At 62.4% G+C, this 50847-nt stretch carries 44 protein-coding genes and 1 pseudogene (1 of these 45 running past the window's edge); 27 read left to right on the top strand and 18 right to left on the bottom strand.

The window, feature by feature from the left end:
- Window positions 1-215 precede the first annotated feature (215 nt).
- Window positions 216-968 carry a response regulator transcription factor gene (locus HNO86_RS03060; protein ID WP_178130955.1) on the bottom strand — a complete coding sequence of 251 codons (753 nt, stop codon included), beginning with the start codon at window positions 966-968 and terminating at the stop codon, window positions 216-218.
- Between the two features lie 123 nt (window positions 969-1091).
- Window positions 1092-1568, bottom strand: a complete 477-nt coding sequence (locus HNO86_RS03055; RefSeq protein WP_175375553.1) for a prepilin peptidase — start codon at window positions 1566-1568, stop codon at window positions 1092-1094.
- 75 nt (window positions 1569-1643) lie between these two features.
- Here HNO86_RS03055 and HNO86_RS03050 point away from each other — a divergent pair, with 75 nt between their 5' ends.
- Together HNO86_RS03050 and HNO86_RS03045 are read left to right on the top strand one after the other, a co-directional pair.
- The gene (locus tag HNO86_RS03050) at window positions 1644-2084 is read left to right on the top strand and encodes a TadE/TadG family type IV pilus assembly protein (protein ID WP_175375552.1); all 441 of its coding nucleotides are present in this window, start codon (window positions 1644-1646) and stop codon (window positions 2082-2084) included.
- Window positions 2081-4822 (top strand): ATP-binding protein, encoded by a 2742-nt coding sequence (locus HNO86_RS03045; RefSeq protein WP_175375551.1) that lies wholly within the window; start codon window positions 2081-2083, stop codon window positions 4820-4822. Before HNO86_RS03050 ends, HNO86_RS03045 begins: the two co-directional genes overlap by 4 nt.
- On the opposite strand, the gene HNO86_RS03040 is transcribed toward HNO86_RS03045, so the two are convergent.
- The 5 genes from HNO86_RS03040 to HNO86_RS03020 all read right to left on the bottom strand — a co-directional run bounded on the left by HNO86_RS03040 (window position 4819) and on the right by HNO86_RS03020 (window position 9321).
- Complete coding sequence (locus HNO86_RS03040; protein ID WP_175375550.1) at window positions 4819-6810, bottom strand: pilus assembly protein TadG-related protein; 1992 nt, start codon at window positions 6808-6810, stop codon at window positions 4819-4821. The genes HNO86_RS03045 and HNO86_RS03040 overlap by 4 nt on opposite strands.
- Before the next feature lie 213 nt (window positions 6811-7023).
- On the bottom strand, window positions 7024-7584 hold the full coding sequence (locus HNO86_RS03035; RefSeq protein ID WP_175375549.1) for a DUF4136 domain-containing protein: 561 nt from the start codon (window positions 7582-7584) through the stop codon (window positions 7024-7026).
- 55 nt (window positions 7585-7639) lie between these two features.
- Complete coding sequence (locus tag HNO86_RS03030; RefSeq protein ID WP_175375548.1) at window positions 7640-8257, bottom strand: DUF4136 domain-containing protein; 618 nt, start codon at window positions 8255-8257, stop codon at window positions 7640-7642.
- 12 nt (window positions 8258-8269) lie between these two features.
- A complete protein-coding gene (locus HNO86_RS03025) occupies window positions 8270-9019 on the bottom strand; it encodes a methyltransferase domain-containing protein (RefSeq protein WP_175375547.1) in 750 nt (249 codons plus the stop codon).
- Window positions 9019-9321, bottom strand: coding sequence for a MazG-like family protein (locus HNO86_RS03020; RefSeq protein ID WP_175375546.1), 303 nt, complete (start codon window positions 9319-9321; stop codon window positions 9019-9021). The genes HNO86_RS03025 and HNO86_RS03020 overlap by 1 nt, the downstream gene beginning before the upstream one ends.
- 270 nt (window positions 9322-9591) lie before the next feature.
- Between HNO86_RS03020 and HNO86_RS03015 the strand changes: the two genes are divergently transcribed.
- Window positions 9592-9885: a hypothetical protein gene (locus tag HNO86_RS03015; protein WP_175375545.1), complete on the top strand. Its 294-nt coding sequence runs from the start codon at window positions 9592-9594 to the stop codon at window positions 9883-9885.
- A gap of 157 nt (window positions 9886-10042) precedes the next feature.
- On the top strand, window positions 10043-11389 hold the full coding sequence (locus tag HNO86_RS03010; RefSeq protein WP_175375544.1) for an MATE family efflux transporter: 1347 nt from the start codon (window positions 10043-10045) through the stop codon (window positions 11387-11389).
- A 27-nt stretch (window positions 11390-11416) separates the two neighbouring features.
- On the opposite strand, the gene HNO86_RS03005 is transcribed toward HNO86_RS03010, so the two are convergent.
- From HNO86_RS03005 to HNO86_RS02980, 6 genes are all read right to left on the bottom strand, one after another.
- Window positions 11417-12211, bottom strand: coding sequence for a DUF4123 domain-containing protein (locus tag HNO86_RS03005; RefSeq protein ID WP_175375543.1), 795 nt, complete (start codon window positions 12209-12211; stop codon window positions 11417-11419).
- The gene (locus tag HNO86_RS03000; protein WP_175375542.1) at window positions 12208-13524 is read right to left on the bottom strand and encodes a type VI secretion system Vgr family protein; all 1317 of its coding nucleotides are present in this window, start codon (window positions 13522-13524) and stop codon (window positions 12208-12210) included. Before HNO86_RS03000 ends, HNO86_RS03005 begins: the two co-directional genes overlap by 4 nt.
- Window positions 13525-13756: 232 nt before the next feature.
- A complete protein-coding gene (gene speA / locus HNO86_RS02995; protein WP_175375541.1) occupies window positions 13757-15670 on the bottom strand; it encodes an arginine decarboxylase in 1914 nt (637 codons plus the stop codon).
- A gap of 219 nt (window positions 15671-15889) precedes the next feature.
- Complete coding sequence (locus HNO86_RS02990; protein ID WP_175375540.1) at window positions 15890-16261, bottom strand: translation initiation factor Sui1; 372 nt, start codon at window positions 16259-16261, stop codon at window positions 15890-15892.
- Window positions 16262-16466: 205 nt separating this feature from the next.
- Entirely contained in the window at window positions 16467-17027 is a 561-nt protein-coding gene (locus tag HNO86_RS02985; RefSeq protein ID WP_175375539.1) for an NUDIX hydrolase, read from the bottom strand.
- Window positions 17028-17030: 3 nt separating this feature from the next.
- Window positions 17031-18098 (bottom strand): DUF2333 family protein, encoded by a 1068-nt coding sequence (locus HNO86_RS02980; protein ID WP_175375538.1) that lies wholly within the window; start codon window positions 18096-18098, stop codon window positions 17031-17033.
- Window positions 18099-18557: 459 nt separating this feature from the next.
- Here HNO86_RS02980 and gcbA point away from each other — a divergent pair, with 459 nt between their 5' ends.
- The 14 genes from gcbA to HNO86_RS02910 all read left to right on the top strand — a co-directional run bounded on the left by gcbA (window position 18558) and on the right by HNO86_RS02910 (window position 37316).
- Complete coding sequence (gene gcbA, locus HNO86_RS02975; protein ID WP_175375537.1) at window positions 18558-20228, top strand: diguanylate cyclase GcbA; 1671 nt, start codon at window positions 18558-18560, stop codon at window positions 20226-20228.
- Window positions 20229-20280: 52 nt separating this feature from the next.
- Window positions 20281-22227 carry a methyl-accepting chemotaxis protein gene (locus HNO86_RS02970; RefSeq protein ID WP_175375536.1) on the top strand — a complete coding sequence of 649 codons (1947 nt, stop codon included), beginning with the start codon at window positions 20281-20283 and terminating at the stop codon, window positions 22225-22227.
- A 103-nt stretch (window positions 22228-22330) separates the two neighbouring features.
- Entirely contained in the window at window positions 22331-24076 is a 1746-nt protein-coding gene (locus tag HNO86_RS02965) for a protein-disulfide reductase DsbD (RefSeq protein ID WP_175375535.1), read from the top strand.
- 132 nt (window positions 24077-24208) lie between these two features.
- On the top strand, window positions 24209-24661 hold the full coding sequence (gene aroQ / locus HNO86_RS02960) for a type II 3-dehydroquinate dehydratase (protein ID WP_175375534.1): 453 nt from the start codon (window positions 24209-24211) through the stop codon (window positions 24659-24661).
- Between the two features lie 48 nt (window positions 24662-24709).
- The gene (accB, locus tag HNO86_RS02955; protein WP_175375533.1) at window positions 24710-25174 is read left to right on the top strand and encodes an acetyl-CoA carboxylase biotin carboxyl carrier protein; all 465 of its coding nucleotides are present in this window, start codon (window positions 24710-24712) and stop codon (window positions 25172-25174) included.
- A gap of 17 nt (window positions 25175-25191) precedes the next feature.
- Window positions 25192-26550 carry an acetyl-CoA carboxylase biotin carboxylase subunit gene (gene accC, locus HNO86_RS02950; RefSeq protein ID WP_175375532.1) on the top strand — a complete coding sequence of 453 codons (1359 nt, stop codon included), beginning with the start codon at window positions 25192-25194 and terminating at the stop codon, window positions 26548-26550.
- A gap of 365 nt (window positions 26551-26915) precedes the next feature.
- On the top strand, window positions 26916-27794 hold the full coding sequence (prmA, locus tag HNO86_RS02945) for a 50S ribosomal protein L11 methyltransferase (protein WP_175375531.1): 879 nt from the start codon (window positions 26916-26918) through the stop codon (window positions 27792-27794).
- Between the two features lie 30 nt (window positions 27795-27824).
- The gene (locus tag HNO86_RS02940) at window positions 27825-29111 is read left to right on the top strand and encodes a DUF3426 domain-containing protein (RefSeq protein WP_175375530.1); all 1287 of its coding nucleotides are present in this window, start codon (window positions 27825-27827) and stop codon (window positions 29109-29111) included.
- Window positions 29112-29296: 185 nt separating this feature from the next.
- Window positions 29297-30307, top strand: a complete 1011-nt coding sequence (gene dusB, locus HNO86_RS02935; RefSeq protein ID WP_175375529.1) for a tRNA dihydrouridine synthase DusB — start codon at window positions 29297-29299, stop codon at window positions 30305-30307.
- Entirely contained in the window at window positions 30304-30624 is a 321-nt protein-coding gene (gene fis / locus HNO86_RS02930) for a DNA-binding transcriptional regulator Fis (RefSeq protein WP_046819701.1), read from the top strand. Before dusB ends, fis begins: the two co-directional genes overlap by 4 nt.
- Before the next feature lie 81 nt (window positions 30625-30705).
- On the top strand, window positions 30706-32313 hold the full coding sequence (gene purH, locus HNO86_RS02925; protein WP_175375528.1) for a bifunctional phosphoribosylaminoimidazolecarboxamide formyltransferase/IMP cyclohydrolase: 1608 nt from the start codon (window positions 30706-30708) through the stop codon (window positions 32311-32313).
- A gap of 169 nt (window positions 32314-32482) precedes the next feature.
- Window positions 32483-33778, top strand: a complete 1296-nt coding sequence (gene purD / locus HNO86_RS02920; protein WP_175375527.1) for a phosphoribosylamine--glycine ligase — start codon at window positions 32483-32485, stop codon at window positions 33776-33778.
- Window positions 33779-33877: 99 nt separating this feature from the next.
- Window positions 33878-36655, top strand: coding sequence for a response regulator (locus tag HNO86_RS02915; protein ID WP_175375526.1), 2778 nt, complete (start codon window positions 33878-33880; stop codon window positions 36653-36655).
- Between the two features lie 64 nt (window positions 36656-36719).
- The gene (locus tag HNO86_RS02910) at window positions 36720-37316 is read left to right on the top strand and encodes a MarC family protein (protein WP_175375525.1); all 597 of its coding nucleotides are present in this window, start codon (window positions 36720-36722) and stop codon (window positions 37314-37316) included.
- Between the two features lie 106 nt (window positions 37317-37422).
- Here HNO86_RS02910 and HNO86_RS02905 read toward each other — a convergent pair whose 3' ends face one another.
- The 5 genes from HNO86_RS02905 to cobG form a co-directional block, all read right to left on the bottom strand.
- The gene (locus HNO86_RS02905; protein WP_175375524.1) at window positions 37423-38238 is read right to left on the bottom strand and encodes a hypothetical protein; all 816 of its coding nucleotides are present in this window, start codon (window positions 38236-38238) and stop codon (window positions 37423-37425) included.
- A gap of 165 nt (window positions 38239-38403) precedes the next feature.
- Complete coding sequence (cobJ, locus tag HNO86_RS02900; RefSeq protein ID WP_175375523.1) at window positions 38404-40095, bottom strand: precorrin-3B C(17)-methyltransferase; 1692 nt, start codon at window positions 40093-40095, stop codon at window positions 38404-38406.
- On the bottom strand, window positions 40095-40826 hold the full coding sequence (locus HNO86_RS02895; protein ID WP_175375560.1) for a precorrin-2 C(20)-methyltransferase: 732 nt from the start codon (window positions 40824-40826) through the stop codon (window positions 40095-40097). Before HNO86_RS02895 ends, cobJ begins: the two co-directional genes overlap by 1 nt.
- Window positions 40826-41452: a precorrin-8X methylmutase gene (locus tag HNO86_RS02890; RefSeq protein ID WP_007937188.1), complete on the bottom strand. Its 627-nt coding sequence runs from the start codon at window positions 41450-41452 to the stop codon at window positions 40826-40828. The genes HNO86_RS02895 and HNO86_RS02890 overlap by 1 nt, the downstream gene beginning before the upstream one ends.
- Entirely contained in the window at window positions 41445-42767 is a 1323-nt protein-coding gene (gene cobG / locus HNO86_RS02885; protein ID WP_175375522.1) for a precorrin-3B synthase, read from the bottom strand. Before cobG ends, HNO86_RS02890 begins: the two co-directional genes overlap by 8 nt.
- A 205-nt stretch (window positions 42768-42972) precedes the next feature.
- Between cobG and HNO86_RS02880 the strand changes: the two genes are divergently transcribed.
- The 9 genes and pseudogenes from HNO86_RS02880 to HNO86_RS02840 form a co-directional block, all read left to right on the top strand.
- Window positions 42973-43614: a hypothetical protein gene (locus HNO86_RS02880; protein ID WP_175375521.1), complete on the top strand. Its 642-nt coding sequence runs from the start codon at window positions 42973-42975 to the stop codon at window positions 43612-43614.
- A 147-nt stretch (window positions 43615-43761) separates the two neighbouring features.
- Window positions 43762-44973 carry a precorrin-6y C5,15-methyltransferase (decarboxylating) subunit CbiE gene (gene cbiE / locus HNO86_RS02875; RefSeq protein WP_175375520.1) on the top strand — a complete coding sequence of 404 codons (1212 nt, stop codon included), beginning with the start codon at window positions 43762-43764 and terminating at the stop codon, window positions 44971-44973.
- A 40-nt stretch (window positions 44974-45013) separates the two neighbouring features.
- The gene (locus tag HNO86_RS02870; RefSeq protein ID WP_175375519.1) at window positions 45014-45742 is read left to right on the top strand and encodes a cobalt-precorrin-6A reductase; all 729 of its coding nucleotides are present in this window, start codon (window positions 45014-45016) and stop codon (window positions 45740-45742) included.
- 360 nt (window positions 45743-46102) lie between these two features.
- Window positions 46103-46501, top strand: coding sequence for a DUF2946 domain-containing protein (locus HNO86_RS02865; RefSeq protein WP_175375518.1), 399 nt, complete (start codon window positions 46103-46105; stop codon window positions 46499-46501).
- A 48-nt stretch (window positions 46502-46549) separates the two neighbouring features.
- Complete coding sequence (locus tag HNO86_RS02860; protein WP_175375517.1) at window positions 46550-47029, top strand: copper chaperone PCu(A)C; 480 nt, start codon at window positions 46550-46552, stop codon at window positions 47027-47029.
- A 21-nt stretch (window positions 47030-47050) separates the two neighbouring features.
- Entirely contained in the window at window positions 47051-47488 is a 438-nt protein-coding gene (locus tag HNO86_RS02855) for a DUF2946 domain-containing protein (RefSeq protein ID WP_175375516.1), read from the top strand.
- Between the two features lie 48 nt (window positions 47489-47536).
- Window positions 47537-48916: a PepSY domain-containing protein gene (locus HNO86_RS02850; protein ID WP_175375515.1), complete on the top strand. Its 1380-nt coding sequence runs from the start codon at window positions 47537-47539 to the stop codon at window positions 48914-48916.
- A gap of 204 nt (window positions 48917-49120) precedes the next feature.
- Window positions 49121-49658: pseudogene (locus tag HNO86_RS02845) on the top strand (ABC transporter ATP-binding protein); the annotation flags it as partial.
- 247 nt (window positions 49659-49905) lie between these two features.
- Window positions 49906-50847: the 5' portion of an ABC transporter substrate-binding protein gene (locus tag HNO86_RS02840; protein WP_175375513.1), read on the top strand. 6 nt of this gene lie beyond the right edge of the window; only the first 942 of its 948 coding nucleotides appear in the window; it begins with the start codon at window positions 49906-49908; its stop codon lies beyond the right edge, outside the window.

Here is a 50847-nt window from a genome sequence, read left to right as displayed (position 1 = left end):
ATGAATGCCGGAGCGAAGGGATCCCGAGCTTTAGCGAGGGACCGAACGTTGGGGCGAGACTTTTGCTTCCTTTGGGCTGGGCCGGCACTCCGGCGTTTGCCAAAGGGAGTCGGCCGCCAGGCCGAAACAAAGACAACGGCCGCGCCCGCAGCAATGGATATGTACACAGCCTAAAAAGCTCGCGAGCAAGCTCGGCTCCTACAGGAACAGCGAACTCAGTGCGCCGTCACGCGCTGCCGCATGCCAGAACTACTGGGCGACAACGCCAACGCCAACTGCGTCCGATTATGCATATGCGTCAACCGCAAAACCTGCGACACATACAACTTCACCGTGTTCTCGGTAATCCCCAACTCACAGGCAATCTGATAATTGGTCTGCCCCTTGCCCACCAGTTGCGCCACTTCCAGTTGCCGCGGCGAGAGCTGATTGAAGATCGACGGAATCTCGATCCGATCCACCTCACTGACCTCACCCTCCCCCGCATCCGCCGCATAGGGCGCCCGCCGGACCCTGTCCAGATCCTGGTAAAGATCATCGATCGACTCGGACAAATACTGCAGCTTCTGATTCAGATGCCCCAGTTGCATCGCCTTGTTGCGCTCCTGCAACGCCGCTTCCTGACGCTGCAAGCCTTCGAGCAACTCATTGGGATCGACCGGCTTCTGGAAGTAGTCGGCAAAACCCGCACGCAGCGCCTTGATCACATCCTGCTTGTCCGCGCGCCCGGTCAGCATGATCGCCTCGAACGCCCGGTGCTTGCCGCTCAGCCGCTGCAGTTCCTGAACCAGTTGAATGCCATCCATCCTGGGCATGTGCAAATCGCACAGCACCAGGCCAATGGCCGGATCTTCGTTGAACAGTGCAATGGCCTTTTGGCTGGACTCACAAGGAACAGACCGATAACCGCTGTCCTCGAGAAATTCGCAAATGGATTCGACGATCGCTGGTTCATCGTCGACCACCATGATTTTTACCGCGGAGGTACGCTTGTTCACGTGCAACTCCCTGCCAGGTCAGACACCGACCGTTCCTCTACTTGAAAACCGTTTTGTACAACTCATGTTGAAAGTAGACCCACTCCGGGCGCTCTACAAATAGTGGATCCAAATCAAAGTCAGCAAAAAGCCCACCAGCAGGAAGGGTGCGAAGGGCTGTTTATTTGACATTCCAGGCTGTAAATGACGAAGACGTTCCCTAAGCCATTGACCTGTATGCAGCCAGACTCTTGGCGCTACCAGCAGCCACAGCACACTGGCCAATCCGGCACCGATAAACACGCCCAACACATACCGACCGTCGGTCGCGAGGCCAAGCGCTGTCAGAAGTTTCACATCGCCGGCGCCGAGCCGACGCAGTGCATAACCGGGCAAAGTGAAGGCCAACGCCAGCAACGCCGCCCACCCGCCCTGCGCGGCGGTCGCACCCAGCCAGGTGGTGCCGCTCCACAACAGCCAGGTCAGGGCCAGCGCCCCGACACCCAGGGTCAGGCCATTGGCGATGTGGCGCTGCCGGGCATCCTGCGCGGCGCACAGCGTCAGCCAGATCAGCAGTACAAAACTCTGCATCCTGTAAAAAACGTCCCTTTTGCCTGAATGATTCTATGCTGATATTACGCAGTGACTGTCAGGGTAGACGCACTCATGAAAACCGGCCTTCCCCGCAAACAAAAAGGCGCCGCGGCGATTGAATTCGCCCTGGTGTTCGTCATCTTCTTCGGCGTGTTCTACGCCATCGTCACCTACAGCCTGCCGCTGTTGCTGATGCAATCCTTCAACCAGTCCACCGCCGAAGCCGTGCGCCGCAGCGTCGCCCTCGACCCGGCCACACCCGGCTACGACGCTGCGCTGAAAACCCTGGTCAAGGACGAGGTGAGGCGGCAACTGGCGTGGATTCCCGCCGGTTTCAATTTCGATCCCGACACCGACGTGACCACCACCTTTGCCGCCGGCCTGCTGAAGGTCAGCATCAACTACCCCACCAGCAAGTTGAACGCGGTGATTCCGTTCCTGAACCTGCCAGGCCTCGGTCCGGTACCGAACCTGCCGGCATCGCTCACCGCCAGTTCGAGCCTGCAATTTTGAGTGCCGGCGACAAGCTCTTCGGGCGCCTGCTCCACCGCCACCCGCCAGCGCCGCAGCCTGTTCTGGAGCCGCCGAGCGTACGCAGTGTCGGTTTGCAGATGCAGCTCGACGCCCAAGGTCGGGTGCTGCGCCTGAGCGGTCCGTTGCGGCATCAGCTGGCGCAACAGACGCCCGGCGCAGAAGCACCGCACCTGATCGATTACCTCCTGCCCCACAACAGCCTGACGGTGGAAGGCTCGCCTGCGGACTGGCAGGGGCAATTGCTCGATCTGGATTTCTACAGCCTCACTGGCCAGCCCCTGCACCTGCGTGGCTGGGTCCAGTCACTGAACGATGCCTGGCTGCTGCAATTGCTGGACATCAGCGACCTGTTGCTCGATCGCCGGCAAGCGCGCCAGCGCGAGCAGTGCCAGACGCTGGCGGTGCAGATCGGCGAGCAATTGCGCCTGTGCAGCCTGTCGCGTCTGCCCGAGGTATTGAGCGAGCAACTGCAAAGCCTGGCCCAGCGCTTTCGCATCCCGTGCATCGCCCTGGCGTTGCTCGATGAAGAGGAACAGGGTTGGCAGATTCACCAGCACTACGCCAGCCCCGGCGCGCCGCAACTGTGGCAGAGCGGCCAGCGCCTGGGCACCGGCCTGGACAGCCTCAGCGGCTCGGCGCCCCAGCATCCGAACCTGCTTCAGCACCCGCGCCTGCAGGACGCCTTCGGCAATATCGAAGGATTTGCCGTGCCCTATCACGACGCGCAAGGCGTGGCGGCCTGGTTACTCTTTGGCTACTTCGGCACGCAGCAACGCCCGCCGGACGTCAGCGAGCGCGACTGGCTGCAATTCGCCGCCGCACTGGCCAGCCCCGTGCTGGAGCGACTGCGCGAGCATCGGCATCACCTGCAACTGGAGCGTCTGGAATCGCTGCAAACCCTGCTCGGCACCGGATGGTGGGAGGTGTTCGGCGACACGGCCCAGGTGCAATTGGCGCCGTCGCTGGTCAAGGCCCTGAACCTTGCCAGCGCCCGCTTGCCCTTGTCCGACTGGCTCGAACAGGTGCACCCCGCCGACCGCGAAGAGCTGCGCAGTCGCCTGCACGCCCTGCAGGACCAAGGCACGCCGCTGCTGCTGTGCGTGCGCATCTATCACCCCGACACCGGCGCGCCGCCGGACTGGTTTCGCCTGCAAGGCCAGGCCCTGGGCATCGGTAAAAACCGGCGTGTCGTGGGGTTCATGCTCGACATCAGCGACATCAAGAATCAGGAACAACAGGCAGCCGCGGCCCATGCGCGGCTGGACAACCTGATCGCCCGCTCACCCGCGGTGATTTACGTGCAGCGCTATGTCGAAGGTGTGCTGGAACCGACGTTTTTCAGCGACAGCCTGGCGCCCCTGCTCGGCTGGACACTCGACGATTGCGCCGGTGCCGCGCTGATCGAACGCCTGCACCCCGAGGACCGCGAGCGCTACTTCGAGCGCACTCGCCAACTGTTGCGCGAAGGTGCGGTGAGCACCCGCTACCGGCTGCGCGACAGTCGCGGCGATTACCACTGGCTGCTCGACGAAGCCAAGCTGCTGCGCGATGACCTCGGCCTGCCGGTAGAGGCCGTGGGGCTGTGGCTGGATGTCACCGAAGCGACCCAGGCCGCCGAACGGATCGAACAGAGCGAGGAACGCTACCGGATTCTGGTGGAGGACTCGCCGGCGATGATCTGCCGCTACCTGCCGGACCTGACCCTGACGTTCGGCAACCAGCCGCTGGCGACGTATCTGGAGTGCTCGCCGGACCAACTGCCAGGGATCAACCTGGGCAGCTGGATGTCCGCGGAACAGCGCGATGCATTCACCCAGCGTTTAGGCCAGTTGAGCCCGCAATGCCCGGTCAGCAGTGCCGAGATCAACCTGCAACTGCCCGGCCGCGAACACGCCTGGTGGATCTGGTCGGATCGCGGGGTGTTCGATCAGCAAGGCCACTTGCTGGAGATTCAGGCCGTGGGCCGCGACAACACCGAAGTGCGCCGCTCGCAGATGCAACTCACCCAAAGCGCGAAAATGGCCACCCTCGGCGAAATGGCCACAGGCCTGGCCCACGAAATCAACCAGCCGCTGAACGTGATGCGCATGGCCATCGTCAACGTGCTCAAGCGCCTGGAAAAAGGCGACGCGCAGATCGACTACCTGACCGACAAACTCAAACGCATCGACGCCCAGGTACAGCGCGCCGCGCGGGTGGTGGATCACATGCGGGTGTTCGGCCGGCGCTCGGAGATCGAACAGCAACCGTTCAACCCGGCCCAGGCCATCGAAGGCACGCTGTCGCTGCTGGCCGACGGCATGCGCGGCAAAGGCGTCGAGTTGCGGGTCAGCGCGCCCGACTTCGAGGTGCTGGTGCTGGGGCACATCGATCAGCTGGAACAGGTGCTGATCAACCTGATGGTCAACGCCCGGGATGCGCTGGTCGGCAAGTGCGAAAAAGATGCGCAGTTCGAACCGTGGATTTCACTGTCCGCGGAACGCGATCAACAGTCGGTGCGCCTGTGGGTCGAGGACAACGGCGGCGGCATCGATCCGCGTCTGCTGGAGCGGATATTCGAGCCGTTCTTCACCACCAAGCCGGTGGGGGTGGGTACGGGGCTGGGGTTGTCGGTGAGTTACGGCATTGTCGAGAACATGGGAGGCAGGCTCAGTGTGCGCAACTCGAGCGAGGGTGCGCGGTTCTGCATTGAACTGCCCATCGCTTCGACGGTTTAGATCGCCAGCGTTGGCCGGCCGGGCGGTTTGCAACTCAGGTTGGCGCCGACATCGACCTTGTTCAGGGTGATGCCGAGGTTGGCCAGCAAACCGTCGAGAAGCGGGTCGACCACTGGCGCCAGCAGCAGCTGGATCACGCTGCCCAAGGTGCTGTTGACGCCATTCAGGGTACCGCTTGTGGTGACCAGCAAATCCCCCAGCACACTCGAACCGGTGGGCTTGTAGGCCTCGACCTGGACGCCGCTCAAGGTGGTTTTCAGGCTGTTGACGATGCCTTGGGTGCCGAGGCTGTAGTACATCGGCGGCTTCTTGATTTCCGGCGGCTGACTGTAGACATGACTGCTTTGGGTGCTGGCGATAGAGGTGTCGATTTTCACGCCCAGGCCGCCGCCGTAGAAGGGTTTGCGAGTCGCCGGATCGCAAGTCGGCGAGCCCAGCCCCAGCAGCGGAATGGTGCAGGTGATCACGCCGACATCGATCAGCGCCAGCGGCTGCACGGTGACATCAGCCGCCGACGAAAAGGCGTTGGCCGTATCGACCTTGCCGACTTTCAGTTTGACCAGAGAGGTATTGGTCTGGGTGGTCAGGCTCTTGGAGGCATCGCTGGCACAGTTGTAGGCCGTGACCCGACTGTCGGCGCTGGCCACTTCGAGCACCACGTCGATCGAAGAGGTGGGAAGGATTTTCAGGTCGGTGCGCTGGCAGGTTCCGCCCAGCGTACAAAAAATCGAATTCAACGCGCCGGCGATGTTCAGGTGCAACACATTGTTCAGGGTATCGGTCAGCCCGCCGACCAAGGTGTTGCTGGTGATGGCGTTGGTCAGGCCACTGATGGTGGCCAGCACCGGCAGGTTGAGAGACAGGACGGTGCGCACCTGAGCCGTACGCACGAAGATCCGGTTCGGATCATTGAGCTGACCATTGATCAGCGCCGGATTGCCGATGGCCGACAGTTGCGGCGGTTCGATGACTTTGGTTCGGACCACGCCATTGGCCAGGCCCGGGATGTTCAACGGAATATTGGCGACGGCGGCGTTCTTGCTGTTGGCCAGTTGCACGAAGGCCTCTATCAGCTGGAACACCTGCAGATTGGTATTGAGCCCCGATGAAACCGCGCCGGTCTGCAATTGCAGCAACTGGCCCAGGACAATCGAGGTACTGCCGGCGGCCGCCTTGAGTCCGGTCAGGCCGCTGACCGCCACGCTGGCAGTGGGTCCGCCGGCTTGCATGACGGTGATTGCCGTATCCAGCAATTGGGTCAGCGCGATGTTCTTGCTCAGCAGTTCGGTGTAGTTGCCGGCAGTGACATTCACGTCGATGGCCAGTTGGTTGAGGTAGCTCAGCAGGTTGATCTGCGTGTTCACCAGCCCCTGCCAACCGGCGATGCTCAAGTTGAGACTGCCGCCCAGCATCTGCCCCAGCAACAGATTGAGGGCGGCGGATTTGCTGGCGTCGACCACCAGTGCCGTGCTGCCGATGGTCAGGCTGGCCAAGGGCGGCAGGACCGCCGGTGCGCTGACCGCGGTGGCCGTGAGTTGTGTGGTCAGGCTGGTGGGGCCAGGGCTCAGCAGCGCATAGACACCCGCGGCAATGCTGGTGGTGACCGTATGGGTCGCGATTACGCGAATCGCTTCGGTCTTGCTGGCATCGACCACAAAGGCCCGCAGATTGTCAGCCCCGGTCTGCAACGAGCCGCAGGCCGTGTTCAGGGTCATGCCATCGCTCGCCTTGTAGCCATTGCGGGTGGCGCTTTCCAGGGCATAGCCGGCGGCGCTGAGGTTTGGCGACTGGCAGTCGCCATTGCGGCTGACGGCTTCCAGCGCGGCCACATCGGCCACTCGCTGCAACTTGCGCTTTTCCAGATAAAGCCGGCCGGAGTCGATCACCAACAGCGTGAAACCCAGGGCCAGCGCCAGGGTTCCGGCCGCCATCAAGCCAATCGCCCCCCGTTGCCGGGCCGGGCCGCTAAATTCCTTGCGGGGCGACATCGTGCACTCCTTGTCCGGCTCACTGCCGAGCACTGCCTCCATGGATGTGGAGCAGTGTAGTCAAGGGTGGGGATGGCTGCTGGCAACTCGCCAGCGCCGGCGACAAAAAACCTGTGTAGGAGCTGCCGAAGGCTGCGATCTTTTGACCTTGATCTTAAAAACCAAGATCAAAAGATCGCAGCCTTCGGCAGTTCCTACAGGGTGATGTGGGGATTATCTGTGAGGGGGATAGTTGGCCAGGATGCGGGTGACCGTTTCGTGTATCGCGGTGCTGCGATCTGTGGGATTGGGTGTGCGGCTGAGGATCTGTTCGTCACTGCCGCGCCACACCAGCTTGCCGTCCTTGCCGTCGAGCATGTCGATCTGGATGGTCGCGACCTTGTAGGACACCAGGCGCGTTTCGTTGTACATCGGCGCGCCCCAGTAGCCGTACCAGGGGTTGCCCCAACCGCCGCCATAGTTGGTGGTCACCTGTTGCTGGCGTTCCTCGACAATCAGGTAGGTCTGGATACTCAAGTCGCCCTTCGTGCCCGCTGCAGCAGGGCGCAGGCCGCGCTGGTCCAGTTGTTCGGAGACCGACTCGCGGATGCGCTGCTCGGTCAGGTCGCTTTTGATCCGAGGGTCGTCGGGACGGTATTGCAGCGCGGGTTCTTTCCAGCTCCAGCTGCGGTAGGCCGCGAAGTCGCGGCTGGCATCGTAGTCGTGATTGACCTGGTTGGCGGCGCAGGCACTGAGCAGTGCGATCACTGCCAGTAAAGCGAAACGGCGGAACATGATGATTCTCCGATAGAAGACATGACCCAGCGAAATGCTTCTCATCTACAGGAAGCTAACTGGGAGGATACGCCGACATCGCCTTTTCCACAGCCTCCCGAATGGCATCCACTTGCTGGCTCTGAGTGCCACGATGACTGGTTTCGGCGCTGGAACTCCAGATCGGCTGACCGCTCTGCGCGTCGAACAGGTTCACATGCACTACCACGACCTGTTCCGAATAGGTGCGCACCACCGGCACCGAGCCGTAAACGCCGTAACCCGGTCCGTAGCCATAGCGGTTGTAGCCGCCATAACCCCCATAGGCGCCGTAATCGTCCTGAACCTGGCGCAGGCGGGTTTCCAGGCGCAGGTCGGCGCTGACGAACAGGTCGGCCGGGCGATTGTCATGCAGCGGGCGCAAGCCCCGTTGATCGAGGGCGCTGCTGACCGCTTCGGCCACCTGCTCCGAGTCCGCCCAGCTGGTGCCCGGCGGCAGGTGCCCATCCAGCCACGCCCAGCTGCGATAGCGCCCGTAGTCCCGCGCCGGGGCCGGGTAAGCGCTGCGGTCGAAGGTGTTGGCAGCCTGCGGCGGCGCCGGAGGCATCGGATTGGAAGACGCCACATAAGGGTTGGTGCCTTCGCAGGCGGCCAGTCCCAGACAGATCAGCAGCAACCCTGAACGACTCTTCATTTCACACTCCGATCAGACCGGCCGACAGATCCAGTGCAGATAACGCCCAAGCCCGGCGAAGCTTGGGTGGCGGCGGTGCGCCAGTTCCATTTCGAGCAGGTCTACCAGCTCGGCACGGGCCTGGAATTCCACCGGCATGTAATCGTGAAAAACCCGCACGCCACTCTGTGTTTCGACCTGCCACAGGCCTTCAAGTTGCGCCGCCAGTTCCCGGGGATCAAGCGGTTGTTGAGGGGTCAGGCTCTGTCTCTCGCCAGCCATGTCGTTCTTGCGCATCTTGCGGAAATGCCCCTTGAGCAAGTTGCGGTAAATCAGCGCATCGCGGTTGTAGAACGCCAGGGACAACCAGCCACCAGGTTTGGTCAGCTGATGCAGGACCGGCAGGATCGCGTGGGGTTCGGCCAGCCATTCCAGCACGGCGTGGCACAGCACCAGGTCATAGGGTTCGTTGAGCTGGCCGAGCAGGTCCTGCCACGGTGCCTGGATGAAGGTTGCGCTTTGCCCGGCGTCAGTGAAACGCTGGCGCGCGCCTTCGAGCATCGGTTCGGCGGGTTCGGCCAGGGTCACCTGATGCCCGCGCTCGGCCAGCCACAGCGACATATGGCCAAGGCCGGCGCCAATGTCCAACACCCGCAGTGGGCGATCCGGCAGGGTTTCGGCCAGGTCGGCCTGCAGCACGGCCAGACGAATCGCGCCCTTGGCGCCGCCGTAGATTTTTTCCGCGAAGCGCGTGGCCAATTGATCGAAATGACGGTCACTCATCAACTGAACCTCCGCTCACTGTCGGCCAGCTTGCTGCGCACCACCTCATTCATGTCCAGGCCCAGTTCGCTGCACAGCAGCAACAGATAGAGCACGATGTCGCCGATTTCCTGGCCGGCATGGGCGAGTTTGTCGGCAGGCAGTTGCTGGGACTGGGCTTCGGTCAGCCACTGGAAAATCTCCACCAGCTCGGCCATTTCGACGCTTGCGGCCATGGCCAGGTTTTTCGGGCTGTGAAATTGCCGCCAGTCATTGCGGTCACGGATGGCGTGCAGGCGTTGTGTCAGTTCAACAAGGTTCATCGGGGTCTCCTGAAGGCGTATAGCTTCGGGGGGATCAGAGGGGATGGCAAGGTCTATGTAGCAGCTGCCGAAGGCTGCGTCCGGCTGCGAAGCAGTCGTAAAACACGTCAGCGCCGTCTGTCTGTCAGAACGGGGATTCAAGATTGACGACTGCTGCGCAGCCTTCGGCAGCTGCTACAAATTGTTTTGCGCCATACTTGGGCAGTCGGGAACCTGAGGCGGTGATCGATAGCCCAACCCACGCCCTCATTTCATCAGGACACTCATTCCATGCAGGTAGAAGGTTTTTTCGAATGGCTCGGTCAGGCGCTTGGCACAGTCATCCGTTTCATCGTTGACGCCCTCAGCGGCCTTTTCCAGATGGTGAGCCGTGCGAGCAGCAACTTTGTCGACGGCCTGTCCCGCGCGCTGGGCATGGACACGTCGATCATTAGCATCGCGGTCCTGATCATTGGCCTGGTGTTGTTGTGGTCGGCGATCCGCGCGTTCATGAATGCGTCGATCATCATGGGGCTGATCTGGTTGATGCTGGGGTTGTGGTTGCTGAGCTGGATCATGCACTGAGCCCCCCCGACTGCCCCTGCAGGCGCTGGCTAACACCTATACAGCGGGCTGCGATCTTTTGATTTTGATTTTTAAAAGCAAGATCAAAAGATCGCAGCCTTCGGCAGCTCCTACATTTGGTCTGTGTCGCTACAATGCCCGCTCCCAAGGAGCCCGCATGTCCAACCTGATTGCCGACTGGCGCGACCGCCCTACCCATCGTCGGGTCTGGGCGCTGGCGGCGCCGATGATTCTTTCCAACATTTCCGTACCGCTGGTGGCGCTGGTCGACAGCACCGTCATCGGGCACCTGCCCCATGCCCATCAGCTCGGCGCCGTGGCGGTCGGGGCCAGTCTGTATACCTTCCTGGCCTGGGCGATGGGCTTTCTGCGCATGGGTTCCACCGGTTTTGCCGCCCAGGCCGCCGGGCGCGGGGATGGCGCGGCGCTGCGGCAGATTCTGTTGCAGGGGCTGCTGCTGGCCATGGGGCTGCCGATTGTCCTGGGCGCGGCGGGCGTGCCGCTGAGCGGGGTGGCGCTGCATTTCATGCAGCCGTCGGCGGAACTGGACCAGATGACCCGCGAGTTCTTCCATACGCGGCTGTTCGGCCTGCCCGCGGCGCTGGCCAGTTACGCGCTGGTCGGCTGGTTCCTCGGCACACAGAACGCCCGGGCGCCGCTGGTGATCCTGCTCACCACCAACCTGGTCAACATCGCGCTGAACCTGTGGTTCGTTCTCGGTCTGGAATGGGGCGTGGTGGGCGCGGCTCGGGCCTCGGTGATTGCCGAGTGGACCGGCGCCCTGATCGGCCTGCTGATGACCCGCCAGGCCCTGCGCGCCTATCCGGGGCAGATCGTCTGGGCGGCGCTGCGGCTGTGGCAGAGCTGGCGTCCGCTGCTGGCGGTCAACCGCGATATCTTCCTGCGCAGCCTGGCCCTGCAATCGGTGTTTTTCCTGATCACCGTGCAAGGCGCGCGACTGGGGGATGCCACCGTCGCCGCCAACGCCCTGCTGCTCAATGGCCTGCTGCTGACTGCCCATGCCCTTGATGGCCTGGCCCACGCGGTGGAAGCTTTGTGCGGACACGCCATTGGCGCCCGCGACCGCGATACCCTGCGCCGCTCGCTGGTGGTGGCCTGTGGCTGGTCGCTGCTGGCGAGCCTGGGCTTTGCCGTGTTCTTCCTGTTGGCCGGGCACCTGTTCATCGAAATGCAGACCGACATCGCCAGCGTGCGCGACACCGCCTTCATCTACCTGCCCTACCTCGCCGCCCTGCCGCTGATTGCGGTCTGGAGCTACCTGCTCGACGGCTTGTTCATCGGCGCCACCCGCGCCCGGGAAATGCGCAACGGCATGCTGCTGACGGTGGCCTTGCTGGTGCCGTTCGCCTGGGCGCTGCAAGGGTTCGGCAACCACGGCCTGTGGATAACCTTTCTGCTGTTCATGGTCCTGCGCAGTCTGACCCTGGGCCTCATTGCCTGGCGCCTGCGGCGCAATGACGGCTGGTTCACCGGCGCGCACTGAAGCTCGAAAAATCAGAGGCTCGAAAAATCAGGGCCGAGGGTTCTGCCAGCGGTCGCGCAAACTGTCGAGGCGTTCCTGCTGGGTGCGCCCCGACGATCGCGCGGGCACCGCGTCAGGGTGTTGCAGACGCAACCACAGCCAGGCATCCAGCACGGGGCGCTCGCTGAAGCCCAGCGCCAGGCCTTCCTGCAAATGCGCCCAAAGGCGCGCGTATTCGGTGGCGGTGGAGCGGCTCCAGTGCCAGGCATGCTGCTCGAGCAGGCAGGTCTGCAGTTTTTCCCGCTGCCGTGCGCTGAGGGTTTCCTCGATGGCCAACGGGCTGACGGCCAGACCCGGATTGAGCAACATCTGCCAGCCCTGGTGGCCTGCCGCCCTGTCCGCCCAGGTGCCGCCAAACCAGCGAATCTGTTTGATCGGCCCCATCCAGCGGCTCAGTTGCGCGGCATCGCAGGCATCGAAAAAGTAACTGGCGGTATTGGGGTTGTAGTAGCTGAGCAAGGCCCGGTGATGCACATCGAAACTGACGGTGAGCATGCGCCGCAATTGGGCCAGCAAGACCGTCGCTGACGCCTCGCTGATCAGCAGCAAGCCACGCCAGTGCTGCGCATCGCGCTGGCAGGCTTCGGCCAGCATCGGGCAGGTGAGCAGATTGACCAGTACCGGGCCCTGGTCCCGCAGGGCATGCCATTCGGTCCCTTCGAACAACCGATACCAATGGGCCTGGTCGAACCCTTGCTTGAGCGCTGCTCCCGCTTGCGGTGCACTCGGCACATCCAGCAACAACCAGCGCGGCGGCACATCGGCCGCATACACCGCCATCACGCCGCTCCGCTTCGAGCCAGCCCCATGGCCGCCCGACAAGTACAGATCGCCTGCTCACACTGCTTGAAAGTGCCTCCGCCCGGCATCAGGCACAACATCAGCAAGGGTTCTCCCGAATGCAGCCATTCCTGCACAGCTTCCGGCGGACATTGCTCCGTTTCAAGCGGCGTCTCGGCCTCTTCCAGCGCAGCGGGTTGATGAAGAATCCCGGTGATCATCGGCTGGTCCGGGTCGCCGTCGACAAAGCTCACCACCACTTCCGTGCCTTCGCGCAACGTTGCGGCGCCTGCGGATTGCAGGGTCGGCGCCAGCGGCAGCCAGCAGTGACTGGGCGTTGCGCCTTCTCCCTCGTACAGCCAGTCGAACTGCACGGCGACCGGACGCGAGCGCGCCGGCTCTGGCTCGTCGACGCTCACCACCCACGCCCGTTGCAGGCTGTGCATGGCGGGCCGTGGCGATTTCGCTGGCGGCGCAAACGGCGCCATGCCTTGCATGGCACGCACCTGGTTGCGGTAAGGGATCGACAGGTCCTGGTTGCCCTGATGTTCGACGTGGGTCAGCAGCCACTGCCGATTCCACTCCGCTACCGGATGCCCGGCCAGCGCCATCGACTGGCCGCTGCGCAATGTCGCCAGATCGGTCTGGCACTCGGCCTGCGAATACCGGTTACCGGCGCCATGTCGAACTTCGAAGCGCCGCACCGCCGGCTGCGCCCCTTCGGGCCTGAACATCGTCATGTCCCCGACTCGAAACGGCCCCCGTCGATCGCTGAACACCACGCAGTGCCCTCCCGCCCGGTGCTCGAAGTGGTAGTCGATGCGCGCCCGGGCACACAGGCGCTGAAGAAATTGCAGATCGGATTCGCGGTACTGCGTGCAGAAATCCAGCAGAGGGTAATCGCCGCTCAACTCGAAACGCCGGTCGTCGCCGACAATGCCGTGCTGCCTGAGTACCCGATCGAGGATCTGCGGCACCGAACGGCCGCTGAAGATGCGCTGGCTGAAACGCTGGGCCAGACACGAAAGCTTCGGCACCAGGCGCACATGGCAAAGCCTGACGGTCGTGCCGTGGTCGCGCTGAAACAGTTCGTGAAGTTGTCCGTGAACGGTGTTGCCCTGCGGCCCGAAACGCAGACTGGCCGAGCGATACAAGAGGCTTGCGAGATCGAGCGAGGGATCATCGATCAGCAGGTCCACGTCAAACGCGAAGGGTTCGCTGAGCGCTTCCCTGCCGGTAAAGGCCAGGACCTCGAAGGTGTCGGACAGACCAGCTACGTCCAGACGAAATGACGGTTCGTTGACTGGTTCGAACATGGGCGATTCTCTACAGGAGGGTCGGCCGAGGATTTTCGCCGAGTGGCAGGGCCGAGTAGAGAGGGGAAATACAACTTGGGAAATGGCCTACGCGAAAAGAGGACGAATACCTGAAATAGCCGAGGACACAGGTATTTTCGCGCGGGAAAAAGAGAATTGCCTCACCAGGCCATCTGAAAATTCCGACGCTGTCGGTACATTTTCAGACAACCTGATGGGAGCAGGACTTACCTCAAGACGACAGGTAAGAAGAACGGGTCAGGCCCAGGCGCAAGGCATCGAGGAACTGGGTGCGCTCGGTGGCGCTGATGCGGGCACTGGCGCACTTGTCGCGGTAGTGGGTCATCAGCTCTTCGGGCGACAAGTGCACATAGCGCAGCATGTCTTCGATGGTGTCGTGGGTTTCGATACCGGCGTGGTACACGCTGCCGTCGGCGTTCTGGTAGATGTTCACCGAGTCGGTGTCACCGAACAGATTGTGCATGTCGCCGAGAATTTCCTGGTAGGCACCGACCAGGAACACGCCCAGCAGGTAATCCTCGCCTTCGTTCAGCGCGTGCACCGGCAGGCTGGTTTCGATGCTCTGCTCGTCGACGTACTGGTTGATCTTGCCGTCGGAGTCGCAGGTCAGATCCTGCAGCACCGCGCGGCGCAGCGGCTCTTCGTCGAGACGGTGCAGCGGGATGATCGGCAGTACCTGATCGATGGCCCAGGTGTCCGGCAGGCTCTGGAACACCGAGAAGTTGCAGATGTACTTGTCGGCCAGCTTGTCGTTGAGTTCGTCCAGCACCTGACGGTGGGAACGCTGGCGCGCCTTCAGCGAGTTGTGCAGGCGACGGCACACGGCGAAGTAGCACTGCTCGGCCAGGGCTTTTTCGGCCAGGGTCAGCTTGCCGTCGGCGTACTGGGCAGCGACGTCGCTCATGTAGTGCGTGGCGCGCCAGTAGGTTTCGGTGACCATCTCGATGTCGGTCGGACCCAGCAGGTCCACCAGCCACTGCACGGTTTCCGGCAGCGCTTCCTTGTTCTCGATCTGCGGCACTTCGTCGTTGTGGCGCTCGACGTCAGTCACCTGGACCACCAGCATCGCGTGGTGCGCAGTCAGGGAGCGGCCGCTTTCGGAGAAGATGTTCGGATGCGGCAGGCTCTGCGCATCGCAGAATTCCTTGAGCATGCCGACCACGACACCGGCGTAATCGTCCATGTCGTAGTTGATCGAACTGGCGTTACGCGAGTGCGTACCGTCGTAGTCCACGCCCAGGCCGCCGCCGACGTCGATGTGGTCCACCGGCAGGCCGAGGTTGCGCAGTTCGCCGTAGTAGCGGATCGCTTCCTTGAAGCCATGCTGGTAGTCCGCCAGGTTGGCGATCTGCGAGCCCATGTGGAAGTGCAGCAGGCGAATGCCCTGGTCGAGGCCCGCGGCGCGGAAGCGCTCGACCACCGACAGCAGCTGCGCCGCCGACAGACCGAACTTGGATTTTTCGCCACCGGTGTCTGCCCACTTCGACGACGCCAGGGACGACAGGCGCACCCGCAGGCCGACCTGTGGCTTGACCTTGAGCGACGCCGCTTCTTCGATCACCAGGCCGACTTCGGATTCTTTCTCGATCACGATGAACACGTTGTGGCCGAGTTTCTGGCCCATCAGCGCCAGGCGGATGAACTCGCGGTCCTTGTAACCGTTGCAGACGATGGTGCCGCCCTTCGGCGCCAGTGCCAGCACCGCCAGCAATTCAGGCTTGGAGCCGGCTTCCAGACCGATGGAGACGTTCTGGGTGGCGATGATGTTCTCGATCACCGCTTCCTGCTGGTTGACCTTGATCGGGTACAGCGCGGTGTACTTGCTCTGGTATTCCAGGCGCTCGATGTTGGCGTCGAATGCGCCGGTCAGCTGACGCACGCGGTCTTGCAGAATGTCGGGAAAACGTACCAGCAGCGGCAAGGACAGGCCGCTCTTGCGCAGCTGGTCGACTTGCTCGAACAGGTCGATGGGCGAGCTGTTCGGACCGTTCGGACGAACTTCGACGCGACCGGCGTCATTGATCGCGAAATATCCGGCCCCCCAATGGCGAATCCCGTAAACACTGCGGCTGTCCGCAACTGTCCATTGGCTGCCATCGTCTTTGCGTGTGCGTCGTACGGACATCGAAGTCCCCTATAAAGAAGTCATAGTGCGTCGCCTGGATTTCAGGCCGGCGCAGTCTAAAGAATGAAAATGACGGTTCGTCAACGAGGGAGTAGACCCCGCCGACCGCAACGAGTTTAGAAACCGGTCATGAACAGGCTCTGTGAAAACCATGGTGACGACGCCGGGCCTTGAGGTTTCAGGACCGGATCAAGCCACAGGTGGTTTTCACAGAGGCTGCTAGCCGCCGGATTTCTTCGCTTTGAAACCGAGCTTGATCAGTTCAGCCAAGAGTAGCTCGACATGATCGCCCTGGATTTCGATGACACCGTCTTTCAGCGCCCCACCGGTGCCACAACGTTTCTTCAACGTGGCAGCCAGGTCCTTGAGGGCGTCTGCGGCCAGCGGCACGCCGGTGATGGTGGTCACCGTCTTGCCGCCACGGCCCTTGCTTTCGCGACGCACGCGGGCAATGCCGTCGCCGGCCGGGATAACGGTCTGTTTGCAGATGCAGGCGTCCACCGGCTTACTGCATTCCGGGCAATGACGACCTGCGTCGGTGGAAAATACCAGGCCGCCCAGGGCGGCGAAGGATGCGGCTTTTTTGGCCACCGGCAATCCTCTATGGGAGGACAAAGACTGGTCGCAGCACTTGGGCAAGGCTATCGACCGCGAAGCCCCACTCAGGCAGGGGCAGCGCTACTGCAACGGTTGGATCCCTGTAGGAGAAGCCATACCGTTACAGCTTGAAAAGGTCGCGCAGTGTAACGGCAAAAACGCCGATTGCTAAGAGCCAATCGGCGCCAATTTATAGCGCTTATGCGACGTCTTCGCCGCGAGAGCGCAGATAGCGTTTCAACGCGGCCAGAGAGTCCGGGCAATAAGGCTTTTGCTGGATTTCCCGCAGCACTTGTTCAACGGGCAGAAAGCGCGCTTCCAGCACTTCTTCCGGCTGCAAAATCAACGGGCCATCCCACACCGCCGAAAAGGCCGAACACCAGAGGCGATTGCCGGTGTCTTCGAAGAAAAAATGATCATGGGCGGTCAGCTCGACGCCGCTCACCCCCAGTTCCTCTTCCAGCTCCCGGGCCGCCGACTCGGCATAGGTTTCGGTGGCCAGCACCATGCCGCCGGCCGCCACGTCCCAGTAACCGGGATAGATCGCCTTGCTCAGGGTCCGCCGGTGCACGCACAGCTCGCCGGCGGAATTGAACAACATGATGTAGGTGCCCCGCCCGATCAGGCCGCGCTCGCGCAGGTCGGAGCGCACCAGGGCGCCGAGCAGGTTGTCCTGCTCGTCGACCCAGGCGATCTGCTCGGCGTCGGAGGCCGCCCGATGGGCCGCTTCGCGCAGGTTATCGTTGGAACTGTCGACCATGACTCAGCCCTGATTCAGCAGTTGACGCAAATCGATCACCGCCGCGTTGGCCCGGGAAATGTAGTTTGCCATGACCAGCGAGTGGTTGGCCAGCACGCCGAAGCCGCTGCCATTGAGGATCATCGGGCTCCACACCGGTTCCTGCGACGCTTCCAGCTCACGAATGATCTGGCGCACGCTGACCGTGGCGTTCTTCTTGGCCAGCACATCGGCGAAGTCGACTTCGATGGCGCGCAGCAGGTGCGACAGGGCCCAGGCCTGGCCCCGGGCTTCGTAGAACACGTTGTCGATCTGCATCCATGGGGTTTCGACGATTTCTTCGTCGACCTGTGGCGCCACGCCCGGCGTCACGGCTTCGGTCTTCAACGCGGTGTTGAGCTTGACCCGGCCAACGCTGGCCGACAGCCGCTGCGACAGCGAGCCCAGGCGCGTGCCGACGTCACCCAGCCAGTTGTTCAGGTTGTCGGCGCGGGCATAGAACAGTGCGGTTTTCTGGTTCGGATCGGACAGGCGAGCCTGATAGCGGCTCAGGGAGTTGATGCCTTCCTGGAATTCGGATTCGCTGGACGGCAGCATCCAGCTCTTGTTGTCGAAGTTGAAACGCGGCTCGGCCTTGGCCAGATCGGCGTCTTCGGTCGATTGCGATTGCGAACGGGCGAAGTCCTTGCGCATCGCGCGGCTCAGGTCACGCACCTGCACCAGCACGCCGTATTCCCAGCTCGGCATGTTGTCCATCCACAGGCCCGGCGGGAAGCGGTCGTTGGAAATGTAGCCGCCCGGCTTGTTGAGCAGGGTGCCGGCAACGGTCTTGAGGGTTTCGACAGTGGTATAGCCGACCACCATCTGCTTGCCTTCTTTCTCGGCCGCCATCTGCGCGTTCTGCTGCACCGGGAACAGCGCAGGCTCTTCGCTCCAGTACCAGCCCAGCGCAATCGTCACCAGCAGGTAGATACCGACCAACGTGGCCAGCGCCCGGCTGAACACCAGGCCGCCCAGGTAACTGCGGGTAGCCGATTTCGGTTCGGCGGCACGTTCGGGCGCGCTACCGGCGCGGTTCTTCCAGTCCAGCATGGCGATTTCCTTTCAAGCTCTTGGGTTCAACGGTTCGACCACAACCATACAACAACGTGCCTTGGCCCGGCACCCGCCGTTGGGTTCATGTCGGAAATAAGCTTGTGGATGGCTATAAACAGACCACGCCGCCCGCTTTTTGTAGCAGACGGCGCAAGACTCAGGGAATCCCTTAGACCCCAAGGTAAGAAATCCCGGCTTGTCTGGCGTTGGCACACCATCAGAGACCACGGCCCATCATCTGCGCCGAATCCACTGCGTGCCCACTAAGGAAATCCCTGAAAGCCCCGTCCCACGGGCCTCAAGCGCGAACAACCAGCCAATTACAGACCGGTCGGTCACAAACTGAATACGGTCACTCAGCAGATTATTGGTGTCAGGTACTCATCCAATCGAAAAGAGATGCTAGCATAGAGCCACCAGTCGACCTCAGCGTGCCCCCTAACCAGTAGTCAGGATATGACCGAGCCAGAAGATCCCAGCCGCGAGCGCCTCAAGCACCACTTTGCCCAGCGGGTAATTCATCAGGCACGTCAGATACTTGAGATATGGCAGCGCCTGCAACGCAGCGAGTGGTCGACCAACGATCTGGCGGAACTGAGCGAGGCCAACCTGCGCCTGCTGCGTTTCGCCGAGCGCTTCGAACAGCCGGAACACATTCAACTGGCGCGCCAGATCGCCCTGTCGCTGCAGGCGGTCGACGCCAACCGCGGACGCCTGAGCAGCGGCCTGATCACCGATCTCAACCGTTTGATGCAGCGCCTGTCGCGCACCGGCCTGCGCCACGGCGACCAGCTCGATCAGACCTTCCTGCCGCCACTGCGCAAGCCGATCTACGTGATGCTGCAGGATCACGATCGCGCCGAGCGCCTGGCCAAGCAACTGGAATTCTTCGGCCTCAGCGCCCAATCCCTGGACAGCGTGTCGGCGTTTCGCTCCTCGATGGTCGAACGCCTGCCGGCGGCGATCGTCATGGACGTGGACTTCAGCGGCCCCGGCGTCGGCCTGAAACTGGCCGCCGAAGCCCAGGAAGGCCTCGACCAGCGCCTGCCGCTGCTGTTCTTCAGCCTGCACGAGACCGACACCCCGACCCGCCTGGCTGCGGTGCGCGCCGGTGGCCAGGAGTTCCTCACCGGCACCCTCGAAGCGTCGAGCCTGCTGGAGAAAATCGAGGTCCTGACCAACGTCGCCCAGTACGAACCCTATAAAGTGCTGATCATCGACGACTCCCGCGCCCAGGCCCTGCACACCGAGCGCCTGCTTAATAGTGCCGGCATCGTCACCCGCACCCTGATCGAGCCGATCCAGGCCATGGCCGAGCTGGCGGATTTCCAGCCGGACCTGATCATCCTCGACATGTACATGCCGGCCTGCACCGGGACCGAGCTGGCGAAGGTGATTCGCCACAACGACCGCTACGTCAGCGTGCCGATCATCTACCTGTCGGCCGAGGATGATCTGGACAAGCAGCTCGATGCCATGAGCGAAGGCGGCGACGACTTCCTGACCAAGCCGATCAAGCCCCGGCACCTGATCACCACCGTGCGCAACCGGGCGGCGCGGGCGCGCAACCTGAATTCGCGGATGGTCCGCGACAGCCTCACCGGCCTGTACAACCACACCCACATTCTGCAATTGCTCGAGGACTGCTCGTTCCGCGCCCGCCGCGAAAGCAAGCCCTTGAGCTTTGCCATGCTCGACATCGACCACTTCAAGCGGGTCAACGACAGCCACGGCCACCCCATGGGCGACCGGGTGATCAAGAGCCTGGCGCTGTTTCTCAAGCAGCGCCTGCGCAAGACCGACTTCATCGGCCGCTATGGTGGCGAAGAGTTCGCCATCGTCATGCCCGACACCGACCTGGAAGCGGCGCACAAGGTGCTGGATGAAATCCGTCAGCGTTTCGCCGAAATCCACTATCCCGCGCAGCCCGAGGACCTGTGGTGCACCTTCAGCGCCGGCGTGGTGGAAATGTCCGACGACACCGACAGCCTGCTGATGGCGAGCCAGGCGGACGAGGCGTTGTATCGTGCGAAAGCAGCCGGCCGCAACCGTGTGCAAGCCGTGCTTGCGTCAAAGCAAAGTGCCACTTTTTCATCCCAATCGACCCATTCCGTCATAACCGTGTAACAGAACCGCAATAAATTCAGGCGCTTACCGTTTCGCCACTGGTAGTCCCGCGATGCGCCTGAAGCTGCTGACCAATTTCAATACTCTCCTTTTAGTCGCCGTGTGCGTGGCCCTCGGCGCCACGCTCTGGTGGTCGCAAAAAGCGCTCGAACGCCCCTATCTATTAATGGAGCGCTATCTGGGCCTGTCCCAGCAGTTTCAGGATGACGTGGCGCGCAACATCGAGGACTACCTGGCCAGCGGCGACGCCCTGCGCCTGAGCAGCGCCAGTCAGGCGATCGACAATCTGCAAAAGGAACTCGGGGAATTGCCTCCCGCGCTGGCTGAAACCCTGCGTCCGAGCCTGACGAACCTCAACGATTTCAGCAAAACCGACTTGCTCGCCGCCGGCAAACTCGCGGGCGATCCGCAGGCTCTGCTGCTGCAAGCCGAGCGCGAACTGGGCGCCAGCCTTGATCAACTCAGCCAGTACGCCAACGGCAACGCGGCGTACCTGACACCCCTGCTCGCCGCCGCCCAGCACCTGGGCAAACTGTCCCTGGCCCGGGACAAGCTGGTGAGCAGCGGGCGCAGCGAACTGGCGGCGGATGTCGAGCGCGAAGTCGGCAACATCCGCACCCAGGCCAGCCAACTGGATGCCTTGCCATTGCTGGGCGTGGCGGCCAGCAGCGAATCGAACACCGATGACTTCGCCGCAATGATGGGCCTGGAGAACACCGAGAAAGCCGCGGCCGAAGACGCCGGCGTGGGTTTCAAGCGCGAGCTCAATAGCCTGCTCACCCGCTACCCCGCGGAACTGGCGCGCACCCGCGACCAGATCCAGAAACGTGCTGACCTGAGCGCCGCGACCCACCTGAAAATCGCCGACGTGCAACAGGCCATCGCCGGCCTGGAACCGGTGGTGCGAGCCCAGCATGGGCAGATCCAGGGCGAGGTGCGCCTGATGCAAGGGGTGATGATCGGCCTGATCCTGCTGATCGCCCTGCTCATCGACACCCTGCAACGCAAGCTGGCCCGGACCCTGACCAACCTCGCCCCGGCCCTGTCGACCTGGGCCGAAGGCGACTTCAGCCGCGACATCCAGCTGGGCAAGACCAACCGCGAACTGCACGACATCGAAGCCTCGCTCAATCGCCTGCGCGCCTACCTGGTGGACCTGGTGGGCACCATTCGCCTGAACGCCGAGCAGGTTGCGGGCAGCAGCCGCACGCTGGCCGAGCTGAGCAACGACCTGCACAGCGGCGCCGAACATCAGGCCGGCGACACGGCGCTGATCCGCGATTCGCTGGGTGAACTGGAAGCGACCATCCAGCAAGTCGCCGGCGACGCCAGCCAGGCCGCCGACGCCAGCCGCCATGCGGGGCTGGCGGTGGAACATGGACAGAAAGTCATCGGCCAGAGCCTGACCGGGCTGCATGCGCTGGTGGATGAAGTCCAGGGCAACGCACAGATGATCGAGCATCTGGCGCAGGAGTCGGCGACCATCGGTGGCGTGCTGACGGTGATCCGCTCGATTGCCGACCAGACCAACCTGCTGGCACTCAACGCCGCCATAGAAGCGGCACGGGCCGGGGAAATGGGCCGTGGCTTTGCGGTGGTCGCCGAGGAAGTGCGCTCCCTGGCCATGCGCACCGCCGGTGCCACGGCCGAGATCCAGACCCTGATCGCCGGCCTGCAGGCTGCGGCGCGACAGTCGGTCGAAGGCATGCGCGCCCAGGTCGAACACGCCGAAGCCACCGCCAACCAGGCCCAGGCGGCCGACGGCGCGCTGGATAAAATCGTCGGCGCGATCCAGACCATTTCCGACACCGCGGTACGCATCGCCGATGTCACCGCGCAGCAGAGCGGCGCGGTCAGCGAGATTCGCGATCACAGTGAGCGGATTCATCAGTTGGGTGGGGATAACTTGCTGCGCATTGGTGAAGGGCGCGAGCAAGGGGAAAATCTGCTGGTATTGGGTGGACGTTTGCATACAGCCGTTCAAGCCTTCCGCGTCTGACGCCTTACCCTGTAGGCGCTGCCGAAGGCTGCGCCTACACGGGAAGCGGTGTAGATGCATGGGCTCAGCTATGATGGCTCCAAGCCCCATACGCGAGACTGTCATGCGCCGCTTGCTCTGCCTGCTGCTTCTAGTGTTCGCCTTGCCGGTCGCAGCCACCGGCCTGCTGGAGAGCCGGCCCAGCACCACCCTGGGGTCGATCAACAACAGCGCCGACTTCCTGCCCGTTCGCGAAGCCTTCAAGTTGAGCCTGGTGGACAGCACGCCGCAATCGATCAAGCTGCGTTTCATCGCCACCGAGGGTTATTACCTCTACCGCCATCGCTTTCAGTTTCGAGCGGATCCGGCGGATGTCGCCCTCGGCCCGGCGCAACTGCCCAAGGGCGAGCAGAAGCACGACGAGTACTTCGGCGACGTCGAGGTCTACCACGGCATTCTCGATGTGGAACTGCCGCGCACCGATCAACGGGCATTCACCCTCGCCGTCACCTATCAGGGCTGCGCGGACAAAGGCCTGTGTTATCCCCCCGAAACCGAACGCCTGACGATCGATGGCAATGGCACGAGCACGGTGGTTCATGACTGGGGCTGGCGCGAACTGGCGCTGTTCTTTCTCGCGGGCCTGGGCCTCACCTTTACCCCGTGCGTGCTGCCGATGCTGCCGATTCTTTCCGGCGTGGTGCTGCGCGGTCAGGTCGGCGGTCTGCGCGGCTTCAACCTGTCCCTTGCCTACGTCCTGCCGATGGCTGCCTGCTTTGCCCTGCTTGGCGCCCTGATGGGCCTGTTCGGTGCGCAGCTCAATTTGCAGGCGCGACTGCAGTCGGCCTGGGTGCTGGTGCCGTTCGCGATGTTCTTTGCCCTGTTCGCCCTGGCGATGTTCGGCGTCTTCGAACTGAAGCTGCCGCAGGTGATCAGCAGCCGCCTGGATCGCATTGCCGGCCGCACCGAGGGCGGTTCGCTGTGGGGCGCGGCAGTATTGGGCGTGGTCTCCAGCCTGCTGGTTTCGCCCTGCGTCTCGGCGCCACTGGCAGGAGCCTTGCTGTACATCAGCGCCAGCGGCGATGCCTTGGGTGGCGGTTTGAAGCTGTTCATGCTCGGCCTCGGCATGGGCGCGCCGCTGTTGCTGGTGGCGACGGGCGGCGCGGCGTGGCTGCCGAAAAGCGGGCCGTGGCTGGTCTACGTGAAAAACGCGATTGGCGTTTTGCTGCTGGGGCTGGCGATCGGCCTGCTCAGTCGGGTGCTGCCCGGCCAGGTCACCTTGCTCCTGATCGGCTTGCTGGCCGCTGGCGTCGGTTTGTTCCTGGGGGCGCTGGAGTTCGTCTACAAACCGCCGAGAAAACGCCTGGGCCAGCTGCTCGGCATGTTCCTGCTGTTTTATGCCCTGGCCTGCTGGTACGGCGGCTTCAGCGGCCAAAGCGACCCGTTCAACCCGATTGGCCAGCCACGAACCGCCGTGGTCGAGGCATCCGCGTCCGACGCCGGCGCGTGGCAGACCGTCAGCACGGCGCAGGATCTCGACCGCCTGCTCGCCGAAGCCCGCGCCTCCGGCACCCCGCTGCTGCTCGACTGGTACGCCGACTGGTGCATCAGCTGCAAAGTCATCGAGCGCGAAGTGCTGGATGACGCGATCGTCGTCGAACGGCTCAAGGGTTATCGGCTGGTTCGCTTCGATATCACCGCCAGCAACGCCGAACAGCGGGCGCTGCTCGACCGCTACAAACTGTTCGGGCCACCGGCGCTGATGTTTTTCGGCAAGGACGGCGTTGAACTGAGCCAAGTGCGGGTGATCGGAGAGATCAACGCCCGGGACTTCGCCGAACGTGTCGCCAGAGCGAATGACCGGATTTAATCAAGCGGTCATATATTTCGCGCAAACATCGGACATCGTGCTGGCTATTGCAGAGAACTGGACAGTCACAAAGGCTTTGCGGCATAGTCGCCGGGTTCTGACAATTGCTCACCGACAACATGGGAACAACCGATGGCGACGCTACTGGTTCTGCACGGACCCAACCTGAACATGCTCGGCACCCGTGAACCGGGCACCTACGGCGCCACGACACTGGCGCAGATCAACCAGGACCTGGAGCGCCGCGCCCGAGAAGCCGGCCACCATCTGATGCACCTGCAGAGCAACGCCGAATATGAATTGATCGACCGTATCCATGCCGCTCGCGGCGAAGGTGTCGACTTCATTCTGATCAACCCGGCAGCTTTTACACATACAAGTGTCGCATTACGTGACGCGCTGCTGGCGGTGAGCATCCCATTCATCGAAGTGCATTTGTCCAACGTGCACAAACGCGAACCTTTCCGCCATCACTCTTACTTCTCCGACGTAGCGGTGGGAGTGATCTGCGGCCTTGGCGCCAGCGGTTATCGGCTGGCCCTGGAGGCCGCGCTAGAACAGCTTCAAATACAGGCAACAGCTTGACCAACAAGCGGTAAACGCCCCTGACCGACCCTTGGGAGTTGATGATTCATGGATATCCGTAAAGTTAAGAAACTGATCGAATTGCTGGAAGAGTCCGGCATCGACGAGCTCGAGATCAAGGAAGGCGAAGAGTCCGTACGCATCAGCCGTAACAGCAAGGCTCCAGCCCAGCAGTACTACGCACCGGCTCCAATGGCAGCACCTGCTGCCGCGCCTGTCGCTGCCGCCGCTCCGGCTGCCGCTGCCGCCCCTGCTGCCGCCGCAGCACCGGCACTGAACGGCACCGTTGCCCGTTCGCCGATGGTAGGTACCTTCTATCGCAAATCCTCGCCAACCTCGCCAGCCTTCGTTGAAGTCGGCCAGACCGTGAAGAAAGGCGACACCCTGTGCATCGTCGAAGCCATGAAGATGATGAACCACATCGAAGCTGAAACCAGCGGCGTGATCGAATCGATCCTCGTTGAAGACGGCCAGCCGGTTGAGTTCGACCAACCGCTGTTCACCATCGTTTGAACCGCGGAGAGCCTTTGATGACTGCGAAGTTGGAAAAAGTTCTGATCGCTAACCGCGGTGAGATCGCCCTGCGGATTCTGCGTGCCTGCAAAGAGATGGGCATCAAGACCGTCGCCGTTTACTCCAAGGCCGACAAAGAGCTGATGCACCTGGGCCTGGCAGACGAATCCGTCTGCATCGGTCCGGCTTCTGCCGCGCAATCCTACCTGCACATCCCGGCCATCATCGCCGCAGCCGAAGTGACCGGCGCCACCGCCATTCACCCAGGCTACGGTTTCCTCGCGGAAAACGCCGACTTCGCCGAACAGGTCGAGAACTCCGGCTTCGCCTTCATCGGCCCGAAAGCCGAAACCATCCGCCTGATGGGCGACAAGGTTTCGGCCAAGCACGCGATGATCGAAGCGGGCGTACCGACCGTTCCAGGTTCCGACGGCCCGCTGCCGGAAGACGAAGAAACCGCTCTGCGCATCGGCCGTGAAGTCGGCTACCCAGTGATCATCAAGGCCGCCGGTGGCGGTGGTGGTCGCGGCATGCGCGTGGTGCACAAGGAAGAAGACCTGATCGCCTCGGCGAAACTGACCCGCTCCGAAGCGGGCGCAGCGTTCGGCAACCCGATGGTCTATCTGGAAAAATTCCTGACCAACCCGCGCCACGTGGAAGTTCAGGTTCTGTCCGACGGCCAGGGCAACGCCATTCACCTGGGCGACCGTGACTGCTCGCTGCAGCGTCGTCACCAGAAAGTTCTCGAAGAAGCGCCGGCACCGGGCATCGACGAGAAGGCTCGCCAGGAAGTCTTCGCCCGCTGCGTCCAGGCGTGCATCGACATCGGTTACCGTGGCGCAGGCACTTTCGAGTTCCTGTACGAGAACGGTCGCTTCTACTTCATCGAGATGAACACTCGTGTCCAGGTAGAGCATCCGGTTTCGGAAATGGTCACCGGCATCGACATCGTCAAGGAGATGCTGAGCATCGCCGCCGGCAACAAGCTGTCGTTCACCCAGGATGACGTAGTCATCCGCGGTCACGCGCTGGAATGCCGGATCAACGCCGAAGACCCGAAAACCTTCATGCCGAGCCCGGGCACGGTCAAGCACTTCCACGCTCCAGGCGGCAACGGCGTTCGCGTCGACTCGCACCTGTACAGTGGTTATGCCGTTCCGCCGAACTACGATTCGTTGATCGGCAAGCTGATCACCTACGGCGCAACCCGTGACGAAGCCATGGCGCGCATGCGCAATGCGCTGGACGAAATCGTGGTCGACGGGATCAAGACCAACATCCCGCTGCACCGCGACCTCACCCGCGACGAAGGCTTCTGCAAAGGGGGCGTGAACATTCACTACCTCGAGCACAAGCTGGCTGGCGAGAAGCACTAAGCTTCGACCGGCACACGACAAAGCCGCCTTCGGGCGGCTTTGTTGTTTCTGGAGGTTTCGCCGGCCGCTCCCCGGACTTTTATGACCGGCGGCGGCCTGCGCAACCCAACAGTCGATTGCAACGCTATCGTTTGGCGGAAAAGGGCCATCTTTGGCTCAAACTCAACGATGCTGGCAATCAGCACTAAGATCAAAAGATCGCAGCCTTCGGCAGCTCCTGCATAACTACACTCTGTAGGAGCTGCCGAAGGCTGCGATCTTTTCGCTCGGCACCCCACAGTCGTCTTCTGTCTCGCGCTCGCGTAAACTTGCGCGTTTCTCGCGGCCCGCCAGGCTGCCATCAATATTTTTCAAAGGTGCCCGCCATGCCTTGGCTGCAAGTCCGTCTCGCCATCAGCCCAGAACAAGCCGAAACCTACGAAGACGCTTTCCTTGAAGTGGGCGCCGTGTCGGTGACCTTCATGGACGCCGAGGATCAGCCGATCTTCGAGCCGGAACTCAACACCACCCCGCTCTGGTCACACACGCACCTGCTGGCCCTGTTCGAGGGCGGCACCGAGGCCGCTCCGGTACTCGCTCATCTGGAATTGTTGACCGGCAGCCCGCTGCCCGAGCATCACAGCGAAGTGATCGAAGACCAGGACTGGGAACGTAGCTGGATGGACAATTTCCAACCGATGCGTTTCGGCCAGCGCCTGTGGATCGTGCCGAGCTGGCACGCCGCGCCCGAGCCTGATGCGGTGAATCTGCTTCTGGATCCAGGCCTGGCGTTCGGCACCGGCACTCACCCGACCACCGCCCTGTGCCTGGAATGGCTCGACGGCCAGGACCTCAAGGGCTGCGACGTCCTCGATTTCGGCTGCGGCTCGGGCATTCTCGCGATCGCCGCCCTATTGCTCGGCGCCAAGCAAGCCGTGGGCACCGACATTGACGTGCAGGCGCTGGAGGCTTCCCGCGACAACGCCGGGCGCAACAACATCGCCGAAGAGCTGTTCCCGTTGTATCTGCCGCAAGACATGCCGCAGGTTCAGGCCGACGTGCTGGTGGCGAATATTCTTGCCGGTCCTCTGGTGTCGCTGGCGCCGCAACTGTCCGGCCTGGTCAAATCCGGAGGCCGTCTGGCCCTGTCGGGCATCCTCGCCGAGCAGGGTGACGAGGTCGCCGCGGCCTACGCCAAGGACTTCGACCTGGACCCGATCGCCAATCGCGATGGCTGGGTGCGCATTACAGGCCGTCGGCGCTAGAATGAGCGCCTGCACAGACCGGATCGCCGCATGACCGACAGCTTCGTCACCCAGTGCCCGCATTGCCAAACCAGCTTTCGCGTCAGCCATGCTCAGTTGAGCGTGGCTCGCGGTGTCGTTCGCTGCGGATCCTGTTTGCAGGTATTCAACGCCGCCAAGCAACTGCTTGAGCAGGCTGGCAAGGAGCCGGTCGCCCCGGTCACGTCGCCCGTCACCACGGCATCCGCCGCCGAAGCCCCGGCCCCCGCCGAGCCTCGGGCGATCAGTCAAAAGCAGTGGACGGCGACCGAGCTGGACCTGGACAGCCTCGATCTCGACCAGGAACTCGCCCGGCTCGAACAGCGGGAAATCCAGCCGACCACCGAGTTCGGCCGGCACCGCGAAGACAGCCTCAGCGCCCGTCGCGACAGCGTCGAAACCGACGAAGAGCCCTGGGCTTCCGACAGTCTGTTCAGCGAACCCGCAGCAGACCGCGCACAAGCGATCAGCGATCGTGATGAGCTCGATACGCTCGACGTGCTCGACACCCCGGTGACAGCAGAACCGGAAATCGAGCCGGACAAATACACTCGCACCGAACCCTCGCTGTCGCTGGAGCCCGTGGAGCTGGACGACGAACCCCAGCCGCCGCAACTTCGCCTGCATGATCCACTGGACACCCCACAGCATCACGAACGCCTGACGGCAACGGCAGTCGATGAAGCCGAGGACGACCTGCCCTCCATCGAACCCCAGCGCAAGCGACGCGAACGCGCCGAGCCGGGTGTTCGTGCCGAGGTCCTGCAGGACCTGACCGACGATCCGCTGCAACTGGACTGGCAGAAACGCCGCTCCCCCTGGGGCCGTCGTTTCTTCTGGCTGGTGCTGATCCTGCTCGGTGCCGGCGCACTGGTCGGCCAGTACGTCGCTTACCACTTCGACGAACTGGCGCGCCAGGACCAGTACCGTCCCTGGTTCCAGCAACTGTGCCCGCAAATCGGTTGCACCGTGCCATCGAAGGTCGACATCGCGAAAATCAAGAGCAGCAACCTCGTGGTGCGCAGCCATCCGGACTTCAGCGGCGCCCTGGTGGTCGACGCGATCATCTACAACCGCGCGCCCTTCTCGCAGCCGTTCCCGTTGCTGGAACTGCGTTTTGCCGACCTCAACGGCCATCTGATCGCCAGCCGTCGTTTCAAGCCCGGCGAGTACCTCAACGGTGACCTCGAAGGCATGGTGGAAATGCCACCACAAACCCCGATCCACATCGCGCTGGACATCCTCGACCCCGGCTCCAAGGCGGTCAACTACAGCCTGAGCTTCCACTCCCCCGAGTGAAACGATTAATCGCTGCCGTCCTGGCGACGGCATCCTGACGCGCCCTGCCTGGACCAAACCGCTGGTAATAACAAAATAACTGTTCAGATTTTGTTCAATTCAGCCTTTATCCGGTCATCGAGAGCGGGTATCATGCCAACCCTTTTTCGAACTCTCATGATCCGGCCCCACAACAGGGAAGTCCTATGTCGGCGGTACGCATCGGTCCATACACATTAAACAACAGCCTGATTCTCGCCCCGATGGCGGGCGTCACTGACCAGCCCTTTCGTCAGCTGTGCAAACGATTGGGCGCCGGGCTAGTAGTCTCGGAAATGGTCACCAGCGACATGAGTCTATGGAACACCCGCAAGTCGCGGATGCGCATGATCCACGAAGGTGATCCCGAGCCGCGCTCGGTACAGATCGCCGGTGGCGACGCGCAGATGCTGGCGGATGCCGCTCGAGCCAACGTCGAGCTGGGCGCGCAGATTATTGATATCAACATGGGCTGCCCGGCAAAGAAGGTCTGCAACAAGGCCGCCGGCTCTGCCCTGCTGAAGGATGAAGCACTGGTAACCGAGATCCTGCAGGCCGTCGTGGCTGCGGTCGATGTGCCGGTTACCCTGAAGATCCGTACCGGCTGGGACCGGGACAACAAGAATGGCCTGACGGTGGCGAAGATCGCCGAGCAGGCAGGCATCACGGCGCTGGCGGTCCATGGCCGCACCCGGGCCGACCTGTACACCGGTGAAGCCGAGTACGACACCATCGCCGCGATCAAGCAGGCGGTGTCGATGCCGGTCTTCGCCAATGGCGATATCGATTCGCCGGAAAAAGCCCGGTACGTGCTCGACGCGACCGGTGCCGATGGCCTGTTGATTGGCCGGGCCGCCCAGGGGCGGCCATGGATTTTTCGCGAGATCGACCATTTCCTGCGCACCGGCGAGAAGCTCCCGGCGCTGGAGTTGGTCGAGGTGGAACGCATTCTGCTAGAGCATCTGGCTGCGCTGCACGCTTTCTACGGAGACGTGATGGGCGTACGCATTGCTCGAAAGCATGTGGGCTGGTATCTCGCAACCCTGCCGGGCGCCAGGGAGTTTCGCGCCCACTTCAATCGTTTGGAAGATACGGAAGCACAATGCGCCAACGTTCAGGCCTTCTTCGCCGAACGTTACAAGAGCCTGACAGGGGACGGAGAGGGGGTGGCCGCATGACGATGATGACCGAGACTTTAGTGAGTGGAACTGCACCCGTGAGCGACAACGTGAATTTGAAACAGCACCTCAATACCCCGAGCGAAGAAGGTCAGACCCTTCGCGGGAGTGTCGAGAAAGCGCTGCACAATTATTTCGCCCACCTTGAGGGCGCTGCCGTCACGGACGTGTACAACCTGGTGCTCTCCGAAGTCGAGGCTCCCCTGCTCGAATGCGTGATGAACTACGTCAAGGGCAACCAGACCAAGGCCAGCGAGATGCTCGGACTCAACCGCGGCACGCTGCGCAAGAAACTCAAGCAGTACGATTTGCTGTAAGCGTTCAATCAAACCAGAAAGGCGCCCGCGTAAAACCGGTCGCCTTTTTTGCTGACTCCCTTGCTTTTGATGGAAATTGAGATGACCGACCAGACTACCCGCCTGCCGATCCGCCGCGCCTTGATCAGCGTTTCCGACAAGACCGGGATCCTCGAATTCGCCAAGGAGCTTGAAGCCCTGGGCGTCGAGATCCTCTCCACCGGCGGAACGTTCAAGCTGTTGCAGGACAACGGTGTCGCCGCAGTTGAAGTCGCCGATTACACCGGCTTTGCCGAAATGATGGACGGTCGGGTGAAAACCCTGCACCCGAAAATCCACGGCGGGATCCTCGGTCGTCGCGGTACCGACGACGCCATCATGAACGAGCACGGCATCAAGCCGATCGACCTGGTAGCGGTCAACCTGTACCCGTTCGAAGCCACCATCAGCAAGCCGGGCTGCGACCTGCCGACCGCCATCGAGAACATCGACATCGGCGGCCCGACCATGGTCCGTTCCGCAGCCAAGAACCACAAAGACGTGGCCATCGTGGTTAACGCCAGCGACTACGCCAACGTCCTGGAAAATCTCAAGGCCGGTGGCCTGACCTACGCTCAGCGTTTCGACCTGATGCTCAAGGCGTTCGAACACACCGCCGCCTACGACGGCATGATCGCCAACTACATGGGCACCGTGAACCAGGCCGCTGAAACCCTGTCGACCTCCGGCCGCAGCGAATTCCCGCGCACCTTCAACACCCAGTTCATCAAGGCCCAGGAAATGCGCTACGGCGAGAACCCGCACCAGAGCGCGGCGTTCTACGTTGAAGCAAAACCTGCCGAAGTGGGCATCGCCACCGCGACCCAACTGCAAGGCAAGGAACTGTCGTACAACAACGTGGCCGACACCGACGCCGCGCTGGAATGCGTGAAGAGCTTCGTCAAGCCGGCCTGCGTGATCGTCAAGCACGCCAACCCGTGCGGCGTGGCCGTAAGCCCGGATGCCGAAGGCGGTATCCGCAAGGCCTACGACCTGGCCTACGCCACCGACACCGAATCGGCTTTCGGCGGCATCATCGCCTTCAACCGCGAGCTGGACGCTGAAACCGCCAAGGCCATCGTCGAGCGTCAGTTCGTCGAAGTGATCATCGCCCCGAGCGTCAGCGAAGAAGCCCGCGCCATCGTCGCAGCCAAAGCCAACGTGCGCCTGCTGGCGTGCGGCGAGTGGTCTGCCGACCGCGCCGCTGCCTGGGACTACAAGCGCGTCAACGGTGGCCTGCTGGTGCAGAGCCGCGATATCGGCATGATCGGCGCCGATGACCTGAAAGTGGTGACCAAGCGTGCACCGACCGAGCAGGAAATCCACGACCTGATCTTCGCCTGGAAAGTCGCCAAGTACGTCAAGTCCAACGCCATCGTCTACGCCAAGAACCGCCAGACCATCGGTGTCGGCGCCGGCCAGATGAGCCGCGTGAACTCCGCGCGTATCGCCGCGATCAAGGCCGAGCACGCCGGTTTGCAGGTACAGGGCGCCGTCATGGCCTCCGACGCGTTCTTCCCGTTCCGCGACGGCATCGACAACGCGGCCAAGGCCGGTATCACCGCGGTGATCCAGCCAGGTGGCTCGATGCGTGACAACGAAGTGATCGCTGCGGCCGACGAAGCCGGCATCGCGATGGTCTTTACTGGCATGCGCCACTTCCGGCATTGAGAAGCAGCCGTAAGCTTCAAGCTGCAAGCTGCAAGAAAGAGCAGACAGGTGCTGCTGTTTCTTGCGGGTGCAGCCTAATTAATTTAAAGCCATAAGCTGCAATCAAGTTCCGTGCGTACCCGCTCTGACTTGCAGCTTGTAGCTTGCAGCTTCTCCGAAGGAGTCTCTTTTGAATATTTTGATCATTGGCAGCGGTGGCCGTGAACACGCCCTGGCCTGGAAAGTGGCTCAGGATCCCCGCGTGCAGAAGGTGTTCGTGGCGCCGGGCAACGCCGGCACCGCCATTGAAGCCAAGTGCGAAAACGTCGCGATCGACGTGCTGGCCCTGGAGCAACTGGCCGATTTCGCCGAGAAGAACGTTTCCCTGACCATCGTCGGCCCTGAAGTGCCACTGGTCGCCGGCGTCGTCGACCTGTTCCGCTCCCGCGGTCTGGACTGCTTCGGTCCAACCGCCGGCGCTGCCCAGCTGGAAGGTTCGAAAGCCTTCACCAAGGATTTCCTCGCCCGTCACAAGATTCCGACCGCCGACTACCAGAACTTCACCGAGATCGAGCCGGCCCTGGCTTACCTGCGTGAAAAAGGCGCCCCGATCGTGATCAAGGCCGATGGCCTGGCCGCCGGTAAAGGCGTGATCGTCGCCATGACCCTGGCCGAAGCCGAAGACGCCGTGCGCGACATGCTCGCCGGCAATGCCTTCGGCGACGCCGGTTCGCGCGTAGTGATCGAAGAGTTCCTGGACGGCGAAGAAGCCAGCTTCATCGTCATGGTCGACGGCAAGAATGTCCTGCCGATGGCCACCAGCCAGGACCACAAGCGCGTCGGCGACGGCGACACCGGCCCGAACACCGGCGGCATGGGTGCCTACTCCCCCGCCCCGGTCGTGACCAGCGAAGTGCACCAGCGTGTCATGGATCAGGTGATCTGGCCGACCGTTCGCGGCATGGCCGAGGAAGGGAACGTCTACACTGGCTTCCTGTACGCCGGCCTGATGATCGACAAGGCTGGCAATCCGAAAGTCATCGAGTTCAACTGCCGTTTCGGCGACCCTGAGACCCAGCCGGTCATGCTGCGTCTGCAGTCGAGCCTGGTATTGCTGGTCGAGGCGGCGCTGGCACAGGCACTGGACAAGGTCGAGGCACAATGGGATCCACGTCCGAGCGTCGGTATCGTCCTGGCGGCCGGCGGCTATCCTGGTGACTACGCCAAGGGCGCGGCCATCAAGGGCCTGGACGCGGCGGCCGCACTGGAAGGCAAAGTCTTCCACGCCGGCACCGCGCTCAAGGATGGTCAGGTAGTAACGGCCGGCGGCCGGGTGCTGTGCGCCACCGCCATGGGTGCCAGCGTCGATGCCGCTCAACAGCAGGCATACAAGCTGGCGGCCAGCATTGATTGGGAAGGCTGTTTCTATCGCAAGGACATTGGCTACCGTGCCATTGCCCGAGAGCGTGGCGAAAATCAGGAATAAGCTGTTCATTCGGTCGGGCAAGGGCATCGCGCCCTTGCCTGACTATTCCGGCGCCGCGCATAGTTATATTCTGGCATCAACCTACGAAGGGATTTCGCCGTGCGCTGGCTCAGGATTGCCATAGGTTTAACCGTCACTCTGCTGACCCTGCTCTGCATGTTCCCGGCCCAGGCCGGTCAAGGCAGTGCGCTGGCGATATTGTTCGACGAACAGGGCGACCTGCAGTTGAGCGATGTGCGCTCCGCCCGCTACACCAATCAATTCAGTCCCATCGACCTCGAACGCGTCACCGCGGCCGAGCCCGGTGGTGCGCTCTGGCTGCGCTTTCGTCTTGCACCGGGTCCTCATGAGCAGGTGCTGAAAGTCTTCGCACCCGACCTGCTGCAACTCAATTTGTACGTGCTGGACGGCGACAAGCTGATCGAGCAGTCCAACACCGGCAACAAACAACCCCGGGCCGACCGGCCACTGCCCAGCAGCGATTTCATGCTGCCGTTGCCGCAAGTCAACAAACCTCTCGACGTGTATCTGCGCCTGGTCTCCGAACACCAGCTGCGCCCTTATGTGTCCCTGGAACCGGCGGTCCTGGCCGCTGCCAGTCAGGGCCAGTCTCTGATCTATGGCCTGTTGCTGGGCTGCATCGGCATGCTGATGCTGTACAACCTCATCCGCTACGCCTACACCCGCTCGCGCAGCAGTGCGTGGCTGGCGGCGTGTGAAGCGTTGCTGATGCTCAGCACGGTCCTGCTGCTGAACCTGGCGGGCGGCGTGCTGCCCGACTGGCAGGCCCTGCAAACCCCCGGCGCTTATCTGGCCTTGCTGCTGACCGCGCCCTGCGGCCTGATGTTTGCCTATTGCTTCTATTCCCCGCTCGGCCCGCATCCGCTGAACAAACTGCTGCTGGGTGAAATTCTGCTGATCACGGTCTGTGGTCTGTTGCTGCTGTTCGTCAACACGCTGCCGCTGAACCTCATCACCTACGGCCTGGTCGCCCTCGCCGGCCTGACGATGCTCTTCGTCAGCGCCCATCACTGGCAGAAAGGCTACCGCCCGGCCCGACTGTTCGTGGCGGCCATGGTGGTCTTCAACCTCGGCACGCTGATCATTCTGCCCGCCCTGCTCGGGCTGACCCTGACCGAACCCCATGGCCTGATCAGTACGCTGCTGGGGTTCATCTGCATCAGCGGGTTGCTGATGAGCATTGCCTTGAGCGAACGTCAGCGCCGCATCGTCGAAGACCGTTTCAGCGTCAGCCGCGATCTGGCGGCCAGCAACGCCGAAATGAACGCCAAGGCCGAATTCCTGGCCAAGATCAGCCACGAAATCCGCACCCCGATGAATGGCGTGCTGGGCATGACCGAGCTGTTGCTGGGCACTCCGCTGTCGGTCAAGCAGCGCGACTATGTCCAGACCATCCACAGCGCCGGCAACGAGCTGCTCACGCTGATCAACGAAATCCTCGACATCTCCAAGCTCGAATCCGGGCAGATCGAACTCGACGATGTGCAGTTCGATCTCAACGCGCTGATCGAAGACTGCCTGAGCATCTTCCGCGCCAAGGCCGAACAGCAGAACGTCGAACTGATCAGCTTCATCCAGCCCCAGGTGCCACGGGTCATCAGCGGTGACCCGACACGCCTGCGCCAGACCCTGTTGAGCCTGCTTGAAAACGCCCTGAAGAAAACCGATGAAGGCGAAGTGCTGATCGTCGTGGCGCTGGACGAGCTGGGCGCCAAACCTCGCCTGCGCATCGCCGTGCAGGACAGCGGGGAACCGATGGAAGCCGATGAGCGCGAGGCGTTGATGCATGCGGAACTGCACAGCAAGAACTTCCTTTCGGCCAATCGCCTGAGCGGCAACCTGGGACTGGTCATCGCCCGCCAACTGATTCGCCTGATGCACGGCGAGTTCGGCATCAAGAGCGGCACCAACCAGGGCAGCACCCTGTGGCTGACCCTGCCCCTGGATCCCGATCGCCTCGAACACCCGACCTCCGACCTCGATGGCCCGCTGCAAGGCGCACGGGTATTGGTGGTGGACGACAACGACACCTGCCGCAAGGTGCTGGTCCAGCAATGCAGCGCCTGGGGGCTGAACGTCAGCGCCGTGCCGTCCGGCAAGGAAGCACTGGCCCTGCTGCGCACCAAGGCGCATTTGCGCGATTACTTCGACGTGGTCCTGCTTGACCAGAACATGCCCGGCATGACCGGCATGCAACTGGCCGCCAAGATCAAGGAAGACCCGAGCCTGAACCACGACATCCTGTTGATCATGCTCACCGGCATCAGCAACGCGCCGAGCAAGATCATCGCGCGCAACTCGGGGATCAAACGCATCCTGGCCAAACCGGTGGCCGGCTACACCCTCAAGACCACCCTGGCCGACGAACTGAACCAGCGCAACAAAGGCCACGTGACCATCGCCCAGGCGCCGTCCGGGCAGGTGATGCCGATCAAGGTGCCGAGTGATTTCCGTATTCTGGTGGCCGAAGACAACAGTATCTCGACCAAGGTGATTCGCGGCATGCTGGGCAAGCTCAATCTGCAACCGGACACAGCCAGCAATGGTGAGGAAGCGCTGCAGGCCATGAAGGCCCAGCGTTATGACCTGGTGCTGATGGACTGCGAAATGCCGATCCTCGACGGTTTCTCGGCGACCCAGCAACTGCGCGCCTGGGAAGTGGGTAACCAGCGGACTCGCACCCCGGTGGTCGCACTGACGGCACATATCCTGGCCGAGCATAAGGAGCGCGCGCGCCAGGCCGGCATGGACGGGCACATGGCCAAGCCGGTGGAGCTCTCGCAACTGCGCGAATTGATCGAACACTGGGTTGCCCAGCGAGATCTGCAGAGCCGCACCGCGACGCCAACGTCCTGAGCCGACAGACCTCGAAACGCCTGATAGACTCCGTCTCGACGTCCCTCGCCAGTGAGCCTGCACCATGCTTCACGAGTTGTTCAGTGTTTACCTGAAGATGCTGGTGCTCTATAGCCCGTTCTTCGTGCTGTCCTGTTTCATCACCCTGACCCGTGGTTACTCACGCAAGGAACAACATCGCCTGGCCTGGAAAGTGGCCATCGCGACGCTGGTCTCCAGTGTCCTGCTGTATTTGTTCGGGCGGATGATTTTCAGCGTCTTCGGCATCACGGTGGATGCCTTCCGCATCGGCGCCGGCAGCGTGCTGTTCATCTCGGCGCTGGGCATGGCCCAGGGCAAGTCGGCGGTGCAGGCCGACAACGTGCAGCAGGACGTGACCATTGTCCCGCTGACCATCCCCCTGACGGTCGGCCCCGGCACCATCGGTGCCTTGCTGGTGATGGGCGTGAGCCAGCCGCATTGGGACGACAAGCTCATCGCGATTGTGAGTATTGCACTGGCCAGTTTCACGGTCGGCGTGGTGCTGTATCTGTCCAACCGGATCGAACGCATTCTGGGCGATCAGGGGTTGCAGATTGTCAGCCGGTTGATGGGGTTGTTCGTGTGTGCGCTGGCGGCGCAGATTATTTTCACCGGGGTCAAAGGCTACCTCGTTCCCTGAACGAGATGATCCTGCAGGAGCGAGGCTTGCCCGCGAAGGCGTCCTTGAAGGCGCCAAAAGCTTCGCGGGCAAGCCTCGCTCCTACATTAGGATTAGGGGGATGGGGTTATTTACGGCGGGCGAAACGCTTGACCAGGACTTCCTTGCGATGCACGCCAAGGTACTCTTCGATTTCGGTCTTTATTTCCGCATACCGGGCGGGATTGAAGGTGATGAACGACGAGCCTTGGAAAATATCCAGGGAAGACGTCTTCCAGTCAACGAACAACACGCCTCCATCATTGCTCCCCCCCTGATGATCAATGGCCGCAATCGCGATCAGAATAATTCCATTGCTCATCTGCTCGACGGGTATCGTTGACATCCGAACGCCTTCCGCCTTGTTCGATTCGACGTTCAACAGGTTGATCGCATCAGGCTCTTTTTTCAGTGCGTCCAGAGTGGAGCTGGTGACCGCACTGAGTACAGCAGCACCCGGAACGGCCGCTTTTGCGGCTTCGACGGCAGCCTGAATAATATCGACCATGACATTATCCATTGTCACCTTGAGAGCACTGGCGCTGTACTTGGAATAGCCCTTGTCCGCCACAAAACAGCCAAGATCTTCCATGCACTTGGCGAAGGCGTGATACCAGGCCTTAGGGTCGGAGTTACCGGGTACTTCGTAGTGGGCTTCCATCTTCGACATGGTGATCAGGTTTTCAATGATCGCCATGTTCCCGACACTGATCTTGTCGCCGTAACCCACCAGGCTATTACCCAGAACCAGTGCATCCAGTTCCCTGGTCGGGCTGGTCGCTACCGCGGAAACCAGGGACCGGGCGCGGTTGCCGGCAGGTAACGCCGCCTTGCGTTTTGCAACGCACTCCCTGATGAAATCAACACTGTGCGAAACACTGACCGAGCTTTCAAAAACGTCCATGTATAAATTCCCTTTATTGAATAATTGGCGTTCCATCCAGGAACGGCAAAAACCTACTCCAACTTATCCAGAGCAGCAACTTCAACCAAATACAGCATATGTACGCGCGCAAACATAAACCGGATTGCCCAACAACTTGAGCAATCCGGTTTGTTCTAAAGATGATTATTGGATAGGCGTAAGTTTGTCGCCGTAACTGCGCGGCGTATAAACCCAAGGACGACCGTCGGCACGAGGAATTACCCGCGTCGTCGAAGACCCGATGATCACCATGGTCCGCATGTCCACCTGATCGACCGTCAGCTCACCCAGGGTGGTGACACGCAACGTCTGTCCCGGACGGCCAATGTCCCGCCCCAGCACCACCGGCGTTTGCGGCTCACGATGACGGACGACGATCTCCAGCGCCTGCCCCAGTTGCCATGGGCGCGAACGGGAGATCGGGTTGTAGAACGCCAGGGCCAGATCGGCCTGGGCCGCCAGATCCAGGCGCTTCTCGATGATCGACCAGGGCTTGAGGTTGTCCGACAGCGACAGCACACAGAAGTCGTGCCCCAGCGGCGCGCCGGCCTGGGCCGCGGTTGCCAGTGAAGCGGAGACGCCCGGCAGCATTTCCAGATCAACGCTGTGCCACGCCGGGTCAGAAGACTCATGAAGCGCCTCAAGCACGGCGGCTGCCATGGCGAAGACACCCGGATCGCCCGACGACACCACCACTACCGATCGCCCTTGGGCTGCCAGCTCAAAGGCATGGCGCGCCCGCTGCATTTCTTCGCGGTTATCGGTGCAGTGCAGTACCTGATCGTCGCGGAAGGGGCCGGCCATGCGCACGTAGGTTTCATAACCCAGCACATCATTGGCCCGCGCCAGCTCTGCCTTCACCGCCGGCACCATCAACTCGGCGGCACCCGGGCCAAGACCGACCACGGCCAGACGTCCGCGGGGGCGACCGATCTTCGCCAGGTCCAAGGGTTGTTCGGCGACCGCGATCGCAATTCGCTCATCACCCAGCATGGAAACCGGCTGCGGGATCGCCTTAGCCAGATCATCGCTGCCAAAGCGTAGCGGCACCCCCAGCTCGAGCGCAGCTTCATGCAGCTGCACGCTGGCCATTTCCGTATCCGCCGCCAGCAGACACGCCACCGATTGCACGGCGATCTGCGCCTGATGCAGCGCTTCGCGAATCGCCTTCGCCAGGCCCTCGGTCCCAGTGCTGACTGCAACCACCACGCTTCGTGGATAGATCAGCAATTCATTGGCCGACGGCAGGCGCTCGCCAGGACCGACATGCACCGCCAGCCGCGCCTCGGCATCCTCAGGCAACTGCGCCTGAGCCAACCAGGGCGCCGAGCCTTCGATGCGCACCGTTTCGCCAGCCAGCAAATCGGAGACAAAACGCTTGCCCAGTTCGAGGTCCGCCAACGCGTAGCCGCTCGGCGGGTTGAGCAGGCACGTACCGAAACGCAGCTCGCCGCTGGTGGTAATCGCAGCCGCCACGTTCAACCCGGCACCGATCTCCCGCGCCATGACGTTCACGCCGCCCAGGCCACCGAGCAGCGGAACCACTGCACTGCCATCTTCCGCCACAGCCAGTACCGGCGGCTCGGCGCCTTTTTCCAGCAGCAAGGGCGCGAGGGTGCGAATCACGATGCCCGCCGCGCACAGGGCGATGATGGGCGTGTCCTGCTGATAAAGCTCACGCAGAGTCGCGCCGAACTCGTGATAAACACGGTCCGCGCCATCGACCCGCCCCGCCAGCCCGTGGATCAGGGCACCGGGGTAAATCTGCGCGATCTTGCGTGCGGTGGCGAGGCTGCCATTGCCGAGAATGACAATCGCCGGGACTGGACGGGTCATCAGCCTTGCCACCTTTCGCCGGGAACGATGATCAACGAGAAGTACGGCGACGACATCGGCTCGACCTCATCCAGCGGGACGATTTTCTGGTTGGCCATGGTCGCGCGCTCGACGTACAGCGCCCGCTCGGCCAGACCCAGTTCCTCCAGTACCTGACGCACCTTGGGAAAGTTGCGGCCCAGTTTCATGATCACCGCGGCATCGGCATCGGCCAGGCGACGCTTGAGTTCGTCGTGGGGCAGTACGCCGGACAACACCGACAGGCTCTGGTTGCGATACACCAGCGGCGCGCCGAGCACCGAAGCGCCGCCGAGCATCGAGCACACGCCCGGCACCACTTCGGCCTGATAGCGCTCGGCGAGCCGGTCGTGCAGGTACATGTAGGAACCGTAGAAGAACGGATCGCCCTCGCAGATCACCGCCACGTCGCGGCCCGCGTTCAGATGTTCGGCCAGTTGCTCGCTGGCGGTGTCGTAGAAATCGCTGATCACCTGCTCGTAGGACAGCGGCGCCGGCAGCACTTCGGTGGTCACCGGGTAAACCAGCGGCAGCAGGGTCTGCGCATCCTGCAGGTGCGCCTCGATGATGCCGAACGCATTGCCCTTCTTGCCCTTGGCGACGAAGTACGCCACCACCGGCGATTCGCGCAGCAGGCGCAGGGCCTTGACGGTAATCAGTTCCGGATCACCAGGGCCCACGCCGAGGCCGATCAAACGTCCAGGTTGCTGCATCATTCGATCTCCGTGGCGAGGGCATTGACGGCAGCGGCGGCCATGGCGCTACCGCCCAGGCGACCCTGCATGATGACGAAAGGTACGCCACGGCTGTCCGCCGCGAGCATGGCCTTGGATTCGGCGGCGCCGACGAAGCCTACCGGGAAGCCGAGGATCAGCGCCGGTTTCGGCGCGCCGGCGTCGAGCATTTCCAGCAGGTAGAACAGCGCGGTCGGCGCATTGCCGATCACCACCACGCTGCCTTCCAGATGCGGGCGCCACAGTTCCAGCGCGGCGGCGGAACGGGTGTTGCCCAGTTCGCGGGCAAGCTCGGGCACGCTGTCATCACGCAGGGTGCAGATGACCGGGTTGTTGGCCGGCAAGCGCGCGCGGGTCACGCCTTCGGAGACCATCCGCGCATCGCACAGAATCGGCGCACCGGCGGCCAGCGCATCGCGCCCGGCCTTGCCCGCGCCTTCGGAAAACTGCAAACCGTCGATGGCCTCGACCATGCCGCAGGCGTGAATCACCCGCACCGCGAGTTTTTCCAGATCGGCCGGGATTCGCGCCAGGTTGGCCTCGGCGCGAATGATCGCGAAGGAGTTGCGATAGATCTCCTGACCGTCGCGGATGTAATCAAGCATCGAAGGGGCTCCGTGAGCGGGCGTCGAGCAGGGCCGCGACCGCTTCAATAGTAAGGTTGCGTGCGTGCAGCGTGCCGAAGCCGGCCTGCGCTGCGTCGCGAAAATATAGATCGTAGTGGCCGGGCGCGACGGCCAGCAGCGTGGCCGGCGCGGTGTGCGCGGCGGCGCAGGAACGCGGGCAGCCGCTCAGGTGCACGCTCAGTGCCAGGCCGTGGCGGTGCAGCAGTGCGGCCAGTTGCAAGGCGTCGCCTTTGGTCTCGGCCGAGCTTTTGCCGCAGCCGTTGGAGCCGGTGCAAGCGATCATCCGTGTCAGCGCCTGGTCGGCGTGGCACAGCAGGCCCAGTTGTTCCAGGCGCTGGATGACCTGCACGCAGTGCTCTTCGGGGATGTTGGGCAGCAGCAGGCTTTGCCAGGGGGTAAGTCGCAGGGTGCCGTCGCCGAAGGTTTCGGCCAGTTGTGCCGCACCGCGCAGTGTTGCGGGGTCGAGGCGTCCCAAAGGCGGCACCGCGCCCACATAGGCGAGGCCGGTCTCAGACTGGGAATGAGCGCCGATGTGCAGAACGCCGGGGTCAGCAATGCGCCGCCAATCCGTCACAGCCTGAATGGACACGCGCTCGGACAATCGCACCCGCAGATTTTCGAGGGTTTGCTCGGCCAGCAAATGACGCATCCGCGTTTGCTCGGGACGCGCGAGTTCCAGGAACAACTCAAGCACCGCGACCACCAGGGCATGACCGTCTTCGAGCGCGACGGAACCTGCGGGCGCCTCTGTCGGGCAGCCGGCCAGGCCGAATGCCAGGCGCAACTCGCCCTCTCGTGCAAAGGTCGAGAGCCACAGGTCATGGGGATGTTCGAGCATGGCCAGGGCCTCGCCGCCATCGAGTTGCACGGCAAACTTGGCGCTGAGGTCGTGAAAGCGTTCGTCGCCTTGCAGCGTGGCGAGAATCTGCCCGGCCAGCGGCCGGGTGTCGATCAGCCGCTGGCGATCGATGCCGGCGGCGGGGCTGAGCATCAGGTTGCGCACGTCATCACTGGCGGCGTTGCGCGGCCCCAGATCGGCGGCGAGCAGGCTGTCGATCAGGGCGCTCTGTTCGCTGCCGATCCCGCGAATCTGCAGATTGGCGCGGTTGGTCGCCTCGATCACACCACCGGCATGGCGCTCGGCAGCATCGGCCACCACGACGGCCTGCCGCGCACTGATCGCGCCACCGGTGAGTTTGACCCGGCAGATACCCCCATCCAGTGCCCGGACGATACGCAACAACCCGGGACAGGCCGTAGGACGCAAAGGGTTGGATGTCTGAGGAGCGCTCACAGGATGACCGGTACGAAATGAAGGGCAGCATTATGCCTGCTTTGTCCGCCGGGATGAAAAGCCCGCGGCACTTGGCGACGAATAGTGCGCTGCAACAATCACTGACAGCCCGAATCAATTCGCCAAATTGCTCTCGTTTGAAGCCGGTGAATCAGCCTGTACTTTTTGCCGGCAAGACTTCACTTCATATATCTCGGAGCAACTCATGGACAGCAAGCATTCAAATGGAATTTTGACCGGGCACAATCTGGTTTCCTGTATCGACGAACTTTCACCGCAGGATTATCTCGACCTCAGTCACTGCACGCAGATCGCCACCCGCTCGGCGGACATGGTCAGCAGCCGGTTTGCCGACTCGGCGGCGTGGCTGAACGAATACGTCTCGGCCCTGAATTTTTTGGGCTGGTCGGTGTTTCAGGATGCCATTCACACTCGCACCCGTTACGACGTGTCTAGCAGCGTGGCGGAGTATCTGGTCAAGAGCGCCCACGGCATGCAGGACAACCGCCAGGGCAACGCGATGATCGACACCCTCGACGCGCTGAAGCCCGACAAACCGGCGCTGAGCTCGCTGGATGAGGAAAGTTTGATGGGCGAACGTTTTCAGGTGATTCCAGCGCGATATGACGCGAAGGGTTTTCTGGAGATAGCGGTGTTCAATCTTGAATTGGTGGCGGACACGAGGAAGAGCAGTTTTCTGTTCTTGAGTCTGGAGAAGCAGGAGGCGAAGATCATTCAGAGCCGGGCTTTTCTCAAGTTGGACAAGCGTGTTCTTGAAACAAACAGGACGCTGCTTGAAAAAAAGTGTCGTGAGCTTGTGATGAAGCGGTTCGACCTGCGCAGATAGCCGACCACATACCTGTGGCGAGGGGATACCCCAAGCCATCCGAGTCTGGGCCCACTACAATTTCGGCGGATGCCTTTCCCTCCACGCTATGATGCGCGGCCGCCAGCGCGGCGATGACTTGGCTTCGATACAGAAAAGAGGAACAGCATGACCCCCTGGCTGACAGTGATAGGCATTGGCGAAGACGGCTTCAAGGGGCTCGGCAAAAATGCGCGGCACGCTCTGCTCAAGGCGTCGCGGATCGTTGGCGCGCAGCGGCAGCTGGATCTGTTGCCGGTCTGCCTCCGTGGCGAGCGGCAATTGTGGCCCAGTCCCTTTTCTCTTGAGCCGGTGCTGGCCCGTCGTGGCGAATCGGTCTGTGTTTTGGCCAGTGGCGATCCGATGTTCTTCGGCGTCGGCGCCAGCCTTGCGCGACAAGTCGCCAGCGACGAAATGCTGATCCTGCCTGCGCCTTCTTCCTGCTCGCTGGCCGCCGCCCGCATGGGTTGGCCGCTGCAAGACGTGGTCACCCTGTCGGTGGTGGCCCGTCCTGTCGCCGCGCTCAATGCCCAGTTGGCAAGCGGCCAGCGTCTGCTGGTGCTGAGCAATGACGGCAGCAGCCCCGCCGCCGTTGCCGCACTGCTGCGCGAGCGCGGTTTCGGCCCGAGCCGCCTGTCCGTGCTCGAACACCTGGGCGGTGAAGCCGAACGGCGGATCGACGGCACCGCCAGCGACTGGAGTGACGGCGCCGTTGCCGATTTGAACCTGATCGCCATCGACTGCATTGCCGACCCCGGAGCACCACGCCTGTCGCGCCTGGCCGGGTTGCCGGACAGCGCGTTCAAGCACGATGGCCAACTGACCAAACGCGATGTGCGGGCAATCACCCTCGCCCGCCTCGCACCGACGCCCGGAGAACTGTTGTGGGACGTCGGCGCCGGCAGCGGCTCGATCGGCATCGAATGGATGCGCGCCCACCCGAGCTGCCGGGCCCTGGCTATCGAGTCCGACGACGGGCGCCAGCAATTGATCGAACACAACCGCGAAGCCCTCGGTGTGCCCGGCCTGCAATTGATCCGCGGCCGCGCCCCGCAAGCCCTTGAGGACCTGGAGCGCCCGGACGCCATCTTCATTGGCGGCGGCGTCACCCGCGAAGGTGTACTGGACAGCTGCTGGAGCGCCCTGAAACCCGGCGGCCGACTGATCGCCAACGCAGTCACGCTGCAAAGCGAAATGACCCTGATGGCCTGGCGCGAAAAACACGGTGGCGAGCTGACGCGTATCCATATCGCCCAGGCGCAACCGTTGGGCGACTTCGACACCTGGCGCCAGGCATTGCCGATCACCGTTCTGGACCTGACCAAACCGCTCGCGCCCTGACCCGTCCTACAGACGGCATGCCCCCCGTCGGAGATTTTCAATGAAGCGCATTCTGTTGCTGGGCGGTGTGACCGAGGCACTGGCCATCGCCCGAACCCTCGGCCCTGAACACATCTACAGCCTGGCCGGTATCGGTCGGGTGCCGACGGATCTGAGCTGTCAGGTACGTGTCGGCGGTTACGGCGGTGCCGAAGGCCTGGCGCAGTTCATTCGCGACGAGCGTATCGAACTGCTGCTCGACGCCACCCACCCCTACGCTGCGAAAATCAGCCACAACGCCGCACAGGCCGCACACCTGAGCGGCATCCCCTGCTGGGCCCTGCGCCGCCCGGCGTGGCAGCCACAGGCCGGAGACGACTGGCGCGAAGTCAGCGACTGGCCCGAACTGATCGAAGCCCTCAAACCCTTCCACCGCCCGCTGTTCACCCTCGGCCGCGAGCCCCTGCAGCATCTCGACGAAATCCCCGCGAACCAGTTCTGGACCCTGCGCGCCCTGGACGTATACCCCGGCAACGAGCGCTGCGAAGTCATCGGCGCCCGCGGCCCTTTCCTGATCGACGACGAACGCGCCCTGTTCCAGCGGCGCCAGATCGACGTGTTGATCAGCAAAAACAGCGGCAGCGCCGCGACGGAGCCGAAGCTGGAAGTGGCACGCGAGCGTGGGGTGCCAGTGTTGGTGTTGAAGCGGCCGGTTTTGCCGGTGGTTGAGCGGGAGTTCGGATCGGTACATGACCTGTTGGCCGCACTCGCAGCACAAACCACCACATAACCTGTAGCCGCTGGCGAAGCCTGCGCCCGACTGCGCAGCAGTCACCAGCCCTGCACACGCGGTGAGCCAGACAGATCCGGGCGCCTGACTTCACGACTGCTGCGCAGTCGGACGCAGCCTTCGGCAGCTGCTACAAAGGGGCGGCGTACAACACGCTCCCACAGGGTTCTGCGGTTGAGTCTGGAATCGGTGCAGGCAATTCTGAACAAAGCTCAACCAATACTGGCAATCTGCAATTCACCGCTATCATCTAAGCTATGGAAACGTTCTGCGACACCATACCGCACGGCGTTTTTTTACTTATCGGCATGGTCAGGCTAAATTGCCGCGCTTGACCACCCACTGAACCGGAACTGCCCCATGTCCCGTCAACGGCTTGCAATTGCCTGGATAGCCTGCTTCGCAGTGCTGTTCAATTTGCTCGCCATGCCGATGAGTGGTGCGATGTCGCAGTCGACGAAATCTCCGGTCGAGCAGTTGTTGTGGGGCAGTTTCTGTACGTCCGGCGGCAGCAAGATGGTGGCGATATCCCTGGGGGATATCGAGCAGAAGGCGCCGCAAGGCGACGATCATTCCAACATGCAGCATTGTTGGTGCTGTTCCGGCTCGGCGCCAGTGGTGGCGCTGCCCGGGCATGTACCGCAGCTGTATTTCGCGCAGTTCGAGTCCAATCGAAGCCTGCCTCCCGCCTCACTCGATACACCGACACCCCGCCAGCAATGGCCCAGCCTGAACCCCCGCGCCTCCCCTCTGGTGTGATTCCTACCCGCAATTGATCTGCGTCTCGAATCACTCTGGAGAACCATCATGCTGAACAAACTCATCGTTATGGCCGCCCTGTTGCTGCCTGCCTGCTTTGCCAATGCCCACGAATACAAGGCCGGGGAACTGGAGATCGCGCATCCGTGGTCCCAGGAACTGCCGCCCAACGCGCCGAACGTCGCGGCTTATTTCGTGATCCACAACGAAGGCAAGACAGCCGACCGCCTGCTCAGCGTCGACTCGCCGATTTCCGGCGACGCGCAATTGCATGAGCACGTGATGCAGAACGACGTGATGAAGATGCAGCACGTTCCAGCCGTGGATATCCCCGCTGGCGGCGAGGTGACCTTTGCCCCCATGGCCTATCACGTGATGCTGCTGAACCTGAAAGACCGCAGCCTGCTGACCGACGGTAAACGCTTCCCGATGACCCTGCACTTCGAGAAAGCCGGCGACGTGAAGGTTGAGGTGGTGGTGCAGAAGCAGGCGCCACAAGACGGCGAAAAACACGCCCACGCCCAGTAACCGACAGAGCAGACAACGCTCATGCGCCCGCTTAGCGCCAGGTCATGCAGCCCCCGTCGTCAGTCATCGAGCCTGACACGCGGCAGCTGGATCAGCCTGTTCGCCATGTTGATGATCTTCATCGGCCCGCTGGTTTCCCAGTCGATGCCGATGGACTCGCACGCCACGACCATGGCCATGAGCATGTCGATGGACATGCCGGCGATGGATCACGCCGAGCACGACGCGCAACCCGATGCCGAACACTGCCCGCCCCACGCCGGCCATCATGCCCTGTGGGAAAAATGCGGTTATTGCAGCCTGTTGTTCAACTGCCCGGCCCTGACCGGCGGCGCGTCCTTCACGGCATTCGACACGCCACCGGCAAGCACCTACACAACACCCTCCCCCCGCCTGGGCCATGCCCGGACAGCCTTCTTTCCCGGCGCCCGCACCCGCGCCCCGCCGATCAACACGTAATCCCGCGCCCCATAACTAAAAGATCCAAGCTTTCGCGGAGCACACGTGATGAAACAGCCCAAAGTGAATTTCTACAATCTCGCCTGGCGCTGGCATTTCTATGCCGGCCTGTTCGTGGCGCCATTCATGGTGATGCTGGCCCTGACCGGCACCATTTACCTGTTCAAGCCTCAACTCGATTCATTGATGTACAGCAGCCTGCTGAACGTACCGGCCGGCCATCACACCATCCCCGCCGATGATTTGCTCAAGCGCGTGAAAGACGCCTATCCGCAAGGCACGATCAAACAGTACCTGCCACCGGTCGACGCCGAACGCAGCGCACAGTTCGTCGTGCTCGACAGCGGCAAGGAGCTGAACGTATTTCTTGATCCCTACCACGGCGACATCCTCGGCGAACAGGACGCGAAGAAGAACCTGCAGGCCATCGCCCGGGCGATTCACGGCGAGTTGATGATCGGCACCGTCGGCGACCGCCTGGTGGAAATGGCCGCCGGCTGGGGTGTGGTGCTGGTGGTGTCCGGGGTCTTCCTGTGGTGGCCGCGCGGTCAGGCCGCCGGCATTTTGTGGCCGCGCCTGAGCAGCCGCGGACGGGTGCTGTGGCGTGATTTGCATGCCGTCACCGGCTTCTGGGGCGCTTCGCTGCTGCTGGTGATGCTGCTCAGCGGCATGACCTGGACCGGCTTCTGGGGTGCGCAATACGCCGCGGTGTGGAACGTCTTCCCGGCAGCGATGTGGGACAACGTGCCCAAGTCCGATGTCGAAGCGCGCAGCCTCAACGAAGCCCACCGCCAGACCGTGCCTTGGGCCATGGAAAACACGCCGATGCCGATGTCCGGCGACCATGCCGAGCACATGAGTCACGATGGAGCACACGCCGGTCCCGCGGCGCCGACCATCCGCCTGCAGGATGTGCAGAACATCGCCACCCGGAGCAAGGTCGAACCGGGTTACAGCATCACGATGCCGACCACCGCCACCGGTGTGTTCACCATCGCGGTATTCGCCGATGACCCGCGCAACGACGCCACCCTGCATGTCGATCAGTACAGCGGCAAGGTCCTGGCCGATGTGCGTTTCGAGCAATACGGCACCGTCGCCCGCGCCACGGAAATCGGCGTGATGCTGCATGAAGGCAAGATGTTCGGTGTGGTCAATCAGATCATCGTGCTGCTGATCTGCCTGATGATTCTGCTCAGCGCCGTCAGCGGCGTGGTGATCTGGTGGAAGCGTCGCCCGCAAGGCAAGTTCGGCGTGCCGCCACTGCGTCATGACCTGCCGAAATGGAAAACCGCGATGGTGATCATGTTCGCCCTGGCAGTGGCCTTCCCGCTGGTGGGGGCTTCGCTGGTGGTGGTCTGGGTGCTCGACAAGCTGCTGCTGTCGCGCTTCACCCGGCAAACTGAGAGCGCTTCAACTTCATCATGAAACAGGCGAGATGCGCGGCACTTGATGAGCTGTAAACTCCCCCGCGCATCACCCTGACAATTTAGTGCTGCCAATACCGCCATCGCGGGCAAGCCTTGCTCCCACAGGGTTTGTGTCGAACGCAATTGTTGTGTTTGACATAAAACCTGTGGGAGCAGGGCTTGCCCGCGATGAGGCCATCATCTGCACCTCAAGAGCAACTGCATGACCTCGCTGAACCTCACAAACCTCACTTGGTCTCCCTTGGGCCACGGCCACTGTCATCATCAATTCCAGCTGCGTGATGCCTCGCTGCAGGTGGCCGCCGGTGAATTCGTCGGCTTGATCGGGCCGAACGGCAGCGGCAAGACCAGCCTGCTGCGTTGCGCCTGGCGTTTCAGCAAACCGGAAAGCGGCAAGGTCATGCTTGATCATCACAACGTCTGGCAACACGCCTCACGCTGGTGCGCGCAACGGATCGCCGTGGTATTGCAGGAGTTTCCCGAGGCCTTTGGCCTGACCGTAGAAGAGGTGGTCGCCATGGGGCGCACGCCGCACAAAGGCCTGTTTGACGGCGACACCCTCGAAGACCGAAATCTCGTGACCCAGGCGCTGGATTCCGTTGGCCTGAAGGGCTTCGAAGACCACGCTTTCTCCCCCCTCTCCGGCGGCGAGAAACAGCGCGTGATCCTCGCCCGCGCCCTGGCCCAGCAGCCTCAACTGCTGATCCTCGACGAACCGACCAACCACCTCGACCCGCGTTATCAGCTGGAGCTGTTGCAGCTGGTCAAACGCCTGAAGATCGGCACCCTGGCGAGCATTCACGACCTCAATCTAGCCGCCGCCTTCTGTGATCGACTGTATGTGATCGACCACGGCCGCATCGTTGCCAGCGGCTCACCGAAAGACGTTCTGACCACCGCGTTGCTGCGCAATGTATTCGGTGTCGATGCCCTGATCGATGAGCACCCCTTGCACGGCTACCCAAGAATTACCTGGATAACCCAACCATGATTTTGCGTTTCCTGCTCAACCTTTCCCTGTTGCTGGGCAGCGCCCAAGCCTTTGCCGAGGCGACGCACTACCCGCTGACGATCCAGAGCTGCAACCGCGAAGTGACCTTCCAACAGGCACCGAAACACGCGGTCAGCCACGACATCAACATGACCCAGATGATGCTCGCCCTCGGACTCAAGCCGCAGATGGCCGGCTACAGCGGCGTGTCCGGCTGGAAGTCTGTAACGCCGCAAATGCACAGCATCCTCGACGGCTTGCCGGAGCTGGCGGCCAAGTACCCGTCGGTGGAAACCCTGCTCGATGCCAACGTCGACTTCTTCTTCGCCGGCTGGGATTACGGCATGCGCGTGGGTGGCGATCTCACGCCGCAGACCCTGCAACCGCTGGGCATCAACGTCTACGAATTGACCGAGTCCTGCGCCTTCGTGATGAAGCGCCCACCAGCCACGCTGGAGGACACTTACAACGACCTGCGCAACCTCGGGAAAATCTTCGACGTGCAGGATCGCGCCAATGCCCTGATCAGCCAGATGCAGATGCAAGTCGCAGTGGTTGGCAAAAACCTGCCCGCCGACAAGCCACGGGTGTTCCTGTACGACAGCGGCGAAGACCGCGCCATGACCTCGGGTCGCCTGGGCATGCCACAAGCGCTGATCGATGCCGCTGGCGGACGCAACGTGCTTGACGATGTCGAGGCGAGCTGGACCCGGGTCAACTGGGAGAACGTGGTCGAACGCAATCCGCAGGTGATCGTGATCGTCGATTACGGTGAAGTGAGCGCCGAACAGAAAATTGAATTCCTGCGCAACAACAAAGCGCTGCAATCGGTGGATGCGATCAGGCACCAGCGCTTTATCGTGATCCCCTACGTACAAGCCACGCCCGGGATCGACAATGTGCTGGCGGTGCAAACCCTCGCCAAGGGTTTCCACGGC

This window comes from Pseudomonas sp. C1C7 (assembly GCF_013359595.1).
Lineage (GTDB): Bacteria > Pseudomonadota > Gammaproteobacteria > Pseudomonadales > Pseudomonadaceae > Aquipseudomonas.
Note: the sequence above shows the minus strand (reverse complement) of the source record. Positions and strands in the feature narration are given on the sequence as shown.

What these genes read in the sequence shown, in the direction of transcription:
- HNO86_RS02970 (WP_175375536.1), top strand. Translation starts at nt 20,281, where the DNA reads ATGCGCCTGAAGCTGCTGACCAATTTCAATACTCTCCTTTTAGTCGCC.
- HNO86_RS02940 (WP_175375530.1), top strand. Translation starts at nt 27,825, where the DNA reads ATGACCGACAGCTTCGTCACCCAGTGCCCGCATTGCCAAACCAGCTTT.
- HNO86_RS03015 (WP_175375545.1), top strand. Translation starts at nt 9,592, where the DNA reads ATGCAGGTAGAAGGTTTTTTCGAATGGCTCGGTCAGGCGCTTGGCACA.
- HNO86_RS03000 (WP_175375542.1), bottom strand. Translation starts at nt 13,524, where the DNA reads ATGTTCGAACCAGTCAACGAACCGTCATTTCGTCTGGACGTAGCTGGT.
- HNO86_RS03060 (WP_178130955.1), bottom strand. Translation starts at nt 968, where the DNA reads ATGGTGGTCGACGATGAACCAGCGATCGTCGAATCCATTTGCGAATTT.
- purH (WP_175375528.1), top strand. Translation starts at nt 30,706, where the DNA reads ATGACCGACCAGACTACCCGCCTGCCGATCCGCCGCGCCTTGATCAGC.
- aroQ (WP_175375534.1), top strand. Translation starts at nt 24,209, where the DNA reads ATGGCGACGCTACTGGTTCTGCACGGACCCAACCTGAACATGCTCGGC.
- HNO86_RS02870 (WP_175375519.1), top strand. Translation starts at nt 45,014, where the DNA reads ATGAAGCGCATTCTGTTGCTGGGCGGTGTGACCGAGGCACTGGCCATC.
- HNO86_RS02890 (WP_007937188.1), bottom strand. Translation starts at nt 41,452, where the DNA reads ATGCTTGATTACATCCGCGACGGTCAGGAGATCTATCGCAACTCCTTC.
- HNO86_RS03055 (WP_175375553.1), bottom strand. Translation starts at nt 1,568, where the DNA reads ATGCAGAGTTTTGTACTGCTGATCTGGCTGACGCTGTGCGCCGCGCAG.
- HNO86_RS03030 (WP_175375548.1), bottom strand. Translation starts at nt 8,257, where the DNA reads ATGAAGAGTCGTTCAGGGTTGCTGCTGATCTGTCTGGGACTGGCCGCC.
- HNO86_RS02910 (WP_175375525.1), top strand. Translation starts at nt 36,720, where the DNA reads ATGCTTCACGAGTTGTTCAGTGTTTACCTGAAGATGCTGGTGCTCTAT.
- HNO86_RS02965 (WP_175375535.1), top strand. Translation starts at nt 22,331, where the DNA reads ATGCGCCGCTTGCTCTGCCTGCTGCTTCTAGTGTTCGCCTTGCCGGTC.
- accB (WP_175375533.1), top strand. Translation starts at nt 24,710, where the DNA reads ATGGATATCCGTAAAGTTAAGAAACTGATCGAATTGCTGGAAGAGTCC.
- HNO86_RS02865 (WP_175375518.1), top strand. Translation starts at nt 46,103, where the DNA reads ATGTCCCGTCAACGGCTTGCAATTGCCTGGATAGCCTGCTTCGCAGTG.
- cobJ (WP_175375523.1), bottom strand. Translation starts at nt 40,095, where the DNA reads ATGACCCGTCCAGTCCCGGCGATTGTCATTCTCGGCAATGGCAGCCTC.
- HNO86_RS03050 (WP_175375552.1), top strand. Translation starts at nt 1,644, where the DNA reads ATGAAAACCGGCCTTCCCCGCAAACAAAAAGGCGCCGCGGCGATTGAA.
- HNO86_RS02905 (WP_175375524.1), bottom strand. Translation starts at nt 38,238, where the DNA reads ATGGACGTTTTTGAAAGCTCGGTCAGTGTTTCGCACAGTGTTGATTTC.
- HNO86_RS03040 (WP_175375550.1), bottom strand. Translation starts at nt 6,810, where the DNA reads ATGTCGCCCCGCAAGGAATTTAGCGGCCCGGCCCGGCAACGGGGGGCG.
- HNO86_RS03010 (WP_175375544.1), top strand. Translation starts at nt 10,043, where the DNA reads ATGTCCAACCTGATTGCCGACTGGCGCGACCGCCCTACCCATCGTCGG.
- prmA (WP_175375531.1), top strand. Translation starts at nt 26,916, where the DNA reads ATGCCTTGGCTGCAAGTCCGTCTCGCCATCAGCCCAGAACAAGCCGAA.
- HNO86_RS02880 (WP_175375521.1), top strand. Translation starts at nt 42,973, where the DNA reads ATGGACAGCAAGCATTCAAATGGAATTTTGACCGGGCACAATCTGGTT.
- cbiE (WP_175375520.1), top strand. Translation starts at nt 43,762, where the DNA reads ATGACCCCCTGGCTGACAGTGATAGGCATTGGCGAAGACGGCTTCAAG.
- dusB (WP_175375529.1), top strand. Translation starts at nt 29,297, where the DNA reads ATGTCGGCGGTACGCATCGGTCCATACACATTAAACAACAGCCTGATT.
- HNO86_RS02985 (WP_175375539.1), bottom strand. Translation starts at nt 17,027, where the DNA reads ATGGTCGACAGTTCCAACGATAACCTGCGCGAAGCGGCCCATCGGGCG.
- HNO86_RS02895 (WP_175375560.1), bottom strand. Translation starts at nt 40,826, where the DNA reads ATGCAGCAACCTGGACGTTTGATCGGCCTCGGCGTGGGCCCTGGTGAT.
- fis (WP_046819701.1), top strand. Translation starts at nt 30,304, where the DNA reads ATGACGATGATGACCGAGACTTTAGTGAGTGGAACTGCACCCGTGAGC.
- speA (WP_175375541.1), bottom strand. Translation starts at nt 15,670, where the DNA reads ATGTCCGTACGACGCACACGCAAAGACGATGGCAGCCAATGGACAGTT.
- HNO86_RS02860 (WP_175375517.1), top strand. Translation starts at nt 46,550, where the DNA reads ATGCTGAACAAACTCATCGTTATGGCCGCCCTGTTGCTGCCTGCCTGC.
- HNO86_RS02980 (WP_175375538.1), bottom strand. Translation starts at nt 18,098, where the DNA reads ATGCTGGACTGGAAGAACCGCGCCGGTAGCGCGCCCGAACGTGCCGCC.
- HNO86_RS03020 (WP_175375546.1), bottom strand. Translation starts at nt 9,321, where the DNA reads ATGAACCTTGTTGAACTGACACAACGCCTGCACGCCATCCGTGACCGC.
- gcbA (WP_175375537.1), top strand. Translation starts at nt 18,558, where the DNA reads ATGACCGAGCCAGAAGATCCCAGCCGCGAGCGCCTCAAGCACCACTTT.
- HNO86_RS02850 (WP_175375515.1), top strand. Translation starts at nt 47,537, where the DNA reads ATGAAACAGCCCAAAGTGAATTTCTACAATCTCGCCTGGCGCTGGCAT.
- HNO86_RS03025 (WP_175375547.1), bottom strand. Translation starts at nt 9,019, where the DNA reads ATGAGTGACCGTCATTTCGATCAATTGGCCACGCGCTTCGCGGAAAAA.
- HNO86_RS03035 (WP_175375549.1), bottom strand. Translation starts at nt 7,584, where the DNA reads ATGTTCCGCCGTTTCGCTTTACTGGCAGTGATCGCACTGCTCAGTGCC.
- HNO86_RS02855 (WP_175375516.1), top strand. Translation starts at nt 47,051, where the DNA reads ATGCGCCCGCTTAGCGCCAGGTCATGCAGCCCCCGTCGTCAGTCATCG.
- accC (WP_175375532.1), top strand. Translation starts at nt 25,192, where the DNA reads ATGACTGCGAAGTTGGAAAAAGTTCTGATCGCTAACCGCGGTGAGATC.